Here is a 49109-nt window from a genome sequence, read left to right as displayed (position 1 = left end):
TTTCTCTTCATCAGTCCGTCCTTCAATCGAGGCCGGACTCTAATCTCAGATGGAGGAAATTACCCGTGGCAGGTCAAGATGGATACCGTCCGCACCTGCGCTGTCGCCCGCCGTTCCATGATCCGGCTTAGTACCTTTGGGGACTGCGCGTCCGCTTCCCTAGCCATCAGCCCACTCAAAGCGCTCCTTCAGGCCATTCAAATTTCCGAAAGGTACAATTCTACGGTGCTGAAGCATTCCAACCACAATACCGGGATGAATTCTAACCTCATCTGCAAACGCTCTTACTTCACGTTCCGATTTTGGACGAGTTGCCTTAAACTCAGCGAAACGCTTTCGCCCGACTAGAATTTCTTCGGCCCATGCTCGCTTTCGTGATCCAAAACCATGCGCACCGCGCGGGCGCGCACCTCGGGAGAAAACCTGTTAGTCGTCTTGCTCATGATGGCTCCACCTTCTCAAGGTTTGGAGCCTCCGGCAAACCCGGCGCGGTTCAATGCGATTGAAGAGTTTGACGCTGCGCTGCCCGAGATGGAGATCAACGAAAATGTGTCACGTGAGTTTGACGAGGGCGATTGGTCCCTCGGCAGCGAGCTCGAAGTGTTGGCTCCTCGAGACATTCTCCGCGGCTTCCTCGTTCCTATTCGCAATGCGGCCACCGGAGTGCCGGTCACGTTGAAAGTCTTCGCCTTCCTCACCATCAATGATTGCAAAGACATTTTGGATCGCCACCTCCATCAAGGTATCCACTATCACTATGCCCTTGCCGACAACACACACACCACCACGATGGTCTGCTGGGATACGCGATGGATGCCTGGCCCGAAGCATCACAATCAGATCCCCCTTTGTTTCACGAGCTCCATGGGAAGGGAGCGAAGTCTGCTAGCGCTAGGCCGGGAAGATGGGGCGATGAGAAACGCAAGTCGATACGAGACGCCTGCGCTCCCGATCTCCTAAAATGGCCCATCGGCGAATTCCGCTGTGCCTCGGACCAGTCATCGCCGGTTTGGCCCAGAGCGCTTCACTGACGCCGCGACTTCCGCAGCCTGCTAAGACAAAACGCCGGAAAGACACGTAGCCCCATCTGACTGGCGCTAAGTCGATTGTCGGAAGTCGCAAAACATCATTTACGGAACAGCGACAAGCGGATCGGACGCAAGGACTGCCTCCTCGATACTGGCGGGGTCTATACAACCGAAACGCTGGGCTAACACTGGTAATTTGCGTCTATCCTTAGACGCCCGTCGGCTCACGCGACCCAAAAGGCCAAAGCGGGGGAACTTTGCCCGCGCGGTTAGTCACCGAGCCCAAAGCTCCAGGTCAATGGAATCGACGGCGGCAAGACCGGCGCTCGAGTCCCCAGGACACGCGAGCGTGAGTTGAATAGACAGGGTGACTGGAGCATAGGATGCGCCCTCCGTTCCGCCGGTCGACGGCCAGGCTTCCGCGGGGCTGTAGAGGGTTCTGACGAATTCGACACTGTTGGCCGCATCTTCAAGTGGAGCGACAAACGTTTGGCCGTCGATCCCTCGAGCTAATCCAAACTGAACAGTTGCTCGCCCACCATCGGTTAGTGCCAGTTGACCTCTAAAGTCTGCCCGAGTCGCTTTCCAATCGGTTTTGGCTGGGATTTTCGCATCAATTGATCCCACGAAAACGGCTGTAGCAGCTTTCTGCCCATTTCCCTCGCACCGCGCATCAAGACCTTCCAGCAGAATCGATAGAGACCGCCCATCTGGAGACTTGACAACAGCAGCAACCCGCGCCTGAGCCGGAACGCTGGCCAGTTGCGATAACTCGCCCCATTCTACAATAGCCGGCTGTGGTAGGTCTGCCATACCCCCTCCAATTTGCTACAAAAGCGATATCTTGCGGACAGATCGTTCGTGCGCTTGTTTGAAACTAACAAATTGGGTAATATTCCAGATTACAAATTGTTTCAAGTATATGGATTTGTAGCGATGTCCAACCGGAAGTTCCGTTCTGGTACTGCGTTTTTCCTGTTCGGCATGAGCATATTTCCTTATGCGCCGGCAAATGCACAAGAAGCCGACTCTGCTGCCGCGCCCGCTATACAGCGGCCGACCGGCTTCAACTTGAATGACAAGGATCTTCTCGACCGTTTCGATGCTTTTCGCCTCGATGCCGGCAAGCTCAACCCGGGCGGCCGCGATGTCGTTATACCCAAGGCGTTGCAAGAGCAATTCATCGATGTGATAGGCCGAACCGGCGTTAGCACAAACGACAATAGCGATTTCTTTGTGCCGCCGGATTCGCCTGCGATCCGGCAGAACGATGATGTCATCGCCAAACTGGCTGAAACCGCCAAGGTGAGGATCGACGCCAAAGTCTGGGAAGGTTCCTCCATGCAGACGATCTACGGGCGTCTTCTGAACGAATACGACCCCGCCATCACGCCAGGGTTCGCGAAAAGCCAAGACAGGCAATTTTTTGAGGGCGCCCAGGATCTGCTGAAGAACATGCCCGGCTATTCCATGCATGTTGTGAACAGCGATTCGCAGCAAGGCACCGGCTATTTCACCCGGCCTGGTTATAGTGGCACGCCGATTTTTGCCGGAGGCGGGCAAGGGGAGGCCTTTCCAAAGACTCCCCCATACATCGTTGACAAAACCGGTCTGCTTCCCGGTGTTGGTGTCATCGTGCAGCGCGATCAGCTCAAGCAAGCAGCTTCCGGTTGGGAGCTGACAACGACCAACGTGAATCTCGCCTTCAACGGTACCCGTTACCCGCCGTGCGAGGATGAGGAAAGCTTCATGTATCGTTATCGTGCCAGTCCGCGCCTGGAAGGCCGGGTCTGTACTGCTTTCCTGCTGGACTCGAACAGCCGACTCGTCACGGCGCGCCATTGCATGCACGACACCAGCCAGGCGATACCGTTAGGTGCTGGCGATAACCCCTCGCTGATCAACGTTCAGACCGGCCAATACGCGGTTGTCTTCGGCTTTCAGGCGCGTGACACTTCGACGGGCCAGCCGCCGACCACCTTCCCGCCGGAAAATGTGTATTTTTTCAGCCAAGCTGCAACGACCAACTTGGTATTCAATTCCGACATAATCGAGCTTGATCTCGACCGGCCGGTTCCGAGCGATGTGGCGACGCCTTTCAAGAGAGATGATCGGCCTTTGGATATGTCGTTGGCTTTGCTCAAACTAACAGTCGCAGGCTATCCCGTCGGCATGCCTCTCAGCATAGACGCCGAGGAATCGCATTTGACGACGCTCGGCAAATATGGCCAATTCTTCGTCGGTGGCGACAATTATCACGGCGATTCCGGGGCGCCGGTCTTCGATTCCGATACAGGCAGTGTGATCGGACTGATGGTCGGTGGATTGAGCGACTTCAACCTGGATCCCAAAAAAGTCCCCGCTTGCTACATTGCCAATCGAACCGCAAATCCAAAGGATTCGCAGGAGGCGGCACTGCACCTCAAATCGTACCTCGCGCCCTGAACCCTTTGAAGTGGGCTACCTTACCTTTGCCCGATTGAGGTTTGTCCATCGCGCGTTGGCTTATGGCGGAGGACCTTCGGCGGCCAGTTCGGACTGTGTCACGAGCCCTACCGGAATCCCTTCGCGCAACAGCCAGTTTACCACGTCCGAATTTCCGACTGAGGTATAGATGCCGCCGCCGCCGCAATTAAGGCCTGGAATGTTCTTGGTGCCGGCCATGGCGCGAGACGTAATGCCGACCAGAATGTTTTCCAGCGCGATACTTTCTTCCTTTCTCGTCTTGCGGCGAAAGGCGAATACCGGCCCACCGCTATCGCCTTCGCAGGTGTCGACTTTCTCGCCGTCGCCGGGCGCCACTGCCAGCGCGAATTCACGGAACGGCCGGCATATTGAACGCGCCGCCGTACCGGAGGAACAAAAAAACGAGTAGATTGGCACCTGGCCGATGCGTGGCGTCTTCTGCACGATTCCGTTTTCATCACGCCCAAAACCTACGACGGCGAGTTTTCTCACATCAGGCTGCTGCTCCAGGTCGAGGATGTGAACGATGCGTGGCGCGTGTCCGGGATATCTGTCGTTCAGCCACATGAGCGCGAGATCCCGCGAAGCCTGCGTGTCGAGCGGGGCCAGGCAGGAGAAACCCGGATATGGCCTGACATAGCCGTTGAGGGTATACTCCTTCGTCGGTTTATCAGATTGACCCGAAGGCAAGGTGAAGATGAAATCGCTGCCGCAGGAGCAATGGCCGGCAGTAAGGACGGTCTGGTCGCCAATCATAACGCCCGTGCACTGATTCGGGCCCCGAGGCGTGCTGAAGTTGATGCGGACGAGCGAGCTGAATTCCTTGTTCCAATCGGCCGGTGCGCCGTCTGCCACCTTTATTTCGATGCCGCCTTGGCTCGGGTCAAGCGGCGGGGCGTCTTCAGATTCGCCACGCTGAACTGTAAGGTAATCATGAAGAATGACGTCTCCCGCCATGGCCGGATAGGTCAGCATAGCCAGAGCAACGGCCATGCCGATCGTCCTTGAGGCGGACATGCTATTGCCCCTCCGCCACAATCCGGTTGCAGAGCTCCAGTCCGTTCGGATCGTTGGCGAAGCGCTGGTCGAGCATGCAGTTGGCGACCGCTGCACTGCGTCCATCGACTTGCAGCGCGTTGCGGTTGCCGCCAGCCTGGATGACCTGCACAGGTGGTGCCTCACCGGTGGCCACTACTGCCGTCCGCGGCGTGATGATGGTCTGCTTGGCCCGTTCATACTCGTCGATCGCCTTGATCAGCTGCGAGTTGGCTGCGATCAGCTTCTGTTCGTTCTGTGCCTGGTTGAGCCTTATCGTCAATGCTCGCATTGGAACCTGAACGACGATCTGAACCGCCCGTACAACCACATCGGCAACCGCATTCAGCTCGCTTTTCTTGGCGATGGTGATGTCACTTGGCACGCCGTGATCGAAAGTGACGTCCGTCACGCGCTCGACGAAAAGCGACCGCTTGATTTCCAACAGGAAGAGGGGGGCTCCGTTTGGAAGTTGCAGATCGACCGCGCGCTGCTGGTACCAAGGGAATCTGTTGTAATCGCGCGAGGTGGGGTCATCCCGTTTCATGACGACCAGCGTGTAACCGATGGCTGGCCGGTAGAGGATGCCGCGCTTGGTGAAGGCCACGGGATCCGGTAGGGCCTCCTCGCCGAGCGGATCCTTCAAGTCGAAATGCGGCGCGGCGCTGGGGTACCCTGTCTCGGAACATAGGTCGTTCGACCACGCCGGAGCAAAGACATTTTCGCGCGCGTCGATGAACACGCAATAGCCGATCTTCTTCAAGCTTGCGTTGATCATACGCATCTGACTGTAATCGAACGGATCAAGCTCGAAATCGGCGTAGACGACCGTCTTGCCGTCGGTCGAAATCTTGGAATCGAGATCTACAGAACGGCCACCAGCAGCGGTAGCTGCCGCTGCATCGCCTGCCGCCTCCAGTAACGAGATCGTAATGTCCTTGGATTTGTCGACGCTGCGGTTGGCGATGCGCGTAAGCGCTTCGCTGGCGCCATCCTTCTGGATGCCCAGCGCATCCTCGGCAAAGGCTGAACCGAGATAATCGAGACAGTAAGGACCATAAGCCGGATCGGTGACCCATTTAATGGACCGGGCGAGAACATCGAAACGCCGCTGCTCGCCTTCGCTTTCGACCACCTGCAGCTCAATTATGCCCTTCGGCAGTGAATAAGAACTCGCGGAGCCGAGGCAGCCCTGGCCGTCGGCTTGGTCTTCGGGTGCGTAGTTCTGCGTATCGAGCACGGCCGTGCAGCCGCCCATGGTAAGGAGCATGACCAAAAGAGCGCCGTAAAGCCGGTGCATCACTTCTCCTTGCTGTCCTGGAAATCCGCGAAGCTTTGATCGAAATACGCGCTGAAGGCCGGACCGTCCTTGCCGTTGAGCTTGTCGCAGATCGAATTGATTTCCTTTTCGCTGATGCTGACTGTGGGCTCCTTGATGTCAGGCGCGCCGGTGGCCGCAGCAAATTCATCCGTGTTGCTGTAGACCAACTCTCCGTCTCCGTCGGCCGTGTCGTTCTCGCCGGCAAGCTTGGTGATCGCCTCAACATTGCGGTCGAGTTGCGCCTGCTTCAGCTCGATGAGGCGGTTCTGCATTTCAATGACCTGCCGCTCGGCGTCGTAGACGGTCTGGCTCTTCTGCAGCAGGGCGATCTCCGCCGAAATCGTTGCCGAAGGAAGCTGGACCAGTCCGGAAACAAGTTCCACGATCGGCGTCACAGCGCCCTGCACCTCGCTACCTTTTACCAAGCAGACATTGCGCAGGCGGCCCTGTTCGAAGATCAGCGCCGTCTTCTTGACGGCCAGAAAGGCCCTGTTGATGCGAAGCGCCAGTACCGGTGAAATGTTTTCCATTTCGATGTAGATGGTCCTACCGGGCCGCCATTCGCCGTGGCCGAGAGCGTCGGGATTGACAAATATAGTGACCGGATAGGAGATACGCGGACGGTAATATATGGCCGGGACGTTCTTGATCGGAGCATTGCGTATGGCGGCGATCTGGGCCTGCTTCGGCGATGGATTCGCCCTGCCGACATCGACGGGATCGTCGCAATATCTGCCGTATTCGACAGTGTCCGTGTTGAAGCTGAAATCAGCAAGCGCGATACAGAATCCATAGCGTCGCATCGACTTGTTCCACTGAGCCATGGATTCCGCATCAAACGGGTCTATGGTCGGTTCGAGCACGGTAGTCCATTTACTGTCGTCACTCACGTCGGCGGCACGGCCGGAAATGAACCCGGCGTTTCCGGACAGATAGATGAAGATCGCGCGAATGATCTTGGTCAGGACCACGCCCGTCATATCGACGGAATGTGAGGCAACAAGATCGAGGAACCCGCCCGAAGTGCGCGCGGCGGCGGCGAGCGTGACAGAATCCGACGTCCGACGCACCTGCACCTTGTCGTCGGCAAAGCCGTTCTCGAGGAAGTCTAGGCAAAATGTGTAGCGCTGAGGATCATCGGGCACCCGCAGTTCCTTAACCTGCTGCAGGACACTGACCTGGCTTTCCAGATTCTGTCTTATCGCAAAGACCAGCTTGGTCTTGGGCAGCACATAACTGCCCAGGCTGCTCTCGCAGTTTCGGTCCGGAACCGGATAGTAGCCGTTCGGCTCGAAAACGGGTGATGTCTCGACCACGCTGCAGGATGTGGCGAAGAGCACCGCCACGACTACGGAACTCAGAGAGCGAAAAAACGCGGGTCGCGTCATGGAGTGCGAGCGCATGCGATCTCCATTTCCGTGCTTTGCAAAACGACGGGCTTTGGCATACCCGGCGCCATAAGCTCGCCGGGCTTCACCCTGACATTGCGTGTCCACAGGTCCTCACCGCCGATCTGGCAATCATAGGAAACGACCGCGCCACGGTCCCGCGCCTCGACGAAGGGAACAGGATTATAGCCGCACAGCTTGGTTTCGAAGGCGTCAGGCAAATTGCATTTCATGCCTGCTTCGCAGCGGGCACGCATCGTCGACGTGGCATCACACATGCGGATCGAGGAAGCGGAAGCGCCGATATCACCGTAATAGGCATAGTAGATGTGAACGCGCGGCGTGAGCGCGATCGTCACCTTGTCGATTGCCGCGCGCAGTGCCTTCAGATCGGTGAACGCCTTGGGGCTGGCGGCCGCGCCATCCTGGATGAGTTGTGGCGTCCCCTGCGTGACCTTTTTGGTCAGCGCCACGGCATCATCCTTGACCTGGCCAAGAAACAAATCGTCGGCTGGCAAGTTTTTTGCCAGGGTGTCGATGGCACTCCTGGCCTTGGTGATAAGGTTTTGATCCTTCAGGAATATCGTTGCCGCGGCCTGTTCCGCCGCGATCTTGATGACAAGGTCCAGACGGAGACCCGCCTCCGCAGCCGTGACTTGATAAAGCTTGTCGTTGAGCATTGCACGAAGCGAGTTGAGGGCGCTGCGCACGTCGGAATTGTTTAGCACGGGCGGCTCGGCATTTTTAACCAGCGCCTCGATTTTCGGAGCCAGCTTCGTGAGTAGCGCCGAAGCATCGTATTCGTTCGCGCGGTCGATATAGGCTGGGATGAAAACATTCAGATTCTGCGCGGCATCCGTCGGAAGGCCTTTTCCGGGATTCTGGGCAGCGTAGGTCGACAAATATGTTTCGACGACCGCCATAGCCGAGCAGAAGTCCGCCAAGTCTTTCGGCCGGGCAGCATCAGAATCCTTGCACATCGCCGCGGCGACGGGCGTCGAGACGAAAGACACCCACGCTGCAGCAAGCACTGTGAGTGCAACCTTAACCATCGCAATATTCACCACCCCCAAATCTGCATCAACTATAAGCAAACGGCGTCATCATGAACAGTAGGTCCAGGCGCGCCAGTCAAATACATCTGTGGATAACGCTCAGACGTCGGCTAAATCTTCTAGCGAGTAATTTAGTTGGCAGCCAACGCATTGATTGGCACCGACAGCACGAGGCAAGCGGTCGCTCCAGCAAGTTCTAGGAATTGCTGGAGTTGGAGCGGACTAGAACTCATTGGGGCGATACCTTGCGAGGCCACCAAGGCCGTCGCTTTCAGACCATGCGCATTCCCGTTTTTTAATCCCGCGCCCAAGATTGAACCCCGCATTTAAGCGGAAAAACGACTTCTACCGCTCGAAGAAGTGCCGTACTATCAAAACTTCGAACGTTTCGATCCCGACCATCGATCAACCTGCCGTTGCTAGATAGCATTACGGCATCTAATGCGGATCTCGCTAGGAAGCAAAACGTGGGCTCAACGGTAAGTGACCTGGCGCTGGCGTATGCAAAAAACTATTGGGACGCGGGCAACCAGTTGGTTGTTCTTATGTTTGGCTTGGCCTTTGCCGTTTACTACGCTCTGATCCAATACGACGAGGTACGTCGCCTCGTCTCCAAGTACAATTTTCGACTTATACGTCTAGCCGTAATCAGCAACGTGGGTTTATTAATGTTTCTTTGTTTAATGAGTGCGCAAGAGTTAGCGCTTGCCAGGCTCGTAGGCCCAGGCTCCGCCGAAGGCGACACCATAGTGTGGGCGATAGAGGTTGGATTCTGCATAAGAGCGGCTCTACTTGTCGGAAACACACTTCTCTATATAATAGTCTTGAGATTTGTTGGACAAAAGGTTGACCCAACCACGGGTAAAGCGATCGCTCCTGTGACTTAGTATATTTTCGCAACGTTCGACATCGGATAAAAGTGATATTACATTCTGGTGTTACAACATAGGATAAAACAATTTATCTCACTCTGGCGTTCCCGTGCTTATGAGTAACACACCATAATAAAACTTATAAGTCCCAACATCAGTTTTGTATACATACAAGCAGCGGTCGTCGACTTTAGAGCCATATTTTAAAACTCGGCAGTATTTGTCGCCGTCGATTTTCCACGTACCGTGAACATTAGAAACAGCCATTCTCCCATGCGTTCCGGACACCACAATCAATTTACTGGCGGAGGTCCAATGTATCACTCCTGAGAACCCTCCAATTATAGTGCCAACAAATCGCATTTTGTTTCCCAGTAAGGTTCGTTTGATTTCACTGCCTTTAAGTTTCTCGGAAGCGGCGTTCGCCGCACTTGTCGCGCCGACGACGATGCATGCCATCAACACAAAACCAATCTTTCTGACCGTTATCATCGACATCTCCCTCTGTTGCCCCGACGGACCCATTTTTCTTAGCAACTGATGGGTGCGCGTCGACGCCTTGCTAGTCGAAAGGGGATTAGGTAGGGGAGCCCGCATGTTAGCCTGCAGCAAGGGGTAGCTTACGAGGCTCACAGGTTTCAGTCTAGGCTCAGGACCCATTAAAGGGATACACAGGATAACGGCGTTCTGATTCATTGGCGGCGCAAGGGGGGCGCCATGCTGGCTTCGATCAATGGGTCCTGAGTCTCAGTCGCCTGCTCGTATTTCTGACTCAGTAAAAACCGATGCCTGAGTTCAAGACGGTGGCAATGGCAATGCCCCAGGAAAAGCGCACCAGGATGATGAATGGCCATGGCGGCACGATGCAAGGCCGGTGAGCGAAAAGAGGGACGAAATAGCGAAACGAGACCCGAAGCGGCTTCCGCGCGGTGATCAGGTATCTGGGCGCTTTCTGAGCGCAGAGCACCGGCTTAGAAGGCCGGAAGAAATTCAATTTCGTCTGCGATAGGTCTAACTTTGAGCCGGCAATAGCAGGGGGAACATTTAGAGAAACTTTGAACTGAAAGCCGTGGTCAGACGCACCATCCGACGCCTTTGTACACGAAAAATGTCTTGACTTCTCCGGCGAACAGGCGGAGCAAGCCAAAAAGGGTGGGGGCAAGCTATAATGAACTATGCTGCGCGTCAGGCGTACTATCGAGAAATCGAAAAGACGCGCGGCTCCAAAGTAATCGCCTTCGTCAATGGCGAGCGACTTGGCCTGCAGACCATAATAGCTGGCGACGCCATAGAGCCCTTCGTGGCTCTGCTCGACACTATCGGTCCGACGAAGAAACTATCTTTGATCCTGGACACGAACGGAGGCCTCACCTCGGCGGCATGGCGTTTGATCCATCTGCTACGTTCTTTTGGTGACGAGATCGAGATAATTGTGCCAGCAAAAGCAATGAGCGCTGGCACTCTCATGGCTCTGGGCGCCGATAAAATCGTGATGACCAAACAGGCTGCGCTTGGACCCATTGATCCGAGCTTAGAAAATCATGCACTAAATCCGATCATCAGCACCGGAGAGCGCGTCCCGGTCAGCGCAGAAGCAATACGTGGGTATCTTAGCGAGATCAAAAAGGATGTGACCGACCCAGTAGCCCTTGCGTCGATTTGGACCCATCTGGCGACTCAGATCCATCCTCTAGTACTCGGGCAGATATTCCGTCTCGGAGGCCAAATACGTTCGATGGCTAAGTCGCTGATCAAAGGCCAGGTCAAAGACGAGAAGCAGCAGAACGACATCATCGACTTACTTTGCTCTGACTCAGGTAGTCATGACTATACCATAAATCGTCGGGTTGCCGCGGAGATTGGTCTTGCAGTCGAGAAACCCGGTGACGAGTTATACAAGATTCTATCTAGCATAACGAAATCTTATCACTCTGAGCTCAAAACTCTCGAGCCGTTTAGCCTACAAGGCCTACTGGCGGGCGCACCACATGCGCAGTATACCTTGGTGAGAGGGTTGATTGAGGCGACGGAAGCAGGCTGCTACGGTTACGTCACGCAAGGGGAAGTGGCAGCGCCAGTGGCCGCTGGAGCGCCGATAGGAAGCACAAAAACGTTCGAAGGATGGAGGAAGTTGCCGTGACACAGACCTCTGATGGAAGCAAAATCTTTCGCATGAACGCCGACGCGCCGAGCGCCCGCTCCGACAATGTGAGCGGCTTATCCGCAGACAGTCAGCGGTGGGGACATCAATCATCCGCCTCTGAACCGAACTGGAGCGTGGCCCAACCAGGGTTCACGATGCCGCCTGAGACTGGAAAGATTCGAAATTAGCGGCTCGTCCGGCATATGATGAGGGTCACCGGATCGGCAAATGGAGCGAGGGCTCCTGTGATCCGATGAGCTTACCCTGACCCTTTTAGCGCCGGAATTTTCGGTCGTATCTGGGCGCAGTCAGCGCCGTTCCCTCGCCTTCCGATAATCACTCACGTCCACGCGTTTCATCTCAGCGGGAGTGTATGTCAGGCCGACCTGCTTGCCGCCGCACCTGGCGCATTTCAGCTTGGGAATGAGATCATCCGACATCGCGGGCGCGTCAGGGCCGAGCTTGGCCTTGATCGCCTGCAGGTCGAGCGCTTGATTGTGGTGGCATTTTGGATTGTGGCAGAACGCGATGAGCCGCATCTTGCCATCGATCAATGATTGTAGTGTCCAGCCTTTCGCCATTCGGTCGATATAGCTCTGGCTCTTGACGATTGCCAATCCCGCGCCAATCATCTGTGGTACAGTAGCGCCATTCACCAGCGAGCAAGTTCGTCATGAAGCCTGGACTACTTGAAGAAGTTCCCTGGTCAGATGACTCCATCACGGTTTACGACAAAGAGAATTTCACCATCTACCTTCAGATCCTGGACGCCTGCGCCGACAATGCACATAGAGGAAATGGCAGAACTCATTCTCGGCATCGACCCGGCTCTTGAACCGGTGCGCACCCGCAACGCTGTTCGCAGCCATATCGACCGGGCATGGTAACGACCGGCTCCAAGCACCTGTTCGCCGGCTGACTGCTATTCTTCATCGCTAAAGCCCAGCAGCGATGCATGGCGTATGTGGGCGTGGTCGCCGCGAAGATGCTTGACGCGCAGCTTCACCCCGGGCCCGACCCACTGCGTCGCCGGCCGCTTTTTCAGGGGTGGGCCGGCGTGTTCCTGCACACGCTTCCATAGCCGCTCCTTCATGTCGCGGCCCAGGGTGATGAAGGCCGAACCGACATATTTCCCGGTGCCAGGCTCTGCCAGTAGCGCGAATGCTGCTTGCCGGGCTCGCGTTCGACGCCGATCAGTTCGAACTCGTCGACCGAAGCTCTTTGTCTTCAGCCAGTTCGAAGTCGGGCCGCTGCGATATTTGCTGTCGGCGCGCTTCGAGACGATCCCTCGAGACCGGCCTGGTCGGCGAGATAGAATTCGCCTTTGCGTCACCAGGCATCGCCTCGCTGAACTGGATCCGGCTGTTTGGCTTGGTGATGCCGTAGAGGATTTCGCGGAGCCCCTTGCAGCCGATGTCACGTAGGTCGTGGCCATTCAGGTGTAGGATATCGAAGGCGCCGAGGATCATGGCGTAGGGATCGCTGTGGACGGCTTTCTGCAGCGCGCCGAAGTCGGGCAGCCCGGCCTCGTTGGTGACGACCGCTTCACCGTCGATGATCGCATTCTCGACCTCAAGCTCCCGCGCGGCTTCGACAAACCCTGTATACTCGTTCGTCCAGTCCGCACCGGTTTTGGTGAAGACGCGAATATCCTCGGGGCTGTTGATGACGATCTGAGAGCGGTAGCCGTCGAGCTTGATCTCGTGAATCCAATTTTCACCTGCGGGCGGCTTGGCGACCAGCTTGGGCTCCATCGGCGGAATGAACTCGAGCCGGCGGGGCCGGTACTTACAATTTTACGCACCCATTCGATTCTAGGTGGCGGGCTTCTACTAGCCAGAGTGAACAGAACGTGATTCCGCAGTGGCGCGGAAACCACATCCGCTTGCAAGCGTTGCCATCGACCGAAGCGCACCAGGAGAACGACATGGCCGACGACAAGAGCAAGCGAGACTTCCGCGACCGCGACCGTGTGTCCGCCGGTGACGACTACGAGATCGAATATTTTGCCCAGCAGAACGGCGTCTCGGCAGACCAAGTCCGCCAGCTTATCAAAAGGAAGGGCAACGACCAGGCCATTTTGACAGAAGCCGCGAGGGGATTGCGGGAACAGAAATGAGATACCGGACCAACAACGAAGGCACGGGTTACAAGGGCAAGGACTACGACCGGCCGATTAAGCGGGAGGCAGAGCATTTCGAGCCTTGTCCAGTGTGCCGACAGGACTTCGACAAGCGCGACCTTGGCCAGGTGCTTCATCATGCGAAACCCGAGCATCCACCGGTGCAGCCTGTGAATTAAACTGCGCCTTGCGGAGACGGCCGCGGGTGATCGGAGAGCGCCGGGTGCAGCGTGCCTAATACGACTTCTTGATCTTCCAATTCCTCTTCGGTTTCGGTGCCGGTGCAGTAGAAAGAGCAGTTTCGGCTTTAAGCCGTTGCTCCCGCAGCCGAGCCGTCTTTGCATCTCGTGCCGCGCGCTCGACCTCGATCAATTCCCGCGCAGCATCCGATGTGCGCTCCTGTCTGTCGTATTTTTCTTTATCGGATAAGTATCGCCTTTCCCGCATTGTTGTCCTCGATCTGACGGTACGGCGCTTTCTTGGCGCCCGAACGATTGTCGCCAGATCGTGTTCCCCCCAGACAACAAAAAAGCCCGCCGCACCTTTCGGCACGGCGGGCGATCAGTCGTTCACCAGGCACGGGGGTGGGCGGGGGTGGTGTGCCCGGATCGTTTGAAACCTACGCGCGCCGCCGGCGCGCGTCTACCAACCGGCAGTTGGCACCTTTCGGCACGACGGGCTGGCAATATGCCAAACTGCAAAGATCAACGTGGCGTCGGTTACTCGTCGCCTTACCTATCGGCGGATTGGTGAAGCCGATCACGCTTAAGCAGAAGGTTAGGCGCATCCTTCGCAAAGGAAAAAGAAAAATGTGACCAAAATATCACATGAAACTGCAATCGCCCTCTGGCGTTGTGATGCAAGACTCTGTTAACGTGAAGTTCACCAGCGCTTCGCTATTGACCTTCAAGGCGAATTGTGGTTGGCGAAAAACCGAGTCGCAGCCTTGAAAATGCTGCATTGCAGCATCACCTATTACTAACGCCAGACAAGTGCAATTCCGCACTTTCTGGACACTGGGAGAAGAAGACATGACCAGACCAGACACTCAAGCCCAGAGCGGCTCGAGCGAAAAGGTCGTTCGGGCGTGCCCAAATAACGGCCTTAAAGAGCCGGTTCAGAAGTTCGAAGACACCTTTAGCGCCGCAACCGTTCTGATGAAGGCTTTTTTCCCCGGAAAATAGGCCTTAGAAACTAAACTGAAAGAAAGCCCTTGCTGAACGCGGGGGCTTTTTTTATTGCTCATCAATTGGGCAGGGCTGGACAGATGATTCCCTTCAAGCAGTTTCAAGATCTCGATGACGAGACCTTTTTCCTCGATTTTGTAGAATCCTTTCATGCCGAGGCTTGGTCTGCGCTAGCGGACAGCAGCGGGTCAACACTTACCGTAGATCGCGATCTTATCAAATTTGCCTACGACCTCTACAAGGTCAACATCGAGAGCTACACGAAGGTTCTCAATTCGCAAAACCCCGACCACTACAAGCGAGCCGGCGCACTGCTCCACGCGCTTTATCGTGCGCAGCCTGTCGTTGCCGTGAACTGGAGCGAGGAGATCGAGCGATTGAAGAATTTCGACAATGTTGGCGTCAGCTACGGCGATGTTCAGCACTGGGACAATTATACCTCATGGGCAAACAACTATGCTAACCCTGGTATGGCATTTGACCTGGCCTTCCGGTGCTGCCAGCTCTATGAGCACGAAATCAGGACCTACGATAAGGATTTCCTCGATAGCATGTGCTTCTATATGACGACTAACACGGCAATCAATGTCGGTTCCTTCGTCATGATTCTCAAAGCGTTCATGACTTAGAGGCTCGCGCCGTCACTTTCTGATTTCGCTTCTTCTTTATAGGCTTCTCATGCGGCTTCGGCGGCGTCTTCAGCATCCGCGTCAGCGTCTCGTTGAAGCGCTGTTCGTCGGAATCCTTTAACGTTCCATCCATTCACGCCGCCGGCTTGATTTTCCGGATGACCATCTCGAACAGGATATCCGAGATCCACATTGCCGACACCCCGATCAGGAATGCCGCGGCGAGCGTCGTGGTGTCGTCGTCAGTCGCCGGAATCGGCAAGCCGGTGGCTCGGAAGTAGTGCACGACGGGAAGCGTCAGATAGGCCGCTGCCAGCGCCCCGCAGATCGGTGATGCGACCGTTTCGCGTACCTTGTAGGGGTGGCGCGACAGAGCGCGCAGGACGCCCTAGCGAGGCCGGCAGCAACGACCGGGCCTCGGAACTCGGCAAAGGTCTCCGGCGGCACATCTTCGTATGGTTTGCCGCTGGCGACGAATCACACCGAAAGGATTCTGCGATCCAGATCGTATTCCGTTTTGCGTATCGAGGTGGATGGCATGACGGCGGCTCGAAACAGTCAACGATCGGGTGGGCCGTCGCGTTCCTTGTTGGGGGGGTGCGCAAGGCCCAGGAAGGTCCCGGCGACCACGAGGTCAATGGCTTCATGACCACGAAGCCGAACGCACCGTGAAGGCCCACTGGACTCTCCGGAGCAAAGAACGCATTGTTCCCGAGGGGAGCGGGGGACTTGGACAAATCTCGATATAACAATCGGTCTGGCCAGTGGCGGAAGCGCGCTGGCTTAAGGCGGTATCGTGCGCGTCGGCTCTCGGGCGTGCCGATGCGGCTGGTGTATGTGACCATCGCGGCAGTGGCCGCATTGGCGACACAGTACTTCCTGCAGCGCACCGACGTGTCGAAATGGGTCGGCCCGGCTCCCGCTCCAATAGCGGGTGTTGCTTCCGTAATCGACGGCGACACGATCGAAATCCGCGGCCAGCGTATCCGTTTCAGTGGAATCGACGCCCCGGAGGCCGCGCAACAGTGCGATGACGCCAAGGGCTTCCACTACCAGTGCGGTGCGAAGTCCGCCGCCGCTCTTGACGCCTTCTTGGCGGCCTCGAGGCCGGTCCGGTGCACTTTTGTCACTTGGGACCGCTACGGCCGCTTTGTTGCCGACTGCTCGCGGGCCGACGGCGCCAGTGTGGCCGGCTGGATGGTCGAGCACGGCCAGGCGCTCGACTGGCCCCGTTACAGCCAAGGCGGCTATGCAGGGCAGCAGGCGAAGGCCAGGGCGGCGAAGGTCGGTCTTTGGGCTGGCGAGTTCGAGGCGCCATGGGATTGGCGCGCTGAGCAAGCGGACCATGCCCGACCGGCCGTCAGCCAGCCTCTCGGCATCATCAGCCGACAGGTAGTGCAAAGTTACTCGTGCCAGCCGCGGCGGACTTGCTCGCGAATCAGCTCATGCGATGAAGCGCAGTGGTATCTCAGCAATTGCTCGTGGGGCGGTAAGCTGGACCGCGATGGCGACGGAGTTGCATGCGAAACGCTGTGCTAGCGCGCTAATTAAGCGCGGGCTACGAAGGACCAAACGGCCGGCATAATCTTGGGCAATTTAGGGGGTGGGATAATGGGGACGGCCGGTCGACGTGCCGCAGTTTCGGCTGCGGTAGTTTTGGCGCTTGCAAACGCATCATGCACAACCTCACAGCAGGCGCTTAGCAAAAATCCGAGTGCGGTGAGTACCTCTGCCCTTTGCAGATCATACGCCTCGACCCGTGACGAACGCTTCCGTGACGACCTCTACATGGAACTAGCTCGGCGGTCGGTCGATGCACGTCAATGCGCCGAGATGACCCGGAAACAAAATCAAGCGATTGCTGTGGGCGTAGCGATCGCCGCAGTGGGCGCCGCGGTGGCTGTGTGCTCGAACAACAACTGTGGCGGTGGGGGCTACAGCAGGCCGAACTATTACCAAGGCGCCGATTGGGACGCGTTCTACAATCAGTATGGCCAGGTGGTTTGGGCCTGCCGAGAGATAGCTACCGGCCGTTTTGTCGACTACGGCTACTGCTACGGAAAGGCGCAGACGGATTGGCGTTGGCCGGCAAAATACGCCTACTGAAACAGACCGGCGGTCGCGCGTCCGCATCGTCGGCTGCGGCGTCGAGCAGGCGAATATAGGTCAGCAGGCACTCTAGTATGACGGCCTGATTGCAAAGGTTGACTCGCATCTGGCGATGGCACACCCTCGTTGATCATTGGGGGGACAGTCGAATGGCGTTCCGAGCTAACAAACCCGTTATATACCGGCGTTTCAAACCAGTTACGGGGAATTTTCCCGAGCAAACGTTGCAGGAATTGTGCCAAACGGTACTTTCATCGCCTGGGACCACTGGAGCCTTAGTCCGGGACGATTGGCTCGCGCGGCGATATCCAGCGTGGGATATCCATGACCATTACCGGTTTTCGTATGGTCTCGACAGTTCTGACGGTGCTTTATTCGGGATGCTCTGCCCGTATTCGCCCAATGAGTACATCGCGATTATCCGTGAAGAGGCAGAGGATTTGGCCAGCGAGGAACATATCTCCCTGCACGAGGCTATGAAAAAAGTTCAAGTCGCAGAGTCTCACCCCCCACGGGCGAAAATTTCCTAAAGGGTCACTGTTATTTTCTAATTCGAGGTTCGGCTTCAAAGCCCGACGTAGGAAGATAAGTCGTCTCGCGCTTTCCCAAATCGCATCGTCTGCAAGCGCGGGCTGCCGCGCCGCCGCACGACGCGCAGCAGGGTGTCGTTGCTCACTAGCAGCATCAGCCTCTGGGCGAAGCTCGCTGCCGGGCGCCCCCCAGGACAAGCCCAAGATGAAGCACGATATCGTCGAGGCGAGCCGTTCGCCGCGCCCATGGCGCCAAGGACACCATTGTCAAAGCGCTCGGCGAAGATTCGCCGGCCGCACAGCGTAGTGGAACCGGCGCACCAGGACGACCAGCCGAACAGGCTTTCCAGCTAACGGCAGATCCGCCAAGCGCCGCTGATACCGGCTGTGGATCCGCTCCGATCTCGTTCCGCAGCCCGGACAGGCACTCGCCATGCTCAAAGGACGGACCGTAATGAGCGTCGCGTCGACCTCACCCGCGACATCTTCAACAACAAAGCCACGAGGGTCGATGGTCGGAGGCCTGGCCCATGGCATTGATTCCTTTGTGAAACCAGTCCCAGCCGACGTCACAATGTCATCAAAACTGAGTCAGAGCCAGTTTTGGAAGCCGTTTGACATCGGTACAAGGAGATGGTCGCCAATTCGCCGAACTAGGAGATGGAGAAATGCAGGAGCAGGCGTTGACACTCATCGCCCCATACAGGTGTAGCTGGTGGCATCGGTCGCCGTGCTCTTTGAAATAATCAGCACGCCCTGCGAACGAGCGTTCCGCGAGGTCGCAGCTGATCGAATTGGTCGGCCTGCCCGCACTTGGCGTGCTCCCGGTGCCCTGTCCCGGATGGTCACACCATACGCCGAAAATCGCCCATCTCCAGCGGGGATTCGGACGGCACCGTCGTTAGGAGCTGGTCGCCCTTGCGACCTGCCGGTTGCGGCCCAGAGCGCGGATCCGTAGGTGTCGCGTCGGCCAGCCGGCTCCCGACTGTTTGAGGAGGGAGCCAATGGGACGTGTGATTGGAATGGACATCCACCGCACCTTTGCGGAGGTGGTGGTTTGAGAAGACGGCCGGTTTCGCCTTTGGTGCGAGGAAGATAATGACACGGTTAGAAACGTAGTGGCGGTGTTTTCCGACAAGTGGAAGCTTTGGCAACCACTTCACTTCACGTCACGTGTAACACTCCTAGGTTTCAATGACCGGCAAACATTGAGAAAAGTTTCCAGTGCGGTCCTGACACTGTCTGTAATAGAGCGCCTTTGGATTTCCCTCGTTCGTAAGCGAGGCTATGTGGTCGCAATTGATGGCTGTACGCGATCTCGGAAAGTTGCGCGATGGTTGGCCAGCAAGACAACCCTCCCGGTTACGCAATGGTCAAACCGCAGTCGTCTTCAGAGGTGGACAAATTCAAAATTGAGCAGCCTGGCCCGTTTCCGGTTCTGCCACACATCGGGTCGTGTCGGGTCGTGCGAACTGTTCGTCGGGCGCAGCTGCGAGAAATCGTCCCTTTATCGGACACGACCATCTACGAGATGGAACAGCGTGGCGAGTTCCCACGACGCTTCAACCTGACCCCCCGCTGTGTTGTTTGGGATCTGGCGGAGGTCGAGGCTTGGGTCCGGGCAAGGCGAAAGGCGTCGTCTGCCGGCAATATCGAAATCGCCCCAGGTCCAGATGTGCGGTCGCGGAAGACGAGGCCTGTCAAATCGGATCGAGAATGATCGCCGCCCCGGCATCCGGCTGGAGTACGGGCGAGTGCTTCTTGCCCGCCGCCCAGGCCTCAACCATGTCAGCCCATTCCTGCAGCATATGACGACGCTGCGGCTCGTATTCAGCCTTGTTATAGACGCCGCGCGAAGTGCGGCTGTCTTCGTGGGCAAGGCATTTTTCGATCCAGTCGCGATTGAATCCGATCTCGTTTAGGAGTGTCGAGCCGGTCCGCCGTAGGTCGTGCACTGTAAAGGGCGCAAGCGGCAATTCTTGTCTTTTTGCGCGATCGACAATGGCTATGGTGACCCGATTGAAGGTGGCGCGCGACATGGGTTCGTCGGCGTCATAGCGAGATGGCAGCACGTGTCGGGAGTTCGCTGCGCAAGTCTTGAGGGCAATCAGGATATCGAGGGATTGGCGGGACAGGTAGACGTTATGTGGCTTTTTCCGTTTCATTCGCTCTTTGGGAATGCTCCAAACAGCGTTCTCAAAATCGACCTCGTCCCACGTCGCGTCCAGCAGCTCACCTTTCCGAACCATCGTGAGCAGGATCAGCTTTAGGCCGAGCCGTATCGTCGCCAACGTTGGCACATTTTCCAACTCATTCAGCATGATTCGGACTTCTGCGGGGGACAATGCTCGGTCTTTTGCCTCGAACGTGGCAATCGAAGCCGGTCCTACCTCGTCCGCTGGATTGGCAATCTTCTCGCCGTGCAGAATGGCATGACCATAGATCTGCTTAACAATATCCCGGACATGAATGGCTGTTGCCGGCGCGCCACGGTCGCGCACCTTCGCGCAGAGCGCCCGCAAATCGTCAGCTGTTATTTCTGTGAGGAGCCTTTTGTCCCAGATCGGCAAGATGTCTCGATCGAAGATGGCCTTGCGCATTGAGCGCGTGCTATCCGCCATTTTAGCCTCCTTAAACCAGGCCCGGCCGGCATCGCCGAAGGTGGCCATTGCAGATAGGCGCCGCTTCTCACGCTGCTTTTCATGCGCCGGCGATTGTCCGGCTGCCACCATTTTTCGAGCGGCAATGCAGCGGTCACGCGCCTCTGCTAGGGAGATGCCACCCTCACCATAGCGGCCCAGCGTGACTGTCTCTCGCCTTCCATTCATTCGGTAGTCGTATCGGAACGAGATCTGCCCGGCCGTGGACACCGTGGCGTACATACCGTCACGATCAGCGACCTTGTATATTTTGTCTTTTGGTTTCAGCTTCTTAAGCGCAATGTCGGTGAGCATGGCGAGGGCAATCCAAGCGCGTGGCCGCATATCCAGCGCCAGATTTTACCGTCATCGTTTTTACCGTCAAGGCATGACCATATTGTTTGAGCTTCAATGGCTTACCTAGAGATTACCTAACTCTCTAGGAAATAAGGTGGTGACGGTATTAGCTTCGAGCGGGAATGAAGAGGAATGGGATACCGTCAGGTCTACCGCCAAATGATCCCGCTTGCGGGCGATAGTTAGCGATAGGAAAAGAGAGGAAAACAATTCTAGTTCAGTGAGTTAAGTGTCTGGAGCCGATAGCTAGCAAATGCTGGCGAACGACTGAACTTTATTCCCACTCGATTGTGCCCGGCGGCTTGCTCGTCACGTCGTAGACGACGCGGTTGATGCCGCGCACCTCGTTGATGATGCGGGTGGCGGCGGCGCCGAGGAACGCCATGTCGTAGTGGTAGAAATCCGCCGTCATGCCGTCGACCGAGGTGACGGCGCGCAGCGCGCAGACGAATTCATAGGTGCGGCCATCACCCATCACGCCGACGGTCTGCACCGGCAGCAGCACGGCGAAGGCCTGCCAGATGGCGTCATAGAGGCCGGCCTTGCGGATCTCGTCGAGATAGATGGCATCGGCCTCGCGCAGGATCTCCAGCTTTTCGCGGGTGATGCCGCCCGGGCAGCGGATGGCAAGACCGGGTCCGGGAAACGGGTGCCGGCCGACGAAGCTGTCGGGCAGGCCGAGCTCCTTGCCGAGCACCCTAACCTCGTCCTTGAACAATTCGCGCAGCGGCTCGACCAGTTGCATGTTCATGCGCTCGGGCAGGCCGCCGACATTGTGGTGCGACTTGATCGTCACCGACGGGCCGCCGGTGAAGGAGACGCTTTCGATGACGTCGGGATAGAGCGTGCCCTGCGCCAGGAAATCGGCGCCGCCGAGTTTCTCGGCCTCTTCCTCGAACACCTCGATGAACAGCCGGCCAATGGTCTTGCGCTTCTTTTCCGGATCCGACTCGCCCTCGAGCGCGCCGATAAAGCGGTCCGAGGCGTCGACCAGGATGAGCGGCAGATTGTAGTGCTGGCGAAACATCTCCACCACGCCTGATGCCTCGTCCTTGCGCATCAGCCCGTGGTCGACAAGGATGCAGGTGAGCTGGTCGCCGACCGCCTCGTGGATCAGCAGTGCTGCGACCGAGGAATCGACGCCGCCCGAAAGCGCGCAGATGACCTTGCCCTTGCCGACCTGCTTGCGGATCGTCTCGACCGCGTGCTCGCGGTAGGCGCGCATCGTCCAGTCGCCTTCGATGCCGGCGATCTTTTGGACGAAGTTTTGCAGCAGCCGGGCGCCGTCCGGCGTGTGCACCACTTCGGGGTGGAACATGATGCCGTACATCTTGCGCTCGACATTGCCGAAGATGGCGAAGGGCGAGCCTTCCGATTTGCCGAACACCTCGAATCCCTTGGGCAGCGAGATGACGCGGTCGCCATGGCTCATCCACACCTGATGGCGCTGACCGGGCGCCCACAGGCCCTCGAACAGCGGGCTGTCCTTCTGGATCTCGACGAAGGCACGGCCGAATTCGCGATGGTCGGAGCTTTCGGCGACGCCGCCCATCTGCACGCACATGGCCATTTGGCCATAGCAGATGCCGAGCACCGGCACGCCCGCGTCGAAGACAATCTGCGGCGCGCGCGGGCTGCCGATGTCGCCGGTCGAGGCCGGGCCGCCGGAGAGGATCACCGCCTTCGGATTGATGCGCCTGAACGCCGCTTCGGCCGACTGGAACGGCACGATCTCGGAAAAGACGCCGGCCTCGCGGATGCGCCTGGCGATGAGCTGCGTGAACTGGCTGCCGAAATCGACAATCAGGACGGTGTCTGGCAGGACGGTGTCTGGCAGGACGGTGTCGGGACGATTGGCTATCTTCATGGCGAGCGTTTAGAGAAAGAAACGAGTCGGCGCAATGGGTTGCGAAGGCGTCTCCCTCACTCCGTTTCCGCGTCATGCGATGGTCCAAACTGCAGCGCATCGGAGCCGATCGCCTGTTCCAGCCGCGTCACCGCATCCGCCAGCTTCTCGTCGATGACATGGAGATACTCCTTCCAGTCCCCGACATGCCTGAGATCGGCAGCCCCGTCGGAAATGCCGCGCAGGCCGACGAGCGGCACGCCGAACAATTGGCAGGCACGCAGGCAGGCGAAGGTCTCCATATCGACCATGTCCTCGCCAATCGCATCATAGGCGCTGCCGGAGATGATCGCCGCGCCCGTCGACAGCGTCGCCTCGCCTATGCCTGGAATCCTGAACGGCAGCGGCACCGTCACCGGCAGGTCGAGAAACGGCGTCGCGCCCTTCTCGAAGCCCAATGGCGAGGCGTCGATGTCGCGGTAGGCGACCGAAACAGCCTGGTAGATTTCCGTTTGTTCCAGTGTCCGGCTGCCGGCCGAACCGAGCGAGACGACGAGATCCGGCAGCGCCTTTTCAGATTTGAGCCATGACAGTTCCGCGCCCAGCTTGACACCCGCTTCGACCGGCCCCACCCCTGTCATGACAGGGGTGAACAGCCGCTGCAGATGCGGCCCGTATTCGGCCTGCGCCGCCATCACGAAGAGGACGCCCCTGCCGGCAATTCTGACGGCCTTGCGCATCGGATCAGCCTTCGATGCCATCGCGACCGACCACCGTCATCATCGTTCCAGTCATGGTGGCGATCAGCTTGGCCTCGCCGTCGACGGCGAAGGCATAGGCCTGGCCGTCGGCAACGATGATGGTGCGGCCGGGCTTGGTCACCGAGCCGCGGAACAGAAAACGCTCGCCCCGGCCCGGCGCCAGCAGATTGACCTTGAACTCGATGGTCAGCACACTGGAGCTTTCCGGCATCAGCGAGAACGCCGCATAGCCGCAGGCCGAGTCCAGCGCCGTCGAAATGACGCCGGCATGGAGGAAGCCATGCTGCTGAGTCAGCGCCGCCGAATAGGGCATCTCGATCTCGATGATGCCCGGCGTCACCAACGTCAGCTCGGCGCCGATCGTCATCATGGCGTTCTGGCGCGCGAAGGACGTCCTGACACGATCCTCATAATTGGGGGCGGTTACGATCTCTGCTGCCATAGCTTGTCACGCTCCTGTCAGAAAAGCTTATTGCAGAGGTATGAGCGGCAGGCAATCGCTATTGCTGCACTGCAGCAATCAGCCCGCCGGCAAGGTTCAGCCACCCTTGCGCAGTGCGCAGACATAAAACCCATCGGTACCGCTCAACGCCGGCGACAGCGAAATGCCGCCTGCGCCGATACGCGCTGCCGCCTCGTGGCCCGGAAAGCGGCTGTCCCAGAGCTGGCGGTGATCGACCGGGACAAAGCCGCTGTTACGATCCCTGAAGGCAGCGACCTGCTCGCCATTCTCCTCGTCGAACACCGAGCAGGTGATGTAGACCAGCAGCCCGCCCGGTTTGACGAAGTTTTTGGCGACATCGAGGATCGCCGATTGCTCGCCCTTGCGCGCATCGAGCTGCTTCTGCGTCAGCCGCCATTTGGCATCGGGCCGGCGCCGCCAGGTGCCGCTGCCGGTGCAGGGCGCGTCGACCACGACGATGTCGATGTGGCCCGCGAGGGGGCTTAGTTCCGTCGGCTTGGTGACGATTTGCACGTTGCGGTTTTCCGAGCGGCGGATGCGGTCGAAAATCGGCGCCAGCCGCGCTTTTTCGGAATCATGGGCAAACACCTGGCCGCGATTGTCCATCGCCGCTGACAGGGCCAGCGTCTTGCCGCCGGCTCCGGCACAGAAGTCGAGAACCTGCATCCCGGCCTCGGCGCCAGCCAGCGTGGCGGCAATCTGCGAGCCTTCGTCCTGAACCTCGAACCAGCCTTTCTGGAAGGCCGGTTCGGCCTGCACGTTCGGGTGCCTGCCGTCGCTCGCGATCGGCGGAATGCGGATGCCGTGCGGCGCAATTCGTGCAGCCTTGGCGCCGGTCTCGGCCAGTTCGGCGAGCACCTTGTTGCGATCGGCCTTCAGCGTGTTGACCCTGAGGTCGAGCGGCGGGCGGGTCGCCAGCGCCGCACCTTCATCGACCCAGCTGGCACCGAAGGCCTGCTCGAACAACGGTTCGCACCAATCCGGAATATCGGCGCGCACCGCCGGCGGCGCATCGTTTACCTGGCGGTCAGCGATGGCCTTCAGTTCATCGTCGTTCAACAGCGGCGGCGCAAACTTGTCACCGTCGAGCGCTTCGTTCAACGACTGCGCCGTCTGGTTCCATTCAAGCAGCAGCGCGCCAAAACCGATGGCGCGCGGCGTATCTTCGCCCAACAGCCAGCCGGCCGAGCGCTTTCGCCGCAGCGCGTCATAGACGATGTTGCCGATCGCGGCGCGATCGCCGCCGCCGGCGAAGCGGTGCGACAGGCCCCAATCCTTCAGCGCATCGGCGACCGGCCGGTGCCGCCGGCCGATATCCTCCAGCACTTCGATGGCTGCTGCCAGCCGTCCGCCCAGTCGCATCTTGTTATTCCGTTACTCAGCAAATCAATTCCGGGGTCTTGCTCTAAAGCGCGCGACCGGCGCACACAAGCGGGGAGAGTCCTGGAGGCAGAGGGCGCTCGCTTCAGGTTTGCGCTGCCCCTCACCCTGACCCTCTCCCCGTGAGAACGCCAGATCAAAGGCAGCTCTCTTGATATCAGCGACCCTCGCATTGCTATGCTTTTAAACTTTTGAAGTTGCGATAGTCTTCCGCTGCGTGATTCGCCAAGAACTGCAAGCGGATCGGCGGGAAATTACGTGGAGAGGGCAATGAAGACTTACCTGGCGGAAGTTCTAGGCACATTTCTACTGGTGTTCATCGGCACGGCTTCGGTGGTGACGGGCGGCTTCGGCGGCGCGCTGCCGCTCGGCCAGGAAGGCATCGGTCTGGCATTCGGCATCGGCCTGATCGCGGCGGCTTATGCGATCGGCCCGATCTCGGGTGCACATCTCAACCCGGCGGTGACGCTCGGCGTGTTCCTCGCCGGCCGAATGGAGGCCAAGAACGTCATCCCCTACTGGATCGCGCAGGTCATCGGCGCCATCATTGCGTCGCTGGCGCTGTGGATCATCGTCTCCGGGCAGGTCGGCGGCCATACCGGCGGCTTCGGCGCCAATGGCTGGGATGCGACGAAGTGGGGTCTCAGCTCGGCGTTCCTGTGGGAACTGATCGGAACCTTCACCTTTGTCACGGTCATCCTCGGCGTCACCAGCGGCAGCCACGCGACGGCCTTTGCCGGCCTCGTCATCGGCCTGACGCTGGCAGGACTGCACTTCGCCATCATTCCGGTGACCGGCACATCGCTCAATCCGGCCCGCTCGATCGGCCCGGCGCTGTTTTCGGGAGGTGCGGCGATCGGCCAGCTCTGGCTGTTCATCGTCGCACCGCTGATCGGCGGCGCCATCGCCGGCGTGGTCGCCAAGACCCGTATCTTCGAGAAGGACTGACAGGCTTTGGTCTGACAAAAAGGCGCGGGACCCGCCCCGCGCCTTTTTGTTTGAGGTTCGAAAAACTTATCCAGGCGGGACGCTACCCGCTCCGGGCCTTGGCCGATCAGGCAAGTTCGAAGCGATCGGCGTTCATCACCTTGTTCCACGCCGCCACGAAGTCGTTGGCAAATTTCTCCTCCGCGTCCGCGGTCGCATAGACTTCCGCCAACGCGCGCAGCTGGGCATGCGAACCGAAGATGAGGTCAACGCGGGTGCCGCTCCACTTGAGCTCGCCTGTCGTCCGATCGCGTCCTTCGAACAATTCCTTGGCCTCCGATGTCGACTTCCACACCGTTCCCATGTCGAGCAGGTTGACGAAGAAGTCGTTGGTCAGCGTCTCAGGCCGCTTGGTGAAGACGCCGTGCGTTGACTGCTCGGCATTTGCGCCGAGCACGCGCAGGCCGCCGACGAGGACTGCCATCTCCGGCGCCGTCAGCGTCAGCAATTGCGCCCGGTCGACCAGCGCCTCCTCGGGCGACAAACGCTGCGGGCCGCTGAGATAGTTGCGGAAACCGTCGGCGGTCGGTTCGAGCGGGGCGAAGGAGTCGACGTCGGTCTGCTCCTGGGAGGCATCCATGCGACCCGGCGTGAACGGAACCTTCACCTCGTTGCCGGCGTCCTTCGCGGCCTTTTCGATTGCGGCGCCGCCGCCAATGACGATCAGGTCGGCAAGCGAGACTTTCTTGTTGCCGGACTGCGAAGCATTGAACTCCTTGCGGATCGCTTCGAGCTTCTCCAGCACCTTCGCCAGCTGAGCCGGCTGGTTGACGTCCCAGTCCTTCTGCGGCGCCAGGCGAATGCGCGCGCCGTTGGCGCCACCGCGCTTGTCGGAACCACGGAAGGTCGAGGCGGACGCCCAGGCCGTCGAGACCAGCTGCGGCACCGAAAGGCCGGAGGCGAGGATTTTTGACTTCAGGGCGGCCACGTCCAGCTCATCGACCAGCACATGATCGACGGCAGGGATAGGATCCTGCCACGGCAGCTCTTCCTTGGGCACGAGCGGGCCGAGATAGCGCACGAGCGGGCCCATGTCGCGGTGGGTCAGCTTGTACCATGCGCGGGCGAAGGCATCGGCGAACTGGTCCGGATTCTGATGGAAGCGCCGCGAGATCTTTTCGTAGGCAGGATCGAACCGCAGAGCGAGGTCGGTGGTCAGCATCGAAGGCGCGTGACGCTTTGCCGGGTTGTGGGCATCGGGCACAGTGCCGGCGCCGGCGCCGCCCTTCGGCGTCCACTGGTGCGCGCCGGCCGGGCTCTTGATCAACTCCCATTCGAAGCCGAACAAATTGTCGAAGAAGTTGTTGCCCCATTTCGTCGGCGTCGTCGTCCACGTCACTTCCAGGCCGCTGCCGATCGCGTCACCGCCTTTGCCGGTGCCAAACGTGCTCGCCCAGCCGAGGCCCTGCTCTTCGATGCCGGCTGCTTCCGGCTCGGGGCCAACCAGCGTCGCATCGCCGGCGCCGTGGGTCTTGCCGAAGGTGTGGCCGCCGGCGATGAGCGCGACGGTCTCCTCATCGTTCATGGCCATGCGCGCAAAGGTCTCGCGGATATCGCGCGCCGCGGCCAACGGGTCCGGATTGCCGTTCGGCCCTTCCGGGTTGACGTAGATCAGACCCATCTGCACGGCGGCAAGAGGGTTCTGGAGATCGCGTTCGCCGCTGTAGCGCTCGTCGGCCAGCCACTTGCCTTCAGGGCCCCAGTAGATGTCCTGTTCGGGCTCCCAGACATCGGCGCGCCCGCCGGCAAAACCGAAGGTCTTGAAGCCCATCGATTCCAGGGCGACGTTGCCGGTGAGAATCATCAGGTCGGCCCAGGAGATCTTGCGGCCGTATTTCTGCTTGATCGGCCACAGCAGCCGGCGAGCCTTGTCGAGATTGACGTTGTCCGGCCAGCTGTTGAGCGGCGCGAAGCGCTGCTGGCCGGCTCCGGCGCCGCCACGGCCGTCGCCGATGCGGTAGGTGCCGGCGCTGTGCCAGGCCATGCGGATGAACAGCGGCCCGTAATGGCCAAAGTCGGCCGGCCACCACTCCTGCGAGTCCGTCATCAAGGCATGCAAGTCCTTGATCACGGCGTTCAGGTCGAGACTTTTGAACTCCTTGGCGTAATCGAATGCCTCGCCCATCGGATCGGACAGTGCGGACTGCTGGTGAAGTACCTGCACATTCAGCTGGTTCGGCCACCAGTCACGGTTGGCCCTGGCGATAGTTGTGTGCACGACCGGGCATTTTCCGGCGCTGGTGTCATCGGTCTTTGCGTCCATCGTTCTCTCCAATTTCTGAATTTTCCGGGATTTGTCGTTTTCCGGGATTGTCGATCTTCCGGGGATTTGATGATTTTCCGGACGGGCCCTGAGCCACGCCACTCTGGAACGGTTCCAGACTAGGCCGCATTGCCGATAAAAACAAATTGCCTTTCCAGTTTGTTGCGATAGGTTTTCCTTATGATTGGTCTCACCGTCCGGCAGATGCAATATTTCGAAGCACTGGCACAGACGCTGCATTTCGGCCGCGCCGCGAAACTGGCCGGCGTCAGCCAGCCGGCGCTGTCGTCGCAGATCGCGGAGATGGAGCTGCGGCTGAATTGCCGGCTGTTCGAGCGCGGCGGCAAATCGGTTCGGATGACCGACGAGGCACTGGCCATGCTGCCACGTATCGAGCGCATTCTTGCCGACATCCGCGAAATCGAGACCACGGCCCGGCGTGGCCGCCCCGCCATGGAAGGGCGCTTCCGGCTCGGCATCATCCCGACGGTGGCGCCCTATCTGCTGCCGCATGTGCTGCCGGAACTAAAACGGCATTTCCCGGCCTTGCAGCTCGAATTGCGTGAAGCGGTGACCGCCTCGCTGGTCGAGGACACCGCCCTGGGAAAGCTCGACGCCTTCATTGCGGCCCTTCCCCTCGATCAGCCCGGACTGATCACCGAGCCGCTTTTCTCCGACCGGTTCTTCCTTGCCGTGCCGGCCGGCGATCCAGCCTTCGCCTCGCCGCCGGTGCCGCCGGAAAGCCCGGCATTGGAAAGGCTGATGCTGCTGGAGGAAGGCCACTGCCTGCGTGAACAGGCGCTTGCCGTCTGCGGCAGCGTGCGGCCGGTGGCAATGGCGAGCTATGGCGCGACGAGCCTGACGACGCTGCTGCAGATGGTGGCGCACGGGCTCGGCGTCACCCTTATCCCGGAAATGGCGGCAGGGCCGGCCAGCGCCATGCGCGATTTGAAGATCGTGCCGTTCCAGGAGCCGATGCCGCAGCGCACGATCTGCCTCGCCTGGCGACGCAACAAGGTCCGGCATGACGAATGCGTCGAACTGGCCAAGATCATCCGCGGCCTGGACGAGGCGGTGTTGGCGGCGTGAGGGTGGGAATGTCGGCCAGAGGGTCCGACCGCCTTGGCATGCCGCGCAGCAGTGCTACATTCGTTATGGAGGCCAGAACAAGGATAAGCGCCGACAAAAAAATCGTCGAATGCGGAAACATATTGGCGCTTGTGCCCGACCGAGCGCCCGATGCCCCGATGTCACCGGCAGCGAAACTGGTTGCGCAAGGGGCGAGTTCGCATATTCTGGTTGTGGCAGAAGCGTTTACAACAATGGGAGGAGTAAATGTCCGACAATAAAATCTCGCGTCGCGGGTTCCTGGAAAAGTCCACCGCCATCACCGCCGGTGCGGCTGCAGCGACGACGCTCTCGGCCCCGGCCGTACTGGCGCAGGCGCCGGTGACCATCAAGATGCAGACCTCCTGGCCTGCTTCCGACATCTGGATGGATTTCGCGCGGCTATACATAGAGCGCGTCGAAAAGATGTCGGGCGGCCGGCTGAAGTTCGAGCTCCTGCCCGCGGGTGCGGTCGTCGGCGCGTTCCAGGTGCTGGATGGCGTCAATGACGGCGTCATCGACGCTGCGCACACCGTCCCCGTCTATTGGTACGGCAAGCACAAGGCCGCGTCGCTTTTCGGAACTGGCCCTGTGTTCGGCGGCAGCGCCACCACCATGCTTGCCTGGTTCCACCAGGGCGGCGGCAAGGATCTCTACCGCGAGCTGACGCAGGACATCATGGGCCTCAACGTGGTCGGCTTCTATGGCTTCCCGATGCCGGCGCAGCCGTTCGGCTGGTTCAAGAATCCTGTCACGACCCCCGCCGAACTGCAGGGATTCAAGTATCGGACGGTGGGTCTTGCCGCAGATCTCATGCAGAACCTCGGCCTCAGCGTGGCGCAGTTGCCCGGCGGTGAAATCGTGCCGGCCATGGAGCGCGGGGTTATCGACGCCTTCGAATTCAACAATCCGTCATCCGACCTTCGCTTCGGTTCGCAGGACGTCGCCAAGAACTATATCTTGTCGTCCTATCATCAGGCTAGCGAGTCATTCGAATTCCTGTTCAACAAGGACGTATTCGACGACCTCGACGACGATTTGAAGGCCATTCTCGAATATGGCGTGGAGGCGGCCAGCACCGCGACCACGGCAGTCGCCCTCGACAACTATTCGGCCGACCTGCAGAAACTTCAGACCGAGCACGGTGTCACCGTGCACCGCACCTCCAAGGAGATTCTCGACGCACAACTCCAGGCCTGGGACAAGATCATCCCGACGCTGGAGGCGGATGCGTTCATGAAGCGGGTGCTCGATAGCCAGCGCCAATGGGTCGAACGCGTCGTCTACTACGAGCTTATGAATTCAGCCGACCTGACACTGGCATACGAACATTACTTCCCCGGCAAGCTGAAGCTCTAATTCGCGTCTCCGCTTCGGCAAATCCGGCGGTTTTGCGGACCGCCGGATTGTATCTGACGGAACCCAGTAAATGCTCCGTTACATTGCGTTCGCCGATGAACTTTCGGCATGGTTTGGAAAGGTGTTCGCCTGGAGCGTCGTCGTTATGACGCTCGGCGTGAGCTATGAGGTCGTCGTGCGATACCTGTTCAGCGCGCCGACTGCGTGGGCATTCGACCTCAGCTACATGCTCTACGGCACCATGTTCATGATGGCCGGCGCTTACACCTTGTCGCGAGACGGACATGTGCGCGGCGATTTCATCTACCGGCTGTGGCGGCCGCGCGTGCAAGCGGCGGTCGAACTTGTCCTCTACTTCATTTTCTTCTTCCCAGGCGTCACGGCGCTGATTCTGGCCGGCTGGAAGTATGCCGCACGCAGCTTTCGCTATCTCGAAGTAAGCTCGAACAGCCCGGCCGGGATTCCGATCTTTCAGTTCAAGGCCGTCATCGTGGCGGCAGGCATCCTGCTCTTCGTGCAGGGGATTGCTCAGGTGTTCCGCTGCGTCGTCTGTCTGCGAACCGGAACATGGCCGCGCGCGGCTGAAGACGTGGAAGAGACCGAGAAGGTGCTGATGGAAGCCAAGACGCTCGATGTTCTGCATCACGGTTCGGAGGCAGTCGACCTCCCGTTCCTCCATCCCGACAATCAACCTGACCGCGACGGAGAAGACAGATGAGCGATCCTCAGGTCGCCGTCGCGATGCTGCTCATTCTGCTTCTGGCGATCTTCCTTGGCTTCCCGGTTGCGTTCACTTTGATGGCGCTCGGGGTCGCCTTTGGCTACTACGCTTATTTAAATCCGGGACGGATGTGGCGCGCCTACGAACGGGCGGTTGAGGATGGCGCCGACGGCTGGACGCTTACGGAGCATTGGATCGGCGGCTTCTTCAACAACCGCATTTTCGATCTGTTCGTGAATCAGACCTATTCTGTGATCTCGAACGACGTGCTGACCGCCATCCCGCTTTTCCTGTTCATGGGCTACATCGTCGAGCGGTCCAATATCATCGAGCGTCTTTTCGGCACCCTCTATATCGCCACCCGGCGCGTTCCCGGCTCCATGGCGGTCGCCGCCCTCATCACGTGCACCCTTTTCGCAACGGCCACAGGCATTGTCGGCGCGGTCGTGACACTGATGGGTCTGCTGGCGTTTCCCGCCATGCTGAAGGCGCGTTACGACGTCAGCTATGCCTCGGGAGTGATCTGCGCCGGCGGAACCCTCGGCATCCTCATTCCGCCGTCGATTCTGCTCATCGTCTATGGCGCGACGGCGGGTGTGTCGGTGGTCCGCATGTATGCGGCAGCCCTGCTTCCGGGACTGCTGCTTGCCGGCCTTTATCTGATCTATGTGGTGGCGAAGGCGGTGCTGCAGCCGCAGCTGGCGCCGAAGCCGACCCGAGACGAGGTAGGCCACTATTCGGTCCTGCAAATCAGCTGGATGCTGCTGACCTCCTTCGTCCCTCTGGCGGTCCTGATCCTTGCGGTGCTCGGCGCTATCCTGTTCGGCCTTGCCACGCCTTCGGAGGCTGCCGCCATCGGCGCGCTCGGCGGCGTCGTGCTGGCCGCCGCCTACCGGGCGCTGACGTGGCAACGCCTGAAGGAGTCCGTCTATTTGACGGCGCGAACGACCGCGATGGTGTGCTGGCTGTTCGTCGGCTCCGCGACCTTCGCCTCGGTCTTTGCCTATCTGGGAGGCCAGCAACTGATCAGCGATTTCGTCACCGGCCTCGACATGTCGCCGCTGATGTTTTTGATCGTCGCCCAGATCATCATCTTCATCCTGGGCTGGCCGCTGGAATGGACGGAGATTATCGTGATCTTCGTTCCGATCTTCCTGCCGCTATTGGCGCATTTCGAGATCGATCCGCTGTTTTTCGGCGTGCTCGTCGCAGTCAACCTTCAGACGGCCTTTTTGTCGCCGCCCATGGCGATGTCGGCCTACTACCTCAAGGGCATTTCGCCGCCGCATGTTCAGCTTTCGGATATTTTCCGCGGAATGATGCCCTATATGCTGATCGTTATCCTGTGCATGGTCATCATCTACGTCTTCCCGCAGATCGTGTACGGGCTGCCCAACCTGATCTACGGGGGCTGAGGCGCGATGCCGCGGCGAGTGGAGGACAATAGATGAATTTGAGCCGCTTCCTGGCCGTCTTGGCGTTTGTTGTCTTTCTGGCGTTTTTTGGCGTCGTAATCCGGTTCGTCCCGCATCCCGATCTAGGCGTTGCGGTCGGCATTGGCGTCCTCCTTGCGGGCTACGATCTATGGAGCCAGTTGAGGTCTCGCGCGAGGTAACAGCCGGGCTTTGGGCGGTCGCGGGAAAGCTGCAAGGCTGCAGCTTCGATGCGGGCAATGAGCCGAACCGTCCGCTCGGCCTGAGAAACATCAATTCAATCAAATCCTCGTGAATTGTACCGGACGCCCGGAACCGCAGACGCGTTCCCGGCATTGATTTTGCGGAGGAATCTGCGTCCAGAACAGGGAGCAGTGTTATGGCTTACCGTGATTATATCCATACGCCGGTGACGCCACGTGACATCCGATGGGGACTCCAGCAGGGGGCCGTCGCGGGTATTGTCGCAGGCATCGTCTTTGCGGCGTTCGAAATGGCGGCGAGTGCGTTCATGATGGGGGCGGAAGCGTTCTTCATGCCCCTGCGCATGATCGGCGCCATCGCGCTTGGACCGGAAGCCCTCGATCCCGGCTACCCGCTCTTGACGGCCAGCATCGCCGGCGTGGTCGTGCATTTGATCCTGGCCATCGCCTATGGGATCATGTTCGGGGAGATTGCCGCAATGCTGCGAGGGCGAGCAGCCTTCATCGGTCTCGGCAGCATCTTTGGACTCGCCTTGTGGCTCGTCAATTTCTATGTGATCGCGCCGATCGCATTCCCCTGGTTCCTGCAAGCAAGCCCGGTCGTGCAGTTCATTGCCCACACATTCTTCTTCGGTACCGTCCTCGGCTGGTACCTGTGGAAGTCGCACGAGAGAAGCGGGCTCGAAGGACCGGCGGTTTAGCCTTGCCAGCACCGACCTGGCACAGTCGGATTGAAGCGGAAAGACAGCGGTGATCACCGGCGCTTCTTGGCATCGGGCGTGCGCTTCGCACGAGTGTGCGGAGGTCGCTTTGATCGCCCGCGACCCGACGCTGCTGCAGATGGTGGCGCATGGGCTCGGGCGTCACGCTCATCCCGGAAATAGCGGCAGGACCAGCCAGCGCCATTGCGCGATCTGGAGATCGTGCCCACTCCAGGAACCGATGCCGCAGCGCCATCTGCCTCGTCTGGCGGCGCAAGAAGATGCGGCACGACGAATGCGTCGAAGTGGCAAGATCATCCGCGCAATGGCTGAGGTGGTGTGCAATTAATCAGGTAGAGTAGAAGAGAAACTGAGCAGTCAATCGACGATACGTCGCGGGCCGTCCGTGAGCAGACGCTCGGCTTGTCCGATCATGTCGTCGATAACGCGTCCAGCCGACTCCACGCTTCGGATCACTCCGGCCACTTCCCCCATCAAAACGCCGGTGTTCTCGGCATCGCCAGCGTAAAAGGCGTCCCAATAGTCGCTGCTCTGGATGGCCAGCGTCGGCGCTTCAGTCAGCTGACCTTCGCGGCCATGCCAGGCGGCGACAAATCGAGTCCTCAGCACGCGCGCGACGAATTCGTCTGTCGGCCAACGATAGTTGCGGGCGATGTCGACAGTTGTGGTCTTGATCGTCGCATCGCCATCAGCGGCGATGATAGCCTCCTGGAATCCGCGCGGCGCACGGGCTCTGCAGTCGCCATGAACCGCGTGCCGACCAGGACGCCGTCGGCGCCGAGCATCAATGCCGCGGCAAGCGCTCGACCGTCGCCAACGCCACCCGCCGCCACGAGAAGCGTCTGAGGCGCCTGTTTCGCGAGAAGATCGGCAATCTCGGGAACGAGTGTGAAGGTCGAGCGGGGACCGCTGTGGGCCGCCGGCTTCATTGCCCTGCGCCACAATTGCATCTGCGCCGACGTCGAGCGCCTCGCGGGCGTGCAACATCGACTGGACTTGGCAGATGAAAGGCACTCGCTTCTCTGATATGCGCGGCGAAGGGTGCTGGCGAGCCGAATGAAAGCATCAGCGCCGCGGGTTGCCGCTCCAGCACGCGGTCGAGCAGATACGGCCTGGTTGCCAGCGACCATGTAATAAACCCACATCCGACACGGGCGTTGACTGCGGCGGCAAACTCCTTGTCCAGCCAGGCTTCGTCGCCGTAGCCGCCGCCGATCAAACCGAGCCCGCCGGCATGCGACACCGCTGCTGCAAGCCGTCCGCCTGCCATCACGCCCATAGGAGCGAGGAGGATGGGATGCCTGATCGCAAAACGTTCGGTCAGTCGGGTTTTGAGTGGCACGGTTCGCGCTCGCCAAATCATCGAAGGGATACCGAAGATGCAGCATACGCGACGCACTGTAGCAGGATAGTGGTCCCGCTTGAGACTCGAACCGGGAAATCAGACCGTTTTTAGTGGTAAGTGACTGATGGTCGCCGCAACGCAAAGCTGGCGGCTGGACGGCCGCACTGGGTGGCGAGCTGACACACTCTGGCAGCAATTTGGCAGCAAGACGCGATTGAGCATCAACCGCGTCGCGCCGCCTCGATCGCGGCGACGTCGATTTTCTTCATAGTCATCATGGCATCAAACGCGCGCTTTGCCTCGTCGCCGCCAGCCGCCATCGCGTCAGTCAGCACGCGCGGCGTGATTTGCCAGGAAATCCCCCATTTGTCTTTGCACCAGCCGCACACGCTCTCCTGGCCGCCATTGCCGACGATGGCATTCCAATAACGGTCGGTCTCCTCCTGATCGTCGGTGGCGATCTGGAACGAGAATGCTTCGTTGTGCTTGAACTCGGGACCCCCGTTGAGGCCGATACAAGGAAGGCCTGCGACTGTGAATTCGACCGTCAACACGTCGCCTTCTTTGCCGGCCGGGTAGTCACTGGGTGCACGGTGCACAGCACCCACCACGCTGTCAGGAAATATCTCGGAGTAGAAGCGGGCGGCAGCCTCGGCGTCCTTATCGTACCAGAGGCAAATCGTATTCTTTGCCATTTGCGGGTTCCTTTCGCTTGAGGCCAAGATTTCGGCCTTGTTTCCCCATCCGCTCTCTTCCGAGATAGGTAGCCAACCGCTTTTCTCCACCCCGGAAGCGTCCGTCTCGCCCGCGCGAACGCAAAGAGCAGCTTACCCTAATGTCGCTGTCGCTTTGGCACGGGTTCCGGACGATAAGCGAAGGCCCGCCCCTGAAATGCGTCGCGAATGTCTGGAAAATCCACAAAGCAGACCAACTTTCCGACCAGACGACAGGGCCACGATCCGGCACCCGCAGACCTCGCCCACCGGCGCTCCAGTCCGACACGTCATGTTCACCTGCGGCTCGGAAAGGCACAGTGGTGCTATCCAGGCGTGTTCGCCTTGACGACCTTTTGGCATTCGGGCGTCAGCTCACTCATGTGATCGGCCAGGCATTTGATGATGTGGCCGCCGCCCGGCAACACGCCCTCGCAGATCTTCTGGTAATCTGCCTGGCAGGCCTCACGCTCGGCCGCCGTCTGCGTCAGCGCCACGGTGGTTGCCATCTGAGTTGCCAAGAAAAGCACGCTCAACGCAATCCGCATGACAAACTCCCCTCAAACATGTAGATTAGCTCACTTTTATATAATGCGATATACACCGGGAAGTATATAGAGGGGGGAAATGCTTTTACTATCGGGTAGAATTGCGCAGGCGGCAGGCTTGTTCGCCGCGACACTAGTATTGTCCGCTTGTAGCGAGGAAAACACATACGTACCGCCCCCTCCGCCCAAGGTCGACGTGGCGCTTCCATTGAAGCAGAGCGTGACCCCATATCTCGAGGCTACCGGCAGTGCCGCGGCGGTGAACACGACGCCCCTGGTTGCGCGCGTCTCGGGCTTCATCCAGGAAATCGATTACAAGGACGGCGACGAGGTCAAGGCCGGCGCCCGGCTGTTCCTGATCGAGCCCGATTCCTACCAGCTGGCGCTCGAGCAATCCGAGGCCGGGCAGGGTTCATCCGATGCCGCCGCCAAGCAGTCCGGTGCTGACCTAAAGCGGCAGCAGGAGCTGCTGTCCCAGAAAATCATCTCGCAATCGACCGCCGACCAGGCCGCCGCGGCAGCAGACGTCGACATCGCCAAGCAGAAGCAGAGCGCGGTCGACGTCAAGCAGGCTCAACTCAATCTGAGCTACACCGAGGTCAAGGCGCCGTTCGCGGGCACCGTCACCTCCCGCCAGGTATCGATGGGGCAGCTTGTCGGCGCCGGCAGCGCCACCACCCTGGCGACCATCGTTCAGACCGCACCCATCTACGTCAATTTCAATATCTCGGAGCAGGATGTGCTGCGCATTCGCACCGCCATGGCGAAGCGTGGAATGACCGCGCAGGATCTCAAGAAAATACCGGTCGAGGTCGGCTTGCAGAGCGAGACGGGTTATCCCCACGCGGGAACGCTGGACTACGCCGCGCCAGAGGTTACCGCTGCCACCGGCACGCTAGCGGTCCGCGCAGTGCTCCCCAATGAAGGCCGGGAACTGCTGCCTGGCTATTTCGTGCGTGTGCGCGTGCCGTTGGGCGTAGAGCCGGACATGCTGCTCGTTCCCGACCGGGCGATCGGTAGCGACCAGAAGGGTCGCTACGTGCTCGTCGCCGGAAAGGACGACGTGGTCGAACAGCGTCCGGTTGAGATCGGCCAACTGGTCGGCGCGTTGCGTGTGATCACCAAGGGTATCGGGGCGGACGACCGCGTCCTGGTCTCCGGCCTGTTGACGGCAGTCCCTGGCCAGAAGATCGAACCGCAAGAAAAGAAACTGGAAGCAGTCGCCACGGACGGCGCAGCGCAATGATCTCCAAATTCTTCATCGAGCGGCCGGTCCTGGCGAACGTAATCGCCATCCTCATGGTCGTCATAGGCGTCATCTCGCTCTTTGCCCTGCCGGTGGCGCAGTATCCCGACGTGGTGCCGCCTACCGTTTCGGTGACGACGCGCTATCCGGGAGCGAGCGCGCGTGCGGTGATCGACACGGTGGCGTTGCCGATCGAGCAGCAGGTTAACGGCGTCGAGGGCATGATCTACATGCAGTCCTATGCTGCATCGGATGGCACCTACAATCTCACCGTCACGTTCGCGATCGGCACCGATCTCGACCAGGCGCAAGTGCGTGTGCAGAACCGTGTGTCCTCAGCCCTGGCGACGCTGCCGCAAGCGGTGCAGGTGCAAGGCGTCACCGTTCAGCAGAAGTCGACCTCGATCCTCGAGATCGTCACGCTGACTTCACCGAACGGGGAATATGACAGCCTTTATCTCGCCAACTACGCGACCATCCGGCTCAAGGATGAGCTCTCCCGAATACCGGGGGTCGGCAATGTCAATGTGTTCGGCGCCGGCCAGTATTCCATGCGTGTCTGGCTTGATCCCGAGAAGATGCAGGCGCGCGGCCTTACCACGCAGGACGTCGTCCAGGCGCTGGGGCAGCAGAGCGAGCAGGTCACCGCAGGCCAGGTCGGCGCGCCGCCGGCGCCCGACGGCCAGTCCTTCCAGTACACGATCGAAGTGTCCAGCCGCCTTGACGATCCCGGCCAGTTCGGCACCGTGATCGTCAAGACCGGCGCCAATGGCGACATGACGCGCGTGCGCGACGTCGGCCGAGTCGAGCTCGGCGCCCAGACCTATGGGCAGTTCTTCAATCTCGACGGCCAGCCGGCTGCGGGCATGGCCGTTTTCCTGTCGCCGGGCGCCAATGCGCTCGATGTGGCCGGCAAGGTCGAGGCCAGGATGAAGGACCTGTCACGCGAGTTTCCGCAAGGCCTGGCATACTCGATCCCCTTCAACACCACGATTTTCGTCAGCCAGGCGATCCACGAGGTCTACAAGACGCTGATCGAAGCCGCCGTCCTGGTGCTCATCGTCATCCTGCTTTTCCTGCAGGACTGGCGGGCGATGCTGGTGCCGGCAACGACCGTTCCGGTGACGATCATCGGGGCGTTCGCGGCGATGGCCGCGCTCGGCTTTTCGGTCAACCTGTCGACCCTGTTCGCCATCGTGCTTGCCATCGGCATCGTCGTCGACGACGCCATCGTCGTGGTCGAGGGCGCCACTCACAATATGGAGCGCGGCATGTCGGGCCACGACGCGGCCATTGCCGCCATGAACGCCCTCTTCGGGCCGATCATCGGCATCACCTTGGTGCTGATGGCGGTGTTCCTCCCGGCTGCGTTCCTGCCCGGCCTCACGGGGCAAATGTATGCGCAATTCGCACTGGTGATTGCGGCAACTGCCATAATCAGCGCCATCAACGCGGCAACGCTCAAACCGACGCAGTGTGCGACATGGCTAAGGCGGCCGGTGCCGCCGGACCAGCGCAATGTCTTCTTTCGCGGCTTCAACGCGGTCTACCAGCGCCTGGAGAACCGTTATGCCGGCCTGATCGGTGCCATGGTGCGTCACAGCACGGTGATGGGCATCATCGCGCTGCTGATCATCGGGGCGGCAGGCTATGGCATATCGCGCGTGGCCACCGGCTTCATCCCGATCGAGGACCAGGGCTACCTGCTTGCTTCGGTTCAACTGCCCGACGGCGCCGCACTTGGCCGTACACAGGAGACGCTGCAACAGGTTTCGAAGCTCGCCAAGGCCACGCCGGGCGTCGATCAGGTCGTGACCATCGCGGGCATCTCGGCACTCGACAATAACTCGACGCTGGCAAACGCCGGCGTTGCCTACATCATCCTCAAGGACTGGAGCTTGCGCGGCAAGGGCGAGGATCTTGCCTCGCTCTACGCAACGCTCAACAAGAATCTGTCCGACATGGGTGACGGAACTGTACTGGTGCTGCCTCCACCGCCGATCCAGGGCATCGGCAACGCCGCCGGCTTCACCATGCAGGTCGAGCTGCGTGACGGCAGTTTCGACCTCGCCAAGCTGCAAGGAGCAGTCGAGGCAATAACCAGGACCGCTCAGACGCAGTCAGGTATCCAGCGCGTATCGGCGCCGTTCCGGGCCAACGTCCCGCAATACACGGTCGAAATCGACCGCGAGAAGGTGCAAACCCTGGGGCTGACCACGGACCAGGTCTTCCAGACGCTCGCCGGTTATCTGGGCTCGACTTATGTCAGTCAGTTCAACAAGTTCGGGCGGGTGTTCCAGATCTATGTGCAGGGCGATGCGCAATTTCGCCTGACGCCCGAGAATATCGCCCGCCTGAGCGTGCGCAACCAGAGCGGCGACATGATCCCGCTCGGGACATTGCTGACAGTCACGCCAAGCGTCGGCCCATCACTGATCAGCCTCTATAACCTCTATCCCTCGGCATCGATCATCGGTGTGCAGGCACATGGCTTCTCGTCGGGCGACGCGATCAAACTGATGGAAGGGGTTGCGGCCGACACATTGCCGCCCGGCACCGGCTTCGACTGGACGGCGCTGTCCTTCCAGGAAAAGCTTGTCGGCAGCCAGATCTATTTGGTGTTCGGCATGGCGCTGCTCTTGGTCTATCTGGTGCTGGCAGGCCAATATGAGAGCTGGCTGGCCCCGATCTCGATCTTGCTCGCCGCGCCGCTGTCGCTGGTGGGTCCGGTCCTGGTTCTCAACGGCCTCGGCATCGACAACAATCTCTACGTGCAGATTGGCCTGATCCTGCTGATCGCGCTATCCGCCAAGAACGCCATCCTGATCGTCGAGGTCGCGCGCGAATTGCGCGCCGCCGGCAGACCGATAGTCGAAGCGGCGATCGAGGCGGCACGAGCGCGCTTCCGGCCCATCCTGATGACGTCCTTCGCGTTTATCCTTGGTGTCGCGCCGCTGGTGTTGGCGACAGGCGCCGGGGCCAGCGCGCGCAAGTCGATCGGCATCACGGTCTTTTCCGGCATGATCGCCTCGACCTGTCTCGCCGTTCTCTTCGTACCGTCCTTCTTCGTCATCCTGCAACGGTTCGAGGAATGGCGCGCCGCGCGAAAGACGAGGCGTGAGTACACACCTACACTTCCCGGGTAGCAGTACGATCTTATCGCGGTCTGTCACTGGTGCTGGCTCGGGTCCGTCGTCGCAGATCTCAGCGGGGAGGCCGCGTTCGACCGGGTCATTGTGCCCGACATTGAGACAACGCCTCTGTTCTTCAAACGCGTAAGTACGAACGGGAGCCCGTTGCCCGCTCAGGCGGTCTTCGGCGTCACCAGCCCCAGTTCGTCAACCATCGCCTCGCGCATCAAAAACTTCTGCGGCTTGCCGGTCACCGTCATTGGCAATTCGGTGCGAAAGCGGATGTGGCGCGGGATCTTGTAATGGGCGATCTGGCCGGCGCAGAAGGCCTTGATCTCCTGCTCGGTGGCGATCTGGCTCGGCTTGAGCACAATCCAGGCGCAAAGCTCCTCGCCATATTTCGGGTCGGGAATGCCGAACACCTGCACTTCCTTGACCTTGGGATGGCGATAGAGGAACTCCTCGACCTCGCGCGGATAAACGTTCTCGCCGCCGCGGATGACCATATCCTTGACCCGGCCGACGATGTTGCAATAACCCTCGGCGTCGATGGTGGCGAGGTCGCCGGTGTGCATCCACCCGTCGGGATCAATCGCCTCGCGGGTTTTTTCCTCGTCGTCCCAATAGCCCTTCATCACCGAATAGCCGCGCGTGCAGAGTTCGCCCGGCGCGCCGACCGCAACGGTCGCGCCATCGGCATCGATCGCCTTGACCTCAACATGCGGGTGGACGCGGCCGACGGTCGAGACGCGCTTTTCCAGCGGGTCGGCGACGCTGCTCTGGAACGACACCGGGCTGGTCTCGGTCATGCCATAGGCGATTGTCACCTCCGCCATGTGCATCAGTGACACTACCTTCTTCATCACCTCGATCGGGCACGGCGAGCCGGCCATGATGCCGGTGCGCAGGCTGGTGAGATCGAAGCTGTCGAAATCCGGATGGTCGAGCATGCCGACGAACATGGTCGGCACGCCATAGAGGCCGGTGCAGCGCTCGCCCGCCACCGCCTTCAGCGTGGCGCCGGCATCGAACCCCTCGCCCGGGAAAACCATCGTCGCGCCCTTGGTGACGCAGCCGATCGTGCCCATCGACATGCCGAAGCAGTGATAGAGCGGCACCGGGATGCACAGCCGGTCGTCGACGGTCAGCCGGATCGCCGAGGTGACGAAATTGCCATTGTTGACGATGTTGTTGTGAGTCAGCGTCGCACCCTTTGGCGCGCCTGTCGTGCCTGAGGTGAACTGGATGTTGATGGCATCGCCGGGCTTCAGCCCCTCGGAGATCCGGTCGAGGCTGTCATGCTCGTCGCGCCCGCCCATCGCCAGCACGTCGGTGAAATTGAGCATGCCGGGCGAATGCTCCTCGCCCATGCGGATGACGATTTTTAGCGCCGGCAATTTTTTCGCATCGAGCTCGCCCGGCGTCGCCGTCGCGATCTCCGGCGCCAGCGTCTCGATCATGCTGAGATAGTCGGAGCTCTTGAATTTGACGGCCGTGACCAGCGCTCGGCAAGCGACCTTGTTCAGCGCATAGTCGAGTTCGGCCAGCCGATAAGCCGGGTTGATGTTGACCAGGATCAGGCCGATGCGGGCGGTGGCGAATTGCGTCACCAGCCACTCCCAGCGGTTCGGCGACCAGATGCCGACGCGATCGCCTTTTGCCAGGCCGAGAGCCAGGAAGCCTGCGGCCAGCGCGTCCACCGTGTCTGAAAGTTCGCTCCAGGTGAAGCGCTTGTCCTGGTCGACGAAGACGGCGGCATCGAGCGTGCCGTATTTGCTGACGGTGTCCGAAAGCACCGCCGGGATCGTTTGCTGCAGCAGCGGCACGGTGCGCTCGCCCGACACATGCGCCCTGCCGTCGACCGGCGCGACAAACGTGGCCCCATTGCCCGGGCGACGGCCGCGCAGGCTGGTGGCATTCTTCAACTCGTCGAGATTGATCGGCATCGCCGTCTCCTCCGCAGGCGACCCGAGTCTATCAGCCTGCCGGGGTGGTGGAAATCCCGTTGAGGGTACTGGAGCGCAATCCCTCCCCCTTGAGGGCAGAGTGCCTCGCGAAGCGAGGCGGGTGGGGTCGTCTCGCGTCGAGCACTGCCGCAACGACCCCACCCGTCCATCCGCCTTCGGCGGCTGTCCACCCTCCCCTCAAGGGGGAGGGAAGGCACCCATCTTCGCCGCGATGCCGCGCATGACAGCCTCGTCGGCCGCCGCACGCGGCTTCCGCGATGCAACCAGGCAGGCCTGCGAGCGCAGGATGACGCCGTCCGCCAAAATCTTCAGGTGATTGGCGCGCAGCGTCGAGCCTGACGTGGTGATGTCGACGACGACATCGGCCAAACCCGCCGCCGGCGCGCCTTCGGTGGCGCCGAGGCTCTCGACGATGCGATAGACCTGGATGCCGTGCTTTTGGGAAAAGAACTGCTGCGTCAGCCGCCAGTATTTTGTGGCTATCCTGAGCCGCCTGCCGTGGCGCTGGCGGAAATCGGCGGCGACATCGTCGAGGTCGGCCATCGTATCGACGTCGAGCCAGATGTCGGGCACCGCCACCACGACATCGGCATTGCCGAAACCGAGGCGGGCGACGATCTCAGCGCGCGCCGCCCAGTCGGCGAGGCTTTCGCGCAACAGATCCTCGCCGGTGATGCCGAGGTCGACCGAGCCCTGGCCGATTTCGCCTGCGATTTCCGAGGCCGACAGGAACGCCACCTCGACCGCTTCCACGCCTTCGATGCGGGCGCGGTATTTGCGCTCGTCGCCGGGCAGGCTGACGGCAAGCCCGGCCTTGGCCAGCACCTCCAGCGCCTGCTGCTTGAGCCGGCCCTTCGATGGAATCGCCAGGGTGATCATTGCGCCTTCTCCCGCAACGCTTCGATGCGGTCGAGCCAGACGGAAAAGCCGACGCCGGGGATCGGCGTTTTCGCGCCGAGCAACGTCAGCAGCCGGTCATAGCGGCCGCCGCCGGCCAGCGGCCGGTCACCGTTTTCCGCCGCGATCTCGAAGACCAGTCCGGTGTAGTAATCGAGTGGGCGGCCAAAGGCGGCGTCGTAGCGGATTTTTGCCGAGAGCAGGCCGAGCGCTTCAATCGCCTTGGCGCGCGCGGAGAAATTGTCCAGCGCCGCGCCCAGCGAAAGGCCGGCGCCGGCTGCGAAAGTTTCGAGCGCCTGTGCAGCACCGTCGAGCGTCACATCGATCGCCAGAAAATCCTTCAGCGCCGAAAACGCCTCGTTCGACAGCCTGACGCTGCGCAGCTCGGCCTTCTCGACCAAGCGCCGCGCAATCTCGGTCGGCGACCGTCCGGCCGACGCCGACAGCCCCGCCTGCTCCATGCCGCCGGCGATGTGCGAAGAAAGCGCTTCCAGATTGCCGTCGAGGACAAGGGCGGCGACCGCACCGGTGAGCTGGCCGTTGCGCGGCGGGTTGGCGAGGTCGGCAAGCGCTGCCTCCAGCATCGCCGCCGAACCGAAGGCGCGGGCCAGCCGCATGCGCCAGCCGCGCGGCAGGCCGAGTGCGGCGAGCACCGCCTCGAAAACAGTCTGGTCGCCGAGCGTGATCGTTGGTTCCTGGCCCGGCAGCACCAGCGAAAGCAGCGCATGCGCATCGGCCAGCGATCGGGCATCGGCCTGTGCGATGTCGCCGTCGCCGAGATCCTCGATGCCGGCCTGGAAGAACTCATTTGCGCCCTCGCGGCGCTGGCGAAACACCTCACCGAGATAGGAATAGCGGCGCGGCGTGCCGGCCTGGCTGGCAATGTGGTCGAGGCAGACCGGGATGGTGAACTCCGGCCGCAGGCAAAGCGTCTGTCCGGTCTCGCTTTCGGTGAGGAAAATACGCCGGCGCAAATCCTCGCCGGCCATATCGAGGAACGGGTCGGCCGGCTGCAGCACCGCGACTTCCACCGCATGCGTGTTGCGCGCGGCGAAGAGTTTTGTGATGTCTGATGCGATGGCGGGGTAGCGGGAGGTCATTGATCGGTTGGGTGCGAGGCACCCCCCTCTGGCCTGCCGGCCATCTCCCCCTCAAGGGGGGAGATTAGTCTCGTCGCAGCCTTCGCCCTATTTTCAAGGTTGAAAGGTAAGTGCCGGCGGTACGGCTGCCAATCTCCCCCCTTGAGGGGGAGATGGCCGGCAGGCCAGAGGGGGGTGTTCACGCGCCACCCTTCGCACGGTCGGCCGCCTGTGCCGCCAGTATCTTCCTTACCTCGGCGACCAGCTCGCATTCCGTCACGGTCACCTGAGCCGGCCGCGCCGCGCGCCATTCGGCGTTGTCCACAATCTCCGCCGACATCCGGGCGCCCTCGATCAGGTCCTTGATCTGCACCTCGCCTTTCGCCCGCTCGTCGCCGCCCTGGATGATGGCGACCGGGCTGCCGCGGCGGTCGGCATATTTGAGCTGCGCCTTCATGCCGGCACCGCCGAGATACATTTCGGAACGGATGCCGGCGGCGCGCAGCTCGGCCACCATTTTCTGGTAGCGGCCGAGACTGTCCGTGTTCTTGTCCATGGTGAGCACGACGACCGGCGCGATCACGTCCGATGTATCGAGCTTGCCGAGGTTCTTCAGCGCCGTCATCAGCCTGGAGACGCCGATGGAAAAGCCGGTCGCCGGCACCGGCTCGCCGCGAAAGCGCGAGACGAGGCCATCATAGCGCCCGCCACCGCCGACCGAGCCGAAGCGGACGATTTTTCCCTCTTCGTTGGGAATTTCGGCCAGCAGTTCGGCTTCGTAGACCGGGCCGGTGTAATATTCGAGGCCGCGGACGACGGAGGGGTCTATGCGAATGCGGTCCGGACCATAGCCGGCAGCCAGGACAAGCGCTTCAATCTCTTTGAGTTCAGCAAATCCCGCTTCGGCCGTGGGGTTGGCCTCAAGTACTCTGTTCCATTTTCCTACATCGTTTTTGAGCCCAGCCTCGACGTGTTGGTTGTGAAGAACGACGGCGACAATGAACGCTGCTTGAACTTCGTCTAGCCCAGCCCCCTTTGTAAAATCCCCCTCGCCCTCTTTACCGCCGTCCCAGCGACCTTTGCCCAGCAAAAGCTTGACGCCTTCCGGTCCAAACTTGTCCAGCTTGTCGATCGCGCGCAGCACCTGCAACCGGCGCCCAGCATTCTCGTCGCCGCCAAGGCCGATCGCCTCCAGCACGCCGTCGAGCACCTTGCGATTGTTGACCCTAATGATGTAGTCGCCGCGCTTGATGCCGAGCGCTTCCATCACGTCGGCCATCATCATCGCCATTTCGGCGTCGGCCGCGACACCTGGCGTGCCGACCGTGTCGGCGTCGAACTGCATGAACTGGCGGAAGCGGCCAGGGCCGGGCTTTTCGTTGCGGAACACCCAGCCGGAGCGGTAGCTGCGATAGGGTTTCGGCAGGCGCTCAAAGTTTTCAGCGACAAAACGGGCCATCGGCGCGGTCAAATCGTAGCGCAGCGACAGCCACTGGTCGTCGTCGTCCTGGAAGGAGAACACACCCTCGTTCGGCCGATCCTGATCGGGCAGGAATTTGCCCAGCGCATCGGTGTATTCGATCAGCGGCTGGTCGACCGGCTCGAAGCCGTACAGCTCATAGACCGAGCGGATCGTCGCCATCATCTTCTCGACGGCACGGATATCCACGGCGCCGCGATCGACAAGCCCGCGCGGCAGCCGCGCTTTCATCTTTTCCGATTTGTCGGCCATGGCATGGGTCTTTTCGCTAGGTAAAGCTGACTTGTTTCGAGTGGGCGTGTCCTAACCGATGGGGCTTGGCGCGGCAAGGGTTTGCTCCCTGCCTTCTCCCCGTGCGGGAGAAGGCAAGAAGCTGAAACAATTCCGCCATAAGCGCGGCATCGTGCCGACACAATCGCAGCCGATAAAGCTCGCCGAAACAAGGGGTTCGGGCCATGACCTTGGCGCAGAAATTCGACATCATCGACAGCCGCACCCGCGAGCTGCCCGCCCAGCTGAGGCCGGCCGATCATCATGCACCGGGACCTGCAGCCCAAATGGCGGGACCGTTCGAGGTTGCCGCAGACAAGCGTACGGGGCCGACCATGCGCGATGCGCTGCTGACCAGCCTGCTCGTGATCTATCCGGCGTTTGCCACGATAGCGGCTATCGTTGCCGGGCTCTTTCTGGCGGGCGCCGGCGCTTGAGTTGTTGAGCGCCCGTTGCCTTCTCCCCTTGTGGGAGAAGGAAAAAGAAGGGAGCTACTTCGGCCTTTTGAACGCCTTGCGCTCCACCTCGACCTGCTCGCGGCAGACACAGCCTTCGAGATGGTCGTTGACCAGCCCCATGGCCTGCATGAAGGCGTAGACGGTGGTCGGGCCGACAAAGCTCCAGCCGCGCTTCTTCAGCTCCTTCGAAATCCGCACCGAGACTACCGTGGTCGGGTTGGCGCGCAGATGGGCGAGATCGACGATTTCGGGCCGTTCGTCCGGGCCGGGTTCGAATTTCCAGAACCAGGCCGCCAGCGAGCCGGCCTCGTCGGCCAATTCACGCGCGCGCCTGGCGTTGTTGATGGTCGAGACGATCTTGCCGCGGTGACGAATGATGCCGGCATTTCCGAGCAGGCGCTCGACATCCTGTTCGGTGAAGGCGGCGATCCTGTCGATATCGAAGCCGGCGAACGCCTCGCGAAAATTCTCGCGCTTGCGCAATATGGTCAGCCAGGACAGGCCCGACTGAAAGCCTTCGAGGCAGATCTTTTCGAACAGCCTGCGGTCGTCGTCGACCGGCCGGCCCCATTCGTGATCGTGGTAGTGCAAATAGTCCGGCAGATTGCCGTGCCAGAAGCAGCGCGCGATACCATCGGGTCCAGCGAGCAGGCCTGTCTTCTCATCCATGGCGGAATTCCATTGCTTAATGCGCCTCAGCGCTGCCTTTACCGCGGCTTTACCAGATTCCTGAACCGGCCGGTAACCACACCGAAAGCTTTACTGACAATGCAGCATTTTACGCATTCCGATTCACGTTTCGGTTGCTGCTCCGCGCCCAATGTTCGCGACATCGGGGACGCTTGTGCGCCCCGGCATGTTCGACGATCAGGGTGCGTTCCGATGAAGACATTTTTGTTCCCGCTGCTCGGCGCCGCAGCTGTGCTGGCCACTGCCGCTACATCCTCCAGCGCCAACGACCGCTATGCCGACAGGCCACCGGTGATGGTGAGCCCCGACCTTTCGGCGCCCTGGGTGCTGCAGCTTGGCCGCGCGCCAGGCATCGTCCGCCAGAACCGGCAAGAGGTGCAAAAGCCGCAGCGCCGTTCTCAGCGGCAGGCGCAACCGGCTCAGCTGCACACGGCGGCGGTGCAGGCGCCGTCAAAGAAGCGCATTATCGCGCGCCCGCAGATCAACCCGATCTATCTGCCGCAGGAAGTCGCCTATGACGGCCCGGAGAAGCCGGGCACGATCGTCATCGATACGCGGGAGAATTTTCTCTATCTGGTCGAGAACAACGGCAAGGCGCGGCGCTATGGCGTCGGCACCGGCAAGCCGGGCTTCGAATGGGCCGGCAAGCACAAGATCTCGCAGAAGAAGGTCTGGCCCGAATGGCGACCGCCGGCGCAGATGATCTCGCGCGAGGCCGCCAATGGCCGTTATCTGCCGACCTATGTCGCCGGCGGCGTCGAGAACCCGCTCGGCGCGCGCGCGCTTTATCTCGGTTCGACTCTCTACCGCATCCACGGCACCAACCAGCCATGGACGATCGGCGGCGCCGTGTCGTCGGGCTGCATTCGCATGCGCAACGAGGACGTCGTCGATCTTTATGAGCGGGTCGATGTTGGCACGACGGTTGTGGTGATGTAATCTGCGGTTGATTTTGTTGCCGAGTCTGTCAAGAAGTCTCGGGATCATCAGAATACGGGGGACGGGCCGTGTGGGGATACGGTCGGTCACGAAAGGGGGGCGCGGGGGCACCCCCCGGCCCGTGTTTTTTGTGGGGGGCCGAAGTTATTTTTTTTTTTTATGTGGGGGGGGGTGGGGGGGGCCCCCCCGGGGGGGGGGGGGGGCGGGGGGGGGGGGGGGG

General features: G+C 60.4%; 46 protein-coding genes and 1 pseudogene. 22 read left to right on the top strand and 25 right to left on the bottom strand.

Going from position 1 to position 49109, the window contains the following annotated elements:
* The 3 genes from AC0L2C_RS30355 to AC0L2C_RS30345 form a co-directional block, all read left to right on the top strand.
* On the top strand, positions 1-348 hold a 348-nt coding region (locus AC0L2C_RS30355), incomplete at its 5' end, for a hypothetical protein (RefSeq protein WP_473525147.1).
* A 39-nt stretch (positions 349-387) separates the two neighbouring features.
* A complete protein-coding gene (locus tag AC0L2C_RS30350; protein ID WP_473525151.1) occupies positions 388-960 on the top strand; it encodes a hypothetical protein in 573 nt (190 codons plus the stop codon).
* A gap of 929 nt (positions 961-1889) precedes the next feature.
* The gene (locus AC0L2C_RS30345; RefSeq protein WP_473525146.1) at positions 1890-3473 is read left to right on the top strand and encodes a trypsin-like serine peptidase; all 1584 of its coding nucleotides are present in this window, start codon (positions 1890-1892) and stop codon (positions 3471-3473) included.
* A 60-nt stretch (positions 3474-3533) separates the two neighbouring features.
* Here AC0L2C_RS30345 and AC0L2C_RS30340 read toward each other — a convergent pair whose 3' ends face one another.
* The 5 genes from AC0L2C_RS30340 to AC0L2C_RS30320 form a co-directional block, all read right to left on the bottom strand.
* Entirely contained in the window at positions 3534-4487 is a 954-nt protein-coding gene (locus tag AC0L2C_RS30340; protein WP_473525145.1) for a trypsin-like serine protease, read from the bottom strand.
* A 25-nt stretch (positions 4488-4512) separates the two neighbouring features.
* On the bottom strand, positions 4513-5664 hold the full coding sequence (locus AC0L2C_RS30335; protein WP_473525144.1) for a hypothetical protein: 1152 nt from the start codon (positions 5662-5664) through the stop codon (positions 4513-4515).
* Positions 5665-5828: 164 nt separating this feature from the next.
* The gene (locus tag AC0L2C_RS30330) at positions 5829-7196 is read right to left on the bottom strand and encodes a hypothetical protein (RefSeq protein ID WP_473525143.1); all 1368 of its coding nucleotides are present in this window, start codon (positions 7194-7196) and stop codon (positions 5829-5831) included.
* 38 nt (positions 7197-7234) lie between these two features.
* The gene (locus tag AC0L2C_RS30325) at positions 7235-8290 is read right to left on the bottom strand and encodes a hypothetical protein (protein WP_473525142.1); all 1056 of its coding nucleotides are present in this window, start codon (positions 8288-8290) and stop codon (positions 7235-7237) included.
* 968 nt (positions 8291-9258) lie between these two features.
* Positions 9259-9657 carry a hypothetical protein gene (locus AC0L2C_RS30320; protein ID WP_473525141.1) on the bottom strand — a complete coding sequence of 133 codons (399 nt, stop codon included), beginning with the start codon at positions 9655-9657 and terminating at the stop codon, positions 9259-9261.
* Between the two features lie 676 nt (positions 9658-10333).
* Between AC0L2C_RS30320 and AC0L2C_RS30315 the strand changes: the two genes are divergently transcribed.
* On the top strand, positions 10334-11305 hold the full coding sequence (locus AC0L2C_RS30315) for an SDH family Clp fold serine proteinase (RefSeq protein WP_473525140.1): 972 nt from the start codon (positions 10334-10336) through the stop codon (positions 11303-11305).
* A 311-nt stretch (positions 11306-11616) separates the two neighbouring features.
* Here the strand turns inward: AC0L2C_RS30315 and AC0L2C_RS30310 are convergent, their stop codons facing one another.
* Together AC0L2C_RS30310 and AC0L2C_RS30305 are read right to left on the bottom strand one after the other, a co-directional pair.
* Positions 11617-11925 carry a hypothetical protein gene (locus tag AC0L2C_RS30310; RefSeq protein ID WP_473525139.1) on the bottom strand — a complete coding sequence of 103 codons (309 nt, stop codon included), beginning with the start codon at positions 11923-11925 and terminating at the stop codon, positions 11617-11619.
* 576 nt (positions 11926-12501) lie between these two features.
* Positions 12502-13062 carry an ATP-dependent DNA ligase gene (locus tag AC0L2C_RS30305; protein ID WP_473525138.1) on the bottom strand — a complete coding sequence of 187 codons (561 nt, stop codon included), beginning with the start codon at positions 13060-13062 and terminating at the stop codon, positions 12502-12504.
* Positions 13063-13235: 173 nt separating this feature from the next.
* On the opposite strand from AC0L2C_RS30305, the gene AC0L2C_RS30300 reads away from it, so the two are divergent.
* From AC0L2C_RS30300 to AC0L2C_RS30285, 4 genes are all read left to right on the top strand, one after another.
* Entirely contained in the window at positions 13236-13427 is a 192-nt protein-coding gene (locus AC0L2C_RS30300; RefSeq protein ID WP_473525137.1) for a DUF3606 domain-containing protein, read from the top strand.
* Positions 13424-13609 (top strand): hypothetical protein, encoded by a 186-nt coding sequence (locus AC0L2C_RS30295; protein WP_473525136.1) that lies wholly within the window; start codon positions 13424-13426, stop codon positions 13607-13609. The genes AC0L2C_RS30300 and AC0L2C_RS30295 overlap by 4 nt, the downstream gene beginning before the upstream one ends.
* Before the next feature lie 852 nt (positions 13610-14461).
* Positions 14462-14614 carry a hypothetical protein gene (locus AC0L2C_RS30290; protein WP_473525135.1) on the top strand — a complete coding sequence of 51 codons (153 nt, stop codon included), beginning with the start codon at positions 14462-14464 and terminating at the stop codon, positions 14612-14614.
* Positions 14615-14643: 29 nt separating this feature from the next.
* A complete protein-coding gene (locus tag AC0L2C_RS30285; RefSeq protein WP_473525134.1) occupies positions 14644-15246 on the top strand; it encodes a hypothetical protein in 603 nt (200 codons plus the stop codon).
* Between the two features lie 133 nt (positions 15247-15379).
* Here the strand turns inward: AC0L2C_RS30285 and AC0L2C_RS30280 are convergent.
* Positions 15380-15693 (bottom strand): annotated as a pseudogene (locus AC0L2C_RS30280) (hypothetical protein).
* A 375-nt stretch (positions 15694-16068) separates the two neighbouring features.
* On the opposite strand from AC0L2C_RS30280, the gene AC0L2C_RS30275 reads away from it, so the two are divergent.
* Together AC0L2C_RS30275 and AC0L2C_RS30270 are read left to right on the top strand one after the other, a co-directional pair.
* The gene (locus tag AC0L2C_RS30275) at positions 16069-16785 is read left to right on the top strand and encodes a thermonuclease family protein (RefSeq protein ID WP_473525150.1); all 717 of its coding nucleotides are present in this window, start codon (positions 16069-16071) and stop codon (positions 16783-16785) included.
* 294 nt (positions 16786-17079) lie between these two features.
* On the top strand, positions 17080-17352 hold the full coding sequence (locus AC0L2C_RS30270; protein WP_473525133.1) for a hypothetical protein: 273 nt from the start codon (positions 17080-17082) through the stop codon (positions 17350-17352).
* 800 nt (positions 17353-18152) lie between these two features.
* Here AC0L2C_RS30270 and AC0L2C_RS30265 read toward each other — a convergent pair.
* Positions 18153-18320: a transposase family protein gene (locus AC0L2C_RS30265; RefSeq protein ID WP_473525149.1), complete on the bottom strand. Its 168-nt coding sequence runs from the start codon at positions 18318-18320 to the stop codon at positions 18153-18155.
* Positions 18321-19218: 898 nt separating this feature from the next.
* Here AC0L2C_RS30265 and AC0L2C_RS30260 point away from each other — a divergent pair.
* Positions 19219-19605, top strand: a complete 387-nt coding sequence (locus tag AC0L2C_RS30260) for a helix-turn-helix transcriptional regulator (protein WP_473525132.1) — start codon at positions 19219-19221, stop codon at positions 19603-19605.
* Here AC0L2C_RS30260 and AC0L2C_RS30255 read toward each other — a convergent pair.
* From AC0L2C_RS30255 to AC0L2C_RS30235, 5 genes are all read right to left on the bottom strand, one after another.
* A complete protein-coding gene (locus AC0L2C_RS30255) occupies positions 19586-20839 on the bottom strand; it encodes a tyrosine-type recombinase/integrase (protein WP_473525131.1) in 1254 nt (417 codons plus the stop codon). The two genes, AC0L2C_RS30260 and AC0L2C_RS30255, sit on opposite strands and share 20 nt — an antisense overlap.
* Before the next feature lie 316 nt (positions 20840-21155).
* Positions 21156-22748 carry a glutamine-hydrolyzing GMP synthase gene (gene guaA / locus AC0L2C_RS30250; protein WP_473525130.1) on the bottom strand — a complete coding sequence of 531 codons (1593 nt, stop codon included), beginning with the start codon at positions 22746-22748 and terminating at the stop codon, positions 21156-21158.
* Between the two features lie 56 nt (positions 22749-22804).
* A complete protein-coding gene (locus tag AC0L2C_RS30245) occupies positions 22805-23467 on the bottom strand; it encodes a 5'-methylthioadenosine/S-adenosylhomocysteine nucleosidase (RefSeq protein ID WP_473525129.1) in 663 nt (220 codons plus the stop codon).
* A 4-nt stretch (positions 23468-23471) separates the two neighbouring features.
* A complete protein-coding gene (locus AC0L2C_RS30240) occupies positions 23472-23930 on the bottom strand; it encodes a PaaI family thioesterase (RefSeq protein ID WP_128166195.1) in 459 nt (152 codons plus the stop codon).
* 96 nt (positions 23931-24026) lie between these two features.
* Complete coding sequence (locus AC0L2C_RS30235; protein ID WP_128166193.1) at positions 24027-25313, bottom strand: RsmB/NOP family class I SAM-dependent RNA methyltransferase; 1287 nt, start codon at positions 25311-25313, stop codon at positions 24027-24029.
* Between the two features lie 288 nt (positions 25314-25601).
* On the opposite strand from AC0L2C_RS30235, the gene AC0L2C_RS30230 reads away from it, so the two are divergent.
* On the top strand, positions 25602-26279 hold the full coding sequence (locus AC0L2C_RS30230) for an aquaporin (protein WP_023800370.1): 678 nt from the start codon (positions 25602-25604) through the stop codon (positions 26277-26279).
* A gap of 106 nt (positions 26280-26385) precedes the next feature.
* Here AC0L2C_RS30230 and katG read toward each other — a convergent pair whose 3' ends face one another.
* The gene (gene katG, locus AC0L2C_RS30225) at positions 26386-28581 is read right to left on the bottom strand and encodes a catalase/peroxidase HPI (protein ID WP_287225495.1); all 2196 of its coding nucleotides are present in this window, start codon (positions 28579-28581) and stop codon (positions 26386-26388) included.
* 180 nt (positions 28582-28761) lie between these two features.
* Between katG and AC0L2C_RS30220 the strand changes: the two genes are divergently transcribed.
* The 6 genes from AC0L2C_RS30220 (at position 28762) to AC0L2C_RS30195 (ending at position 34454) form a co-directional block, all read left to right on the top strand.
* On the top strand, positions 28762-29670 hold the full coding sequence (locus AC0L2C_RS30220; protein ID WP_023800368.1) for a hydrogen peroxide-inducible genes activator: 909 nt from the start codon (positions 28762-28764) through the stop codon (positions 29668-29670).
* Positions 29671-29916: 246 nt separating this feature from the next.
* A complete protein-coding gene (locus tag AC0L2C_RS30215; RefSeq protein ID WP_023800367.1) occupies positions 29917-31047 on the top strand; it encodes a TRAP transporter substrate-binding protein in 1131 nt (376 codons plus the stop codon).
* 70 nt (positions 31048-31117) lie between these two features.
* Positions 31118-31765: a TRAP transporter small permease subunit gene (locus AC0L2C_RS30210; protein ID WP_023800366.1), complete on the top strand. Its 648-nt coding sequence runs from the start codon at positions 31118-31120 to the stop codon at positions 31763-31765.
* Positions 31762-33183 carry a TRAP transporter large permease gene (locus AC0L2C_RS30205; protein ID WP_023800365.1) on the top strand — a complete coding sequence of 474 codons (1422 nt, stop codon included), beginning with the start codon at positions 31762-31764 and terminating at the stop codon, positions 33181-33183. The genes AC0L2C_RS30210 and AC0L2C_RS30205 overlap by 4 nt, the downstream gene beginning before the upstream one ends.
* A 397-nt stretch (positions 33184-33580) precedes the next feature.
* Positions 33581-34105, top strand: a complete 525-nt coding sequence (locus AC0L2C_RS30200; RefSeq protein WP_287225488.1) for a hypothetical protein — start codon at positions 33581-33583, stop codon at positions 34103-34105.
* A gap of 109 nt (positions 34106-34214) precedes the next feature.
* Entirely contained in the window at positions 34215-34454 is a 240-nt protein-coding gene (locus AC0L2C_RS30195) for a hypothetical protein (protein WP_210163891.1), read from the top strand.
* Positions 34455-34483: 29 nt separating this feature from the next.
* On the opposite strand, the gene AC0L2C_RS30190 is transcribed toward AC0L2C_RS30195, so the two are convergent.
* The 5 genes from AC0L2C_RS30190 to AC0L2C_RS30170 form a co-directional block, all read right to left on the bottom strand.
* On the bottom strand, positions 34484-34735 hold the full coding sequence (locus AC0L2C_RS30190; protein ID WP_473525128.1) for a hypothetical protein: 252 nt from the start codon (positions 34733-34735) through the stop codon (positions 34484-34486).
* The gene (locus tag AC0L2C_RS30185; protein ID WP_473525127.1) at positions 34729-35055 is read right to left on the bottom strand and encodes a nitronate monooxygenase; all 327 of its coding nucleotides are present in this window, start codon (positions 35053-35055) and stop codon (positions 34729-34731) included. The genes AC0L2C_RS30190 and AC0L2C_RS30185 overlap by 7 nt, the downstream gene beginning before the upstream one ends.
* Positions 35052-35396, bottom strand: coding sequence for a beta/alpha barrel domain-containing protein (locus AC0L2C_RS30180; RefSeq protein WP_473525148.1), 345 nt, complete (start codon positions 35394-35396; stop codon positions 35052-35054). Before AC0L2C_RS30180 ends, AC0L2C_RS30185 begins: the two co-directional genes overlap by 4 nt.
* Positions 35397-35692: 296 nt before the next feature.
* Positions 35693-36166 (bottom strand): VOC family protein, encoded by a 474-nt coding sequence (locus tag AC0L2C_RS30175; RefSeq protein ID WP_473525126.1) that lies wholly within the window; start codon positions 36164-36166, stop codon positions 35693-35695.
* Positions 36167-36510: 344 nt separating this feature from the next.
* Positions 36511-36732 (bottom strand): cysteine rich repeat-containing protein, encoded by a 222-nt coding sequence (locus AC0L2C_RS30170; protein ID WP_473525125.1) that lies wholly within the window; start codon positions 36730-36732, stop codon positions 36511-36513.
* A gap of 79 nt (positions 36733-36811) precedes the next feature.
* Here AC0L2C_RS30170 and AC0L2C_RS30165 point away from each other — a divergent pair, with 79 nt between their 5' ends.
* Together AC0L2C_RS30165 and AC0L2C_RS30160 are read left to right on the top strand one after the other, a co-directional pair.
* Entirely contained in the window at positions 36812-37978 is a 1167-nt protein-coding gene (locus tag AC0L2C_RS30165; protein ID WP_128166187.1) for an efflux RND transporter periplasmic adaptor subunit, read from the top strand.
* Entirely contained in the window at positions 37975-41124 is a 3150-nt protein-coding gene (locus tag AC0L2C_RS30160; protein WP_023800359.1) for an efflux RND transporter permease subunit, read from the top strand. Before AC0L2C_RS30165 ends, AC0L2C_RS30160 begins: the two co-directional genes overlap by 4 nt.
* Positions 41125-41282: 158 nt before the next feature.
* Here AC0L2C_RS30160 and AC0L2C_RS30155 read toward each other — a convergent pair whose 3' ends face one another.
* The 4 genes from AC0L2C_RS30155 to hisS form a co-directional block, all read right to left on the bottom strand.
* The gene (locus tag AC0L2C_RS30155) at positions 41283-43055 is read right to left on the bottom strand and encodes an AMP-binding protein (protein ID WP_287225480.1); all 1773 of its coding nucleotides are present in this window, start codon (positions 43053-43055) and stop codon (positions 41283-41285) included.
* 198 nt (positions 43056-43253) lie between these two features.
* The gene (gene hisG, locus AC0L2C_RS30150) at positions 43254-43955 is read right to left on the bottom strand and encodes an ATP phosphoribosyltransferase (protein ID WP_023800357.1); all 702 of its coding nucleotides are present in this window, start codon (positions 43953-43955) and stop codon (positions 43254-43256) included.
* Positions 43952-45073, bottom strand: a complete 1122-nt coding sequence (locus AC0L2C_RS30145) for an ATP phosphoribosyltransferase regulatory subunit (RefSeq protein WP_287225477.1) — start codon at positions 45071-45073, stop codon at positions 43952-43954. The genes hisG and AC0L2C_RS30145 overlap by 4 nt, the downstream gene beginning before the upstream one ends.
* 178 nt (positions 45074-45251) lie before the next feature.
* Complete coding sequence (hisS, locus tag AC0L2C_RS30140; RefSeq protein ID WP_287225475.1) at positions 45252-46784, bottom strand: histidine--tRNA ligase; 1533 nt, start codon at positions 46782-46784, stop codon at positions 45252-45254.
* Between the two features lie 203 nt (positions 46785-46987).
* On the opposite strand from hisS, the gene AC0L2C_RS30135 reads away from it, so the two are divergent.
* Positions 46988-47239 (top strand): hypothetical protein, encoded by a 252-nt coding sequence (locus tag AC0L2C_RS30135; RefSeq protein ID WP_128175212.1) that lies wholly within the window; start codon positions 46988-46990, stop codon positions 47237-47239.
* Positions 47240-47293: 54 nt separating this feature from the next.
* Here the strand turns inward: AC0L2C_RS30135 and AC0L2C_RS30130 are convergent, their stop codons facing one another.
* The gene (locus AC0L2C_RS30130; RefSeq protein ID WP_128175214.1) at positions 47294-47929 is read right to left on the bottom strand and encodes a DNA-3-methyladenine glycosylase I; all 636 of its coding nucleotides are present in this window, start codon (positions 47927-47929) and stop codon (positions 47294-47296) included.
* Between the two features lie 213 nt (positions 47930-48142).
* On the opposite strand from AC0L2C_RS30130, the gene AC0L2C_RS30125 reads away from it, so the two are divergent.
* The gene (locus AC0L2C_RS30125; protein WP_128166175.1) at positions 48143-48889 is read left to right on the top strand and encodes a L,D-transpeptidase; all 747 of its coding nucleotides are present in this window, start codon (positions 48143-48145) and stop codon (positions 48887-48889) included.
* Positions 48890-49109: the final 220 nt, after the last annotated feature.

The sequence above is a fragment of the Mesorhizobium sp. WSM4845 genome, from assembly GCF_055811455.1.
The sequence above is the reverse complement of the archived record's forward strand: the minus strand, read 5'-3'. Positions and strand labels throughout refer to the sequence as shown.

Excerpts from the sequence above, each read along its gene's own strand:
- katG (WP_287225495.1), bottom strand. The coding sequence starts at position 28,581 with ATGGACGCAAAGACCGATGACACCAGCGCCGGAAAATGCCCGGTCGTG.
- AC0L2C_RS30235 (WP_128166193.1), bottom strand. The coding sequence starts at position 25,313 with ATGCGACTGGGCGGACGGCTGGCAGCAGCCATCGAAGTGCTGGAGGAT.
- AC0L2C_RS30155 (WP_287225480.1), bottom strand. The coding sequence starts at position 43,055 with ATGCCGATCAATCTCGACGAGTTGAAGAATGCCACCAGCCTGCGCGGC.
- AC0L2C_RS30320 (WP_473525141.1), bottom strand. The coding sequence starts at position 9,657 with ATGATAACGGTCAGAAAGATTGGTTTTGTGTTGATGGCATGCATCGTC.
- hisG (WP_023800357.1), bottom strand. The coding sequence starts at position 43,955 with ATGATCACCCTGGCGATTCCATCGAAGGGCCGGCTCAAGCAGCAGGCG.
- AC0L2C_RS30290 (WP_473525135.1), top strand. The coding sequence starts at position 14,462 with ATGACCAGACCAGACACTCAAGCCCAGAGCGGCTCGAGCGAAAAGGTC.
- AC0L2C_RS30170 (WP_473525125.1), bottom strand. The coding sequence starts at position 36,732 with ATGCGGATTGCGTTGAGCGTGCTTTTCTTGGCAACTCAGATGGCAACC.
- AC0L2C_RS30295 (WP_473525136.1), top strand. The coding sequence starts at position 13,424 with ATGAGATACCGGACCAACAACGAAGGCACGGGTTACAAGGGCAAGGAC.
- AC0L2C_RS30270 (WP_473525133.1), top strand. The coding sequence starts at position 17,080 with ATGACCCGGAAACAAAATCAAGCGATTGCTGTGGGCGTAGCGATCGCC.
- AC0L2C_RS30230 (WP_023800370.1), top strand. The coding sequence starts at position 25,602 with ATGAAGACTTACCTGGCGGAAGTTCTAGGCACATTTCTACTGGTGTTC.
- AC0L2C_RS30160 (WP_023800359.1), top strand. The coding sequence starts at position 37,975 with ATGATCTCCAAATTCTTCATCGAGCGGCCGGTCCTGGCGAACGTAATC.
- AC0L2C_RS30325 (WP_473525142.1), bottom strand. The coding sequence starts at position 8,290 with ATGGTTAAGGTTGCACTCACAGTGCTTGCTGCAGCGTGGGTGTCTTTC.
- AC0L2C_RS30300 (WP_473525137.1), top strand. The coding sequence starts at position 13,236 with ATGGCCGACGACAAGAGCAAGCGAGACTTCCGCGACCGCGACCGTGTG.
- AC0L2C_RS30260 (WP_473525132.1), top strand. The coding sequence starts at position 19,219 with ATGGTTGGCCAGCAAGACAACCCTCCCGGTTACGCAATGGTCAAACCG.
- AC0L2C_RS30245 (WP_473525129.1), bottom strand. The coding sequence starts at position 23,467 with ATGCGCAAGGCCGTCAGAATTGCCGGCAGGGGCGTCCTCTTCGTGATG.
- AC0L2C_RS30315 (WP_473525140.1), top strand. The coding sequence starts at position 10,334 with ATGAACTATGCTGCGCGTCAGGCGTACTATCGAGAAATCGAAAAGACG.
- AC0L2C_RS30350 (WP_473525151.1), top strand. The coding sequence starts at position 388 with ATGCGCACCGCGCGGGCGCGCACCTCGGGAGAAAACCTGTTAGTCGTC.
- AC0L2C_RS30135 (WP_128175212.1), top strand. The coding sequence starts at position 46,988 with ATGACCTTGGCGCAGAAATTCGACATCATCGACAGCCGCACCCGCGAG.
- AC0L2C_RS30340 (WP_473525145.1), bottom strand. The coding sequence starts at position 4,487 with ATGGCCGTTGCTCTGGCTATGCTGACCTATCCGGCCATGGCGGGAGAC.
- AC0L2C_RS30175 (WP_473525126.1), bottom strand. The coding sequence starts at position 36,166 with ATGGCAAAGAATACGATTTGCCTCTGGTACGATAAGGACGCCGAGGCT.
- AC0L2C_RS30240 (WP_128166195.1), bottom strand. The coding sequence starts at position 23,930 with ATGGCAGCAGAGATCGTAACCGCCCCCAATTATGAGGATCGTGTCAGG.
- AC0L2C_RS30185 (WP_473525127.1), bottom strand. The coding sequence starts at position 35,055 with ATGAAGCCGGCGGCCCACAGCGGTCCCCGCTCGACCTTCACACTCGTT.
- AC0L2C_RS30275 (WP_473525150.1), top strand. The coding sequence starts at position 16,069 with ATGCGGCTGGTGTATGTGACCATCGCGGCAGTGGCCGCATTGGCGACA.
- guaA (WP_473525130.1), bottom strand. The coding sequence starts at position 22,748 with ATGAAGATAGCCAATCGTCCCGACACCGTCCTGCCAGACACCGTCCTG.
- AC0L2C_RS30305 (WP_473525138.1), bottom strand. The coding sequence starts at position 13,062 with ATGGAGCCCAAGCTGGTCGCCAAGCCGCCCGCAGGTGAAAATTGGATT.
- AC0L2C_RS30125 (WP_128166175.1), top strand. The coding sequence starts at position 48,143 with ATGAAGACATTTTTGTTCCCGCTGCTCGGCGCCGCAGCTGTGCTGGCC.
- AC0L2C_RS30265 (WP_473525149.1), bottom strand. The coding sequence starts at position 18,320 with ATGGCGAGTGCCTGTCCGGGCTGCGGAACGAGATCGGAGCGGATCCAC.
- AC0L2C_RS30180 (WP_473525148.1), bottom strand. The coding sequence starts at position 35,396 with ATGGCAGGCGGACGGCTTGCAGCAGCGGTGTCGCATGCCGGCGGGCTC.
- AC0L2C_RS30200 (WP_287225488.1), top strand. The coding sequence starts at position 33,581 with ATGGCTTACCGTGATTATATCCATACGCCGGTGACGCCACGTGACATC.
- hisS (WP_287225475.1), bottom strand. The coding sequence starts at position 46,784 with ATGGCCGACAAATCGGAAAAGATGAAAGCGCGGCTGCCGCGCGGGCTT.
- AC0L2C_RS30130 (WP_128175214.1), bottom strand. The coding sequence starts at position 47,929 with ATGGATGAGAAGACAGGCCTGCTCGCTGGACCCGATGGTATCGCGCGC.
- AC0L2C_RS30255 (WP_473525131.1), bottom strand. The coding sequence starts at position 20,839 with ATGCTCACCGACATTGCGCTTAAGAAGCTGAAACCAAAAGACAAAATA.
- AC0L2C_RS30210 (WP_023800366.1), top strand. The coding sequence starts at position 31,118 with ATGCTCCGTTACATTGCGTTCGCCGATGAACTTTCGGCATGGTTTGGA.
- AC0L2C_RS30215 (WP_023800367.1), top strand. The coding sequence starts at position 29,917 with ATGTCCGACAATAAAATCTCGCGTCGCGGGTTCCTGGAAAAGTCCACC.
- AC0L2C_RS30220 (WP_023800368.1), top strand. The coding sequence starts at position 28,762 with ATGATTGGTCTCACCGTCCGGCAGATGCAATATTTCGAAGCACTGGCA.
- AC0L2C_RS30165 (WP_128166187.1), top strand. The coding sequence starts at position 36,812 with ATGCTTTTACTATCGGGTAGAATTGCGCAGGCGGCAGGCTTGTTCGCC.
- AC0L2C_RS30205 (WP_023800365.1), top strand. The coding sequence starts at position 31,762 with ATGAGCGATCCTCAGGTCGCCGTCGCGATGCTGCTCATTCTGCTTCTG.
- AC0L2C_RS30145 (WP_287225477.1), bottom strand. The coding sequence starts at position 45,073 with ATGACCTCCCGCTACCCCGCCATCGCATCAGACATCACAAAACTCTTC.